Annotated in this window: 54 protein-coding genes and 1 tRNA gene (2 of these 55 only partly in view); 38 read left to right on the forward strand and 17 right to left on the reverse strand. The window is 60.6% G+C overall.

Going from position 1 to position 56,364, the window contains the following annotated elements:
• A protein-coding gene (locus AC07OF_RS03210) for an agmatine deiminase family protein (protein ID WP_157194080.1) crosses the window boundary here: on the forward strand, positions 1-530 show its 3' end. 595 nt of this gene lie to the left of the window's left edge; the window shows 530 of its 1,125 coding nt (coding positions 596-1,125); its start codon lies off the left edge, out of view; its stop codon occupies positions 528-530.
• Between the two features lie 2 nt (positions 531-532).
• Here the strand turns inward: AC07OF_RS03210 and gabP are convergent, their stop codons facing one another.
• Complete coding sequence (gabP, locus tag AC07OF_RS03215) at positions 533-1,942, reverse strand: GABA permease (protein WP_157194078.1); 1,410 nt, start codon at positions 1,940-1,942, stop codon at positions 533-535.
• Positions 1,943-2,304: 362 nt separating this feature from the next.
• Here gabP and AC07OF_RS03220 point away from each other — a divergent pair, with 362 nt between their 5' ends.
• Positions 2,305-2,496 (forward strand): DUF4223 family protein, encoded by a 192-nt coding sequence (locus AC07OF_RS03220; protein ID WP_075226586.1) that lies wholly within the window; start codon positions 2,305-2,307, stop codon positions 2,494-2,496.
• A 286-nt stretch (positions 2,497-2,782) separates the two neighbouring features.
• On the opposite strand, the gene AC07OF_RS03225 is transcribed toward AC07OF_RS03220, so the two are convergent.
• Positions 2,783-2,867, reverse strand: a tRNA-Leu gene (locus AC07OF_RS03225).
• A gap of 108 nt (positions 2,868-2,975) precedes the next feature.
• Between AC07OF_RS03225 and queA the strand changes: the two genes are divergently transcribed.
• From queA to AC07OF_RS03255, 6 genes are all read left to right on the forward strand, one after another.
• Positions 2,976-4,025, forward strand: coding sequence for a tRNA preQ1(34) S-adenosylmethionine ribosyltransferase-isomerase QueA (gene queA, locus AC07OF_RS03230; protein WP_157194075.1), 1,050 nt, complete (start codon positions 2,976-2,978; stop codon positions 4,023-4,025).
• 14 nt (positions 4,026-4,039) lie between these two features.
• A complete protein-coding gene (tgt, locus tag AC07OF_RS03235; RefSeq protein WP_167335154.1) occupies positions 4,040-5,155 on the forward strand; it encodes a tRNA guanosine(34) transglycosylase Tgt in 1,116 nt (371 codons plus the stop codon).
• Positions 5,156-5,201: 46 nt separating this feature from the next.
• The gene (yajC, locus tag AC07OF_RS03240; protein WP_010223473.1) at positions 5,202-5,537 is read left to right on the forward strand and encodes a preprotein translocase subunit YajC; all 336 of its coding nucleotides are present in this window, start codon (positions 5,202-5,204) and stop codon (positions 5,535-5,537) included.
• A 63-nt stretch (positions 5,538-5,600) separates the two neighbouring features.
• Positions 5,601-7,466 carry a protein translocase subunit SecD gene (secD, locus tag AC07OF_RS03245; RefSeq protein WP_157194073.1) on the forward strand — a complete coding sequence of 622 codons (1,866 nt, stop codon included), beginning with the start codon at positions 5,601-5,603 and terminating at the stop codon, positions 7,464-7,466.
• 9 nt (positions 7,467-7,475) lie between these two features.
• Positions 7,476-8,387, forward strand: coding sequence for a protein translocase subunit SecF (gene secF / locus AC07OF_RS03250; RefSeq protein WP_038614525.1), 912 nt, complete (start codon positions 7,476-7,478; stop codon positions 8,385-8,387).
• Positions 8,388-8,508: 121 nt separating this feature from the next.
• Entirely contained in the window at positions 8,509-9,057 is a 549-nt protein-coding gene (locus tag AC07OF_RS03255) for a glycine zipper 2TM domain-containing protein (protein WP_157194071.1), read from the forward strand.
• A gap of 58 nt (positions 9,058-9,115) precedes the next feature.
• Here AC07OF_RS03255 and suhB read toward each other — a convergent pair whose 3' ends face one another.
• On the reverse strand, positions 9,116-9,934 hold the full coding sequence (suhB, locus tag AC07OF_RS03260; protein WP_038614523.1) for a type III secretion system regulator SuhB: 819 nt from the start codon (positions 9,932-9,934) through the stop codon (positions 9,116-9,118).
• Positions 9,935-10,079: 145 nt separating this feature from the next.
• Between suhB and trmJ the strand changes: the two genes are divergently transcribed.
• From trmJ to AC07OF_RS03370, 22 genes are all read left to right on the forward strand, one after another.
• Positions 10,080-10,853, forward strand: a complete 774-nt coding sequence (gene trmJ, locus AC07OF_RS03265) for a tRNA (cytosine(32)/uridine(32)-2'-O)-methyltransferase TrmJ (RefSeq protein WP_157194069.1) — start codon at positions 10,080-10,082, stop codon at positions 10,851-10,853.
• Entirely contained in the window at positions 10,854-11,636 is a 783-nt protein-coding gene (gene cysE, locus AC07OF_RS03270) for a serine O-acetyltransferase (protein WP_038614520.1), read from the forward strand.
• 153 nt (positions 11,637-11,789) lie between these two features.
• Positions 11,790-12,281, forward strand: a complete 492-nt coding sequence (gene iscR, locus AC07OF_RS03275; RefSeq protein WP_038614519.1) for a Fe-S cluster assembly transcriptional regulator IscR — start codon at positions 11,790-11,792, stop codon at positions 12,279-12,281.
• Positions 12,282-12,323: 42 nt separating this feature from the next.
• Complete coding sequence (locus tag AC07OF_RS03280) at positions 12,324-13,538, forward strand: IscS subfamily cysteine desulfurase (protein ID WP_038614518.1); 1,215 nt, start codon at positions 12,324-12,326, stop codon at positions 13,536-13,538.
• Between the two features lie 46 nt (positions 13,539-13,584).
• A complete protein-coding gene (gene iscU, locus AC07OF_RS03285) occupies positions 13,585-13,971 on the forward strand; it encodes a Fe-S cluster assembly scaffold IscU (RefSeq protein ID WP_002552476.1) in 387 nt (128 codons plus the stop codon).
• A 28-nt stretch (positions 13,972-13,999) separates the two neighbouring features.
• Positions 14,000-14,323, forward strand: a complete 324-nt coding sequence (gene iscA / locus AC07OF_RS03290) for an iron-sulfur cluster assembly protein IscA (protein ID WP_038614517.1) — start codon at positions 14,000-14,002, stop codon at positions 14,321-14,323.
• A gap of 8 nt (positions 14,324-14,331) precedes the next feature.
• The gene (gene hscB / locus AC07OF_RS03295) at positions 14,332-14,853 is read left to right on the forward strand and encodes a co-chaperone HscB (RefSeq protein ID WP_157194065.1); all 522 of its coding nucleotides are present in this window, start codon (positions 14,332-14,334) and stop codon (positions 14,851-14,853) included.
• A 42-nt stretch (positions 14,854-14,895) separates the two neighbouring features.
• Entirely contained in the window at positions 14,896-16,758 is a 1,863-nt protein-coding gene (hscA, locus tag AC07OF_RS03300; protein ID WP_157194063.1) for a Fe-S protein assembly chaperone HscA, read from the forward strand.
• 3 nt (positions 16,759-16,761) lie between these two features.
• The gene (gene fdx / locus AC07OF_RS03305) at positions 16,762-17,103 is read left to right on the forward strand and encodes an ISC system 2Fe-2S type ferredoxin (RefSeq protein WP_038614513.1); all 342 of its coding nucleotides are present in this window, start codon (positions 16,762-16,764) and stop codon (positions 17,101-17,103) included.
• A 12-nt stretch (positions 17,104-17,115) separates the two neighbouring features.
• Positions 17,116-17,316, forward strand: coding sequence for a Fe-S cluster assembly protein IscX (gene iscX, locus AC07OF_RS03310; protein WP_010223458.1), 201 nt, complete (start codon positions 17,116-17,118; stop codon positions 17,314-17,316).
• Positions 17,317-17,407: 91 nt separating this feature from the next.
• A complete protein-coding gene (ndk, locus tag AC07OF_RS03315) occupies positions 17,408-17,833 on the forward strand; it encodes a nucleoside-diphosphate kinase (RefSeq protein WP_128322646.1) in 426 nt (141 codons plus the stop codon).
• Between the two features lie 28 nt (positions 17,834-17,861).
• On the forward strand, positions 17,862-19,007 hold the full coding sequence (gene rlmN / locus AC07OF_RS03320; protein ID WP_157194061.1) for a dual-specificity RNA methyltransferase RlmN: 1,146 nt from the start codon (positions 17,862-17,864) through the stop codon (positions 19,005-19,007).
• Between the two features lie 13 nt (positions 19,008-19,020).
• Positions 19,021-19,779, forward strand: a complete 759-nt coding sequence (gene pilW, locus AC07OF_RS03325; RefSeq protein ID WP_157194059.1) for a type IV pilus biogenesis/stability protein PilW — start codon at positions 19,021-19,023, stop codon at positions 19,777-19,779.
• Complete coding sequence (locus tag AC07OF_RS03330; RefSeq protein ID WP_157194057.1) at positions 19,779-20,822, forward strand: RodZ domain-containing protein; 1,044 nt, start codon at positions 19,779-19,781, stop codon at positions 20,820-20,822. The genes pilW and AC07OF_RS03330 overlap by 1 nt, the downstream gene beginning before the upstream one ends.
• A gap of 3 nt (positions 20,823-20,825) precedes the next feature.
• Positions 20,826-21,935, forward strand: a complete 1,110-nt coding sequence (gene ispG, locus AC07OF_RS03335; protein ID WP_038614506.1) for a flavodoxin-dependent (E)-4-hydroxy-3-methylbut-2-enyl-diphosphate synthase — start codon at positions 20,826-20,828, stop codon at positions 21,933-21,935.
• Positions 21,936-21,959: 24 nt separating this feature from the next.
• Positions 21,960-23,249, forward strand: a complete 1,290-nt coding sequence (hisS, locus tag AC07OF_RS03340; protein ID WP_157194055.1) for a histidine--tRNA ligase — start codon at positions 21,960-21,962, stop codon at positions 23,247-23,249.
• 39 nt (positions 23,250-23,288) lie between these two features.
• Positions 23,289-23,930, forward strand: coding sequence for a YfgM family protein (locus AC07OF_RS03345; RefSeq protein WP_157194053.1), 642 nt, complete (start codon positions 23,289-23,291; stop codon positions 23,928-23,930).
• Complete coding sequence (gene bamB, locus AC07OF_RS03350) at positions 23,923-25,074, forward strand: outer membrane protein assembly factor BamB (RefSeq protein WP_191832323.1); 1,152 nt, start codon at positions 23,923-23,925, stop codon at positions 25,072-25,074. Before AC07OF_RS03345 ends, bamB begins: the two co-directional genes overlap by 8 nt.
• Before the next feature lie 116 nt (positions 25,075-25,190).
• Positions 25,191-26,651 carry a ribosome biogenesis GTPase Der gene (gene der / locus AC07OF_RS03355; RefSeq protein WP_038614501.1) on the forward strand — a complete coding sequence of 487 codons (1,461 nt, stop codon included), beginning with the start codon at positions 25,191-25,193 and terminating at the stop codon, positions 26,649-26,651.
• A gap of 161 nt (positions 26,652-26,812) precedes the next feature.
• On the forward strand, positions 26,813-27,961 hold the full coding sequence (locus AC07OF_RS03360) for a pyridoxal phosphate-dependent aminotransferase (RefSeq protein ID WP_038614499.1): 1,149 nt from the start codon (positions 26,813-26,815) through the stop codon (positions 27,959-27,961).
• Entirely contained in the window at positions 27,949-28,740 is a 792-nt protein-coding gene (locus AC07OF_RS03365; RefSeq protein ID WP_476445976.1) for an amidohydrolase, read from the forward strand. The genes AC07OF_RS03360 and AC07OF_RS03365 overlap by 13 nt, the downstream gene beginning before the upstream one ends.
• 280 nt (positions 28,741-29,020) lie before the next feature.
• Positions 29,021-29,674, forward strand: a complete 654-nt coding sequence (locus tag AC07OF_RS03370) for a hypothetical protein (RefSeq protein ID WP_157194046.1) — start codon at positions 29,021-29,023, stop codon at positions 29,672-29,674.
• Positions 29,675-29,768: 94 nt separating this feature from the next.
• Here the strand turns inward: AC07OF_RS03370 and AC07OF_RS03375 are convergent, their stop codons facing one another.
• Both AC07OF_RS03375 and AC07OF_RS03380 read right to left on the reverse strand, forming a co-directional pair.
• Entirely contained in the window at positions 29,769-32,321 is a 2,553-nt protein-coding gene (locus tag AC07OF_RS03375; protein WP_495072574.1) for a PepSY domain-containing protein, read from the reverse strand.
• Positions 32,322-32,425: 104 nt separating this feature from the next.
• A complete protein-coding gene (locus AC07OF_RS03380; protein WP_157194043.1) occupies positions 32,426-34,717 on the reverse strand; it encodes a TonB-dependent receptor in 2,292 nt (763 codons plus the stop codon).
• A 220-nt stretch (positions 34,718-34,937) separates the two neighbouring features.
• Between AC07OF_RS03380 and AC07OF_RS03385 the strand changes: the two genes are divergently transcribed.
• Both AC07OF_RS03385 and AC07OF_RS03390 read left to right on the forward strand, forming a co-directional pair.
• Complete coding sequence (locus tag AC07OF_RS03385; RefSeq protein WP_038614493.1) at positions 34,938-35,618, forward strand: Fe2+-dependent dioxygenase; 681 nt, start codon at positions 34,938-34,940, stop codon at positions 35,616-35,618.
• 3 nt (positions 35,619-35,621) lie between these two features.
• Positions 35,622-36,380 (forward strand): tetratricopeptide repeat protein, encoded by a 759-nt coding sequence (locus AC07OF_RS03390; RefSeq protein WP_157194041.1) that lies wholly within the window; start codon positions 35,622-35,624, stop codon positions 36,378-36,380.
• Positions 36,381-36,452: 72 nt separating this feature from the next.
• On the opposite strand, the gene AC07OF_RS03395 is transcribed toward AC07OF_RS03390, so the two are convergent.
• The gene (locus tag AC07OF_RS03395) at positions 36,453-37,616 is read right to left on the reverse strand and encodes a type III PLP-dependent enzyme (protein WP_036993923.1); all 1,164 of its coding nucleotides are present in this window, start codon (positions 37,614-37,616) and stop codon (positions 36,453-36,455) included.
• A gap of 659 nt (positions 37,617-38,275) precedes the next feature.
• Between AC07OF_RS03395 and AC07OF_RS03400 the strand changes: the two genes are divergently transcribed.
• The 3 genes from AC07OF_RS03400 to AC07OF_RS03410 all read left to right on the forward strand — a co-directional run bounded on the left by AC07OF_RS03400 (position 38,276) and on the right by AC07OF_RS03410 (position 42,319).
• Entirely contained in the window at positions 38,276-38,764 is a 489-nt protein-coding gene (locus AC07OF_RS03400; RefSeq protein ID WP_157194039.1) for an RNA polymerase sigma factor, read from the forward strand.
• A 17-nt stretch (positions 38,765-38,781) separates the two neighbouring features.
• Positions 38,782-39,756, forward strand: coding sequence for a FecR family protein (locus tag AC07OF_RS03405; protein ID WP_157194037.1), 975 nt, complete (start codon positions 38,782-38,784; stop codon positions 39,754-39,756).
• A gap of 109 nt (positions 39,757-39,865) precedes the next feature.
• On the forward strand, positions 39,866-42,319 hold the full coding sequence (locus tag AC07OF_RS03410; RefSeq protein ID WP_232478210.1) for a TonB-dependent siderophore receptor: 2,454 nt from the start codon (positions 39,866-39,868) through the stop codon (positions 42,317-42,319).
• A 104-nt stretch (positions 42,320-42,423) separates the two neighbouring features.
• Here the strand turns inward: AC07OF_RS03410 and AC07OF_RS03415 are convergent, their stop codons facing one another.
• From AC07OF_RS03415 to AC07OF_RS03430, 4 genes are read right to left on the reverse strand one after another with little or no spacing between them, the layout of a single operon-like run.
• Entirely contained in the window at positions 42,424-43,578 is a 1,155-nt protein-coding gene (locus tag AC07OF_RS03415) for an osmoprotectant ABC transporter ATP-binding protein OsmV (protein WP_157194035.1), read from the reverse strand.
• The gene (locus AC07OF_RS03420; protein ID WP_342623200.1) at positions 43,575-44,228 is read right to left on the reverse strand and encodes an ABC transporter permease; all 654 of its coding nucleotides are present in this window, start codon (positions 44,226-44,228) and stop codon (positions 43,575-43,577) included. The genes AC07OF_RS03415 and AC07OF_RS03420 overlap by 4 nt, the downstream gene beginning before the upstream one ends.
• On the reverse strand, positions 44,225-45,133 hold the full coding sequence (locus AC07OF_RS03425; protein ID WP_495072575.1) for a glycine betaine ABC transporter substrate-binding protein: 909 nt from the start codon (positions 45,131-45,133) through the stop codon (positions 44,225-44,227). Before AC07OF_RS03425 ends, AC07OF_RS03420 begins: the two co-directional genes overlap by 4 nt.
• Positions 45,134-45,147: 14 nt before the next feature.
• On the reverse strand, positions 45,148-45,834 hold the full coding sequence (locus AC07OF_RS03430; RefSeq protein ID WP_191832399.1) for an ABC transporter permease: 687 nt from the start codon (positions 45,832-45,834) through the stop codon (positions 45,148-45,150).
• Positions 45,835-46,237: 403 nt separating this feature from the next.
• Between AC07OF_RS03430 and AC07OF_RS03435 the strand changes: the two genes are divergently transcribed.
• The gene (locus AC07OF_RS03435) at positions 46,238-46,810 is read left to right on the forward strand and encodes a hypothetical protein (RefSeq protein WP_157194027.1); all 573 of its coding nucleotides are present in this window, start codon (positions 46,238-46,240) and stop codon (positions 46,808-46,810) included.
• A gap of 117 nt (positions 46,811-46,927) precedes the next feature.
• Positions 46,928-48,511 carry a peptide chain release factor 3 gene (locus AC07OF_RS03440; protein ID WP_038614477.1) on the forward strand — a complete coding sequence of 528 codons (1,584 nt, stop codon included), beginning with the start codon at positions 46,928-46,930 and terminating at the stop codon, positions 48,509-48,511.
• Positions 48,512-48,572: 61 nt separating this feature from the next.
• Here the strand turns inward: AC07OF_RS03440 and AC07OF_RS03445 are convergent, their stop codons facing one another.
• The 4 genes from AC07OF_RS03445 to AC07OF_RS03460 all read right to left on the reverse strand — a co-directional run bounded on the left by AC07OF_RS03445 (position 48,573) and on the right by AC07OF_RS03460 (position 52,358).
• Positions 48,573-49,649, reverse strand: coding sequence for a polyamine ABC transporter substrate-binding protein (locus AC07OF_RS03445; protein ID WP_191832308.1), 1,077 nt, complete (start codon positions 49,647-49,649; stop codon positions 48,573-48,575).
• Between the two features lie 54 nt (positions 49,650-49,703).
• Positions 49,704-50,045 carry a cupin domain-containing protein gene (locus AC07OF_RS03450; RefSeq protein WP_038614473.1) on the reverse strand — a complete coding sequence of 114 codons (342 nt, stop codon included), beginning with the start codon at positions 50,043-50,045 and terminating at the stop codon, positions 49,704-49,706.
• 32 nt (positions 50,046-50,077) lie between these two features.
• A complete protein-coding gene (locus AC07OF_RS03455) occupies positions 50,078-51,484 on the reverse strand; it encodes an NAD(P)/FAD-dependent oxidoreductase (RefSeq protein ID WP_157194023.1) in 1,407 nt (468 codons plus the stop codon).
• A 64-nt stretch (positions 51,485-51,548) separates the two neighbouring features.
• On the reverse strand, positions 51,549-52,358 hold the full coding sequence (locus AC07OF_RS03460; protein ID WP_157194021.1) for a helix-turn-helix domain-containing protein: 810 nt from the start codon (positions 52,356-52,358) through the stop codon (positions 51,549-51,551).
• A gap of 246 nt (positions 52,359-52,604) precedes the next feature.
• Between AC07OF_RS03460 and AC07OF_RS03465 the strand changes: the two genes are divergently transcribed.
• Positions 52,605-53,507 (forward strand): hypothetical protein, encoded by a 903-nt coding sequence (locus AC07OF_RS03465; protein WP_495072576.1) that lies wholly within the window; start codon positions 52,605-52,607, stop codon positions 53,505-53,507.
• Positions 53,508-53,706: 199 nt separating this feature from the next.
• Here AC07OF_RS03465 and AC07OF_RS03470 read toward each other — a convergent pair whose 3' ends face one another.
• The 3 genes in view from AC07OF_RS03470 to AC07OF_RS03480 are tightly spaced (at most 10 nt apart) and all read right to left on the reverse strand, a layout consistent with a single transcriptional unit that may run on beyond the window.
• Positions 53,707-54,675: a peptide ABC transporter ATP-binding protein gene (locus AC07OF_RS03470; protein ID WP_038614467.1), complete on the reverse strand. Its 969-nt coding sequence runs from the start codon at positions 54,673-54,675 to the stop codon at positions 53,707-53,709.
• Complete coding sequence (locus AC07OF_RS03475) at positions 54,675-55,643, reverse strand: ABC transporter ATP-binding protein (protein WP_038614465.1); 969 nt, start codon at positions 55,641-55,643, stop codon at positions 54,675-54,677. The genes AC07OF_RS03470 and AC07OF_RS03475 overlap by 1 nt, the downstream gene beginning before the upstream one ends.
• Positions 55,644-55,653: 10 nt before the next feature.
• Positions 55,654-56,364 carry the 3' portion of an ABC transporter permease subunit gene (locus AC07OF_RS03480; protein WP_038614462.1) on the reverse strand. 219 nt of this gene lie beyond the right edge of the window, so only the last 711 of its 930 coding nucleotides appear in the window; the start codon falls outside the window, past its right edge; its stop codon occupies positions 55,654-55,656.

The following is a 56,364-nucleotide window of genomic DNA, read 5'->3' on the forward strand; positions in this document are numbered from 1 at the left end:
CCAACCGCAACCCCGACTGGAGCAAGGCTGAAGTTGAAGAAGAGCTGAAGGCGCGCCTGGGATTGCGCAAGATCATCTGGCTGCCGGGTATCAAGGGCAAGGACATCACCGATGCGCATGTCGATTTCTATGCGCGCTTTGTTGAACCTGGGGTGATCATCGCCAATCTCGACACCGATCCCGATTCCTACGATCACAAGGTCACCAAGGCGCACCTGAAAATACTCAGCAACGCGACCGACGCCGATGGCCGCAAGCTCAAGGTGCATACCGTGTCGCCACCGCTGAAGCCGCGCAACAGCAAGTTCAGCAAGAACAACCCGGACTTTGCCGCCGGTTACATCAACTACTTCGTTATCAATGGCGCAGTGATTGCCCCGCAGTTTGGCGACAAGGCCGCTGATACCAAAGCCTTCGAGCTGCTGACCGAGCTGTACCCGGACCGTGAGGTGGTACAGCTCAATATCGATGCCATTGCCGCGGGCGGGGGTGGTATTCACTGCGTGACCCACCAGCTGCCGCTGGTCTGAACTCAGGTTTTACCCAGCTGTTGAGCTGACCGCGCCGGTTGCCCGTGCTGGCGCGTCAGCACGATGCCAAGCAAGGAAATCACCAGCGCCAGGCCGATGGTCGAGGTCACCTCGGAGCGGTGCTCCGGCGTCACCAGCATGACCCCGAGCGCTGCGACGATAAAAGCGATGACGGCGTAGGTCAGCCACGGGAACAGCCACATATGGAAGTTGAGCTGGGTCTTTTGCTGTTGCAGCCTGCGGCGCATGCGCAACTGCGAGATGGCGATCACCAGGTACACCAGCAAGGCGATGGCGCCGGAACTGGCCAGCAGGAACTGGAACAGCCCGGCCGGAGCGAAGTAGCTGACCACGGTGATGATCGCTCCCAGTACGGTGCTGGCGATAACCGCCGTCCTCGGTACGCCGACCTTCGAGGTGACCTTCACCTGCCGTGGCGCCTCGCCGCGCTTGCCGAGTGAATAGAGCATGCGCGAAGCAATGTAGATCGACGAATTCATGCAGCTGGCCACAGCCACCAGCACCACCACGTCCATCATGAATTTGGCGTGGGGAATGTTCATCAGCTCCAGCGCCCGCTGGTAGGAGCCCACCGATGCCAGCTGCGGATCGTTCCACGGCACGATGGAAATGATCACCGAAATCGACAGCAGGTAGAACACGCCGATCCGCCAGATCACCGAGCGGGTCGCCTTGGCGATGTTCTTCGCCGGGCTTTGCGATTCGGCGGCGGCGATGGTTACCGCTTCAATGCCGATAAAACTGAACATGACGGTGATGAAGGCGCCCACTACCGCAGACACGCCATTGGGGGCGAAGCCGCCATGCTCATCCAGCAGGCGGCTGAAGCCGCTGACTTCCCGATCCGGCACCCAGCCCATCAGCACCGCGGCGCCGAGGCTTATGAAGGCGATGATCGCCAGCACCTTGAACATCGCGAACCAGAATTCGAACTCGCCGTACTTGGCCACGCTGAACAGGTTGGTCGCCGCCAGGGCAATGATCGACAGCAGGGCAAACAACCAGGCTTCGACCTGGGGGAACCAGCTGTTCAATACATGCCCGGCGGCCAGTGCTTCGATGGGAATGACCAGCACCCAGAACCACCAGTACATCCAGCCGATGGTAAAGCCCGCCCAAGGCCCGATGGCCTGGTCGGCATAGGTGGAAAACGAGCCGGTATCGGGGTTGGCCACGGCCATTTCACCGAGCATGCGCATCACCAGAATGACCAGGATGCCGGAGAGGAAGTAAGCCAGTATCGCTGCCGGCCCGGCGGCGGCAATGGCGTGCCCGGAGCCGACGAACAGCCCGGCACCGATGATGCCGGCAATGGAAAGCATGGTGACATGGCGCGGCTTGAACCCCTGCGCCAACTGACCTTTCGAATCTTCGGAGCCCAAGCTGATCATTATGCTTATTCTCTTTGTGTTTGATCTTGGGACGTACTGACTGACCGTTAGGCGAACATCACTCCTTTCCCTTCGAACACCTTTGAAGTTGCATAGCTGAAACGCACAAGTTGTTCTAGTCGATCAGTCATCACGACGAACGCACGGCTAAAAAAGGCCAGGCCACATTACCCAGGAGTATCGATTGGTGTGTTTGTCGATTGCGCCGTGATCGAGTCCGATTGCGCCATCGGGGCGAAGACTTTTTATCGTTCAAGATGGCCTGCAAGCGAGCGCTGCAGCCGACTGGAGAGTTTTACCTGCTTTCCGTATAATCGCGCTTCCGCCATTAAGGCGGTGCTTCATAATTTAAAGGACTTTGTATGAAAAAGCTGTTGAAAGCATCGGTTGCTGTAGCTGTAGTTTCGGGCGTTGCACTGCTCTCGGGTTGCACTGGTCAAGTCTACAACCAGCCAAAGAACTGCTCGTACGACTACCTGTTCCACCCTTCGGTTTCTGTTTCTAAAATTATTGGCGGTTGCGGCCCAATCGACAAGCTGCCACAACAGCAGTAATTTTAGCGCTGCACTGATTAAACCATTCAAGGTTTAATCCAAAGCCCCCTGTTACGGATGTAGCAGGGGGTTTTTGTTTTCTGTTTTCCAAGTGGGAACAACTGTCTTGTAGGAGCGGATTTATCCGCGATGGGTCGCAACGCGGCCCCAAAAGATGGGACTGCTGCGCAGTCCATCGCGGCGGTCCGGCGTCCCGCTAAATCCGCTCCTACAGGCTGAACTGCCCGCTCTCACCGGAATAGCGCCCACAAAAAAGCCGACTTTTCAGTCGGCTTTTTTATGCGTTTGGTGCCCCGAGGGAGACTCGAACTCCCACTCCTTTCGAAAACGGATTTTGAATCCGCCGCGTCTACCAATTCCGCCATCAGGGCTTGTGGCGGCGAAGTATAGAGAGGTGCCTACCGTTGGTCAATCAGGTTTCATGGTCAATTTTCGTCTTTTCGGCTAAACTTTGCGGCCCTGTCAAACCGAACACCATCATGCGCGTCGCTGATTTTTCCTTTGAGCTCCCTGATTCCCTGATCGCTCGCCATCCGCTGGCGCAGCGCCACAGCAGCCGGCTATTGACCCTGGACGGGCCGAGCGGGGCGCTGGCTCATCGCCAGTTCACCGATCTGCTCGAGCATCTGCGTCCGGGCGATCTGATGGTGTTCAACAATACCCGGGTGATTCCGGCGCGTCTGTTTGGCCAGAAAGCCAGCGGCGGCAAGCTGGAAATCCTCGTTGAGCGCGTGCTCGACAGCCATCGGGTACTGGCGCATGTGCGGTCGAGCAAGTCGCCCAAGCCGGGCACGCAGATTCTCATCGACGGTGGTGGCGAGGCCGAGATGGTTGCCCGTCACGACACGCTGTTCGAGCTGCGCTTTGCCGAAGAGGTACTGCCGCTGCTCGACCGTGTCGGGCACATGCCGCTGCCTCCTTATATCGACCGTCCGGATGAAGGCGCCGACCGCGAGCGCTACCAGACGGTGTACGCCGAGCGCGCCGGTGCGGTTGCTGCACCGACGGCCGGGCTGCACTTTGATGAAGCGCTGATGGCCAGGATTGCCGCCAAGGGTGTGGAAACCGCCTTTGTTACCCTGCACGTCGGCGCTGGCACCTTCCAGCCGGTGCGGGTCGAGCGCATCGAAGACCACCACATGCATAAAGAGTGGCTGGAGGTCGGCCAGGACGTGGTCGACGCCGTGGCTGCCTGCCGTGCGCGTGGCGGGCGAGTTATCGCCGTGGGTACCACCAGCGTGCGTTCGCTGGAAAGTGCTGCCCGTGACGGCGTGCTCAAGGCGTTCAGTGGCGACACCGACATCTTTATCTACCCGGGCCGGCCATTCCATGTGGTCGATGCCCTGGTCACCAACTTCCATTTGCCTGAATCCACGCTGCTGATGCTGGTTTCGGCCTTCGCCGGTTACCCCGAGACCATGGCTGCCTACGCGGCGGCGGTCGAAAACGGATACCGCTTCTTCAGTTACGGTGATGCCATGTTCATCACCCGCAATCCGGCGCCGCGCGGCCCCGAGGATCAAGCATGAGTCGCACCTGTCGTATGTCCTTCGAACTGCTGGCCACCGACGGCAAAGCCCGTCGCGGCCGCCTGACGTTCCCCCGTGGTGTGGTGGAAACCCCGGCGTTCATGCCGGTGGGCACCTATGGCACGGTCAAGGGCATGTTGCCGCGCGACATCGAGGCCATCGGCGCGCAGATGATCCTCGGTAACACCTTCCACCTGTGGCTGCGCCCGGGTACCGAGGTGATCAAGGCCCACGGCGACCTGCACGACTTCATGAAGTGGCAGGGCCCGATCCTCACCGACTCCGGTGGTTTCCAGGTGTTCAGCCTGGGTGCCATGCGCAAGATCAAGGAAGAGGGCGTGACCTTCGCCTCGCCGGTCGATGGCTCCAAGGTGTTCATGGGCCCGGAAGAGTCGATGCAGGTCCAGCGTGACCTGGGCTCCGACGTGGTGATGATCTTCGACGAATGCACCCCGTACCCGGCCGACGAAGACGTCGCGCGCATCTCCATGGAGCTGTCGCTGCGCTGGGCCCAGCGTTCGAAGAACGCCCACGGTGACAACACCGCGGCACTGTTCGGTATCGTCCAGGGCGGCATGCACCAGGACCTGCGCATGCGCTCGCTCGAAGGCCTGGACAAGATCGGCTTCGACGGCCTGGCCATCGGCGGCCTGTCGGTAGGCGAGCCCAAGCATGAAATGATCAAGGTGCTGGATTACCTGCCAGGCCAGATGCCGGCTGACAAACCTCGTTACCTTATGGGGGTAGGCAAGCCGGAAGATCTCGTTGAGGGTGTGCGCCGCGGCGTCGACATGTTCGATTGCGTGATGCCCACGCGCAACGCGCGCAACGGCCACCTGTTTATCGATACCGGCGTGCTGAAAATCCGTAACGCGTTCCATCGCCATGATGATTCGCCACTGGATCCGACCTGTGACTGCTACACCTGCCAGAACTTCTCCCGTGCTTATCTGCACCACCTGGATAAGTGCGGCGAAATGTTGGGCAGTATGTTGAATACGATCCATAACTTGCGCCATTACCAGCGTTTGATGGCTGGTTTACGCGAGGCTATTCAACAAGGTACATTGGCCGCCTTTGTCGATGCCTTTTACGCCAAGCGCGGGCTGCCTGTGCCGCCCTTGGACTGATGTTCTGTCGATCCCTAACAAGTACTGATTGCAACTGGAGTGCTAAATGAGCTTTCTGATCCCCGCCGCTTACGCGGACGCCGCAGCCCCTGCCGCCGGCCCAGCCGGAACCGGTTTTGAGTGGATTTTCCTGGTCGGCTTCCTGGTCATCTTCTACCTGATGATCTGGCGTCCACAGGCCAAACGTGCCAAAGAGCAGAAGAACCTGCTGAGCAACCTGCAAAAAGGTGATGAAGTTGTCACCAACGGCGGTATCGCTGGCAAGATCGTCAAAGTTGCCGACGACTTCGTAGTACTGGAAGTGTCCGACAATGTTGAGCTGAAGTTCCAGAAGGGCGCCGTTGCCGCGACCCTGCCAAAAGGTACGCTCAAAGCGATCTAAGTTTCAGTTTTTTACCAATCGACGGGGCGCGCAAGGCGCCCCGCGTCTTGAACGGGCGGCGTGATGCTGAACAAATACCCTCTGTGGAAATACGCACTGATCCTGGTGGTACTGGCGATCGGTTTTATTTATTCCGCTCCCAACCTCTACCCTGATGATCCGGCCGTCCAGGTCAGTGGTGCCAGTACGGCGCTGCAGGTCACTCAGGCGGATCTGGATCGCGCGAGCAAAGCGCTCGTCGAAGCCGGTATCCAGGTCAAGGCCGCGAGCCTGGGCGAGAAGGGCAAAGGTGCACTGCTGCGCCTGACCAAGCAGGAAGATCAACTTCCAGCCAAGGATGTAGTGCGCAAGGCACTGGGCGACGACTACGTGGTCGCACTGAACCTGGCCCCGACCACTCCACAATGGCTGCGCAATCTGGGCGCAAGCCCGATGAAGCTGGGTCTGGACCTCTCCGGTGGTGTGCACTTCTTGCTTGAAGTAGACATGGACAAGGCCATGGCGGCCCGTCTGAAAGTCTATGAAGGTGAAGTCAAAAGCCTGCTGCGCAAAGAGCGTGTGCGCTATCGCAGCCTGCCGCAACAAGATGGCGGCATTCAGCTGGGCTTCTCCGATGATGAATCCCGCGAACAGGCGCGCAGCCTGATCCGCAAGAATTTCAATGATTTCGAGTTGACCACCACCGAGCGTAACGGCTTGTCGGTGCTGCGTCTGGCGATTACCCCGGCCAAGGTCGCGGAAATCCGTGAATACTCGATCAAGCAGAACCTGACCACGGTGCGTAACCGGGTCAACGAGCTGGGCGTGGCCGAGCCGCTGGTACAGCGTCAGGGTGCCAACCGCATCGTGGTCGAGCTGCCAGGCGTGCAGGACACTGCCGAAGCCAAGCGTATTCTCGGCAAGACCGCCAACCTGGAGTTCCGTCTGGGGGCCGAGCCGGGTGCTTCGAAAGCCACCACCGAAACCTTCGAGTTCCGCGAAGGCGGTCGTTCGGCAGCGGTCGAGCGTGGCCTGATCATCACCGGTGACCAGGTTACCGACGCCCAGGCCAGCTTCGACGAGCAAGGCCGTCCGCAGGTGAACATCCGTCTGGATGGTCACGGTGGCGAACTGATGAGCCGCGCAACCCGCAGCAACGTCGGTCGCAGCATGGCGGTGATCTTCATCGAGCAGCGTCCAACCACGCGCTACGTGAAGCAGATGGTTGATGGCGTGGAAAAAGACGTCGCCGTCCAGACCTTCACCGAAGAGAAGAAAATCATCAGCCTGGCGACCATTCAGTCGCCGCTGGGCAGCCAGTTCCGTATTACCGGCCTCAACGGTCAGGGTGAATCGTCCGAACTGGCCCTGCTGCTGCGTGCTGGTGGCCTGGCCGCACCGATGTACTTCGCTGAAGAGCGCACCATCGGCCCGAGCCTGGGTGCCGACAACATCACCAAGGGTATCGATGCATCGCTGTGGGGCATGCTGTTCGTCTCGCTGTTCATCATGGCTATCTATCGTGCCTTTGGCTTGATCGCTACCATCGCCCTGGCCGGTAACATGGTCATGCTGCTGGCGCTGATGTCGCTGCTGGGGGCAACCCTGACCCTGCCGGGTATCGCCGGTATCGTCCTGACCATGGGTATGGCGGTCGACGCCAACGTGCTGATCTTCTCGCGGATTCGCGAAGAGCTGGCCAATGGCATGTCGATCCAGCGCGCTATCCACGAAGGCTTCAACCGTGCCTATACCGCGATTGTCGACGCCAACCTGACCACCTTGCTGGTCGGCGGCATCCTCTTCGCCATGGGTACCGGTCCGGTCAAGGGCTTCGCGGTTACCATGTCCCTCGGGATTTTCACCTCGATGTTCACGGCCGTCATGGTTACCCGCGCAATGGTCAACCTGACCTGCGGTGGGCGTGATCTCAAGAAGCTGTGGGTTTAAGGGGCTGCCATGTTACGTACCATTAACTTCATGGGTGTGCGCAACGTTGCGTTCGGCGTCACCCTGCTTCTTACCGTACTGGCGCTGTTCAGCTGGTTCTACAAAGGGCTCAACTTCGGCCTGGATTTCACCGGCGGTACGCTCATCGAGCTGACCTACGAGCGTCCGGCCAACCTTGGCCAGGTGCGTGAGGAACTGGTCAAGGCCGGCTTCGAAGACGCAGTTGTACAGAGCTTCGGCGCTACCACCGATTTGCTGGTGCGTATGCCGGGCGATGACCCGATGCTGGGTAACCGCGTTTCCGAGGCGCTGCAGAAAGTCAGCAGCGACAACCCGGCGGTGGTCAAGCGCGTCGAGTTCGTCGGCCCGCAGGTCGGTGAAGAGCTGCGCGACCAGGGTGGCCTGGGCATGTTGCTGGCTTTGGGCGGCATCATGATCTACCTGGCGTTCCGTTTTCAGTGGAAGTTCGCCCTGGGTGCGATCCTTTCGCTGGTGCACGACGTGGTCGTGACCATGGGTATCCTGTCGTTCTTCCAGATCACCTTCGACCTGACGGTGCTGGCGGCGGTACTGGCGATCATCGGTTACTCGCTCAACGACACCATCGTGGTGTTCGACCGGGTGCGTGAGAACTTCCGCGTACTGCGCAAGGCTTCGCTGATCGAGAACATCAACATCTCGACCACCCAGACCCTGCTGCGTACCGTGGCCACTTCGGTGTCGACCCTGCTGGCCATCGCTGCACTGTTGTTCTTCGGTGGTGACAACCTGTGGGGCTTCTCGCTGGCGTTGTTCATCGGCGTCATGGCCGGTACCTACTCGTCGATCTACATCGCCAACGTGGTGCTGATCTGGCTGAACCTGAGCAGTGAAGACCTGATTCCTCCGGCCAAGGCCGAAGGCGTGGACGACCGTCCATAAGGGGTTTTCCCACGCTGTTCGTCGTAGAAGAAGGCGCGAGTATTGAACTCGCGCCTTTTTTTATGCTCCAAGGCAGGGAGAAGGCGGGCAAAGTTCCCGCAGGTACGATCAGGAGGTTCACGTGAACAAGTCAATGCTGGTGGGTGCGGTTCTGGGTGCGGTCGGTGTGACTGCCGGAGGTGCTGTAGCCACCTACAACCTGGTCAAGAGTGGGCCGGAATACGCTGAGGTGCTGGCCGTGCAGCCGGTCAAGCAGACCGTCAAGACGCCGCGCGAAGTGTGCAAGGATGTGACCGTTACACGTCAGGCGCCAGTCAAGGACCAGCATCAGATTGCCGGTACCGTGGTCGGCGCTCTGGCCGGTGGCCTGCTGGGTAACCAGATTGGTGGTGGTACCGGTAAAAAGATTGCCACGGTGGCCGGTGCGGTCGGTGGCGGCTATGCCGGTAACAAAGTGCAGGAAGGTATGCAGGAGCGCGATACCTACACGACCACGCAAACTCGCTGCAACACGGTCAATGACCTGAGCGAGAAAGTGGTTGGCTATGACGTGAAGTATTCGATTGGCGAAAAGGTCGGTCAGGTGCGCATGGATCGTGATCCAGGTGCGCAGATTCCGCTGGATAAAGAGGGCAAGCTGATCCTGAGTGAGGCCCAGCCAGGCCAGTAAGCTTCCGCAGCCATAAAAAAAGCACCCCGAAGGGTGCTTTTTTATGTTCGATCGACGCTTAGCGTTTGATCGAAGCCGGCAGGTGCGGCTGGATAGCGGTCAGCACGGCCTTGAAGCACTTGATGTTGCCAGCGACGATGTGACCCTTTTCAAGGAAGTCGTGGCCGCCGGTGAAATCGCTCACCAGGCCGCCAGCTTCCTGGATCAGCAGGGCGCCTGCAGCCATGTCGTATTCCGACAGGCCCGACTCCCAGAAGGCATCGAAGCGGCCGGCGGCGACGTAGGCCAGGTCCAGGCTGGCAGCGCCAGCACGGCGGATGCCGGCGGTCTGGCCAACCAGGGCGCGGAACATGCCCAGGTAGTTGTCCAGGTCAGCCATCTGGTTGTCGCGGAACGGGAAGCCGGTACCCAGCAGAGCACCTTCCAGGCTGGTGCGGGCGCTGACGCGCAGGCGACGACCGTTCAGTTGGGCGCCACGGCCGCGGCTGGCGGTGAATTCTTCCTGGCGGACAGGGTCCAGAACCACGGCGTGCTCAAGGCGGCCACGGTATTTGCAGGCAATGCTGACAGCAAAGTGCGGAATGCCACGCAGGAAGTTGGTGGTGCCGTCCAGTGGGTCGATGATCCACAGGTAGTCCTTGCCTTCTTCGCCGGTGCCGGCGTGCAGGCCGGTTTCTTCGCCGTAGATGGAGTGGTTCGGATAGGCCTTGCGCAGGGCATCAATGATTTTCTGCTCTGCGGCGCGATCGACTTCCGAGACGTAATCCTTGGCGTCTTTTTCATCAACCTTGATGGTATCCAGGCGCTCGATGGAGCGGAAAATCAATTCACTGGCGCTGCGGGCGGCGCGCAGCGCGATATTCAGCATGGGCTGCATGGACGTTTCACCTGGGTCGTTAAAGAAAGCCGAACATTCTAGCAGAAAACTTTGCGCGAAGAAGGGTGACATTTGCTTTCGTAGCGTAAAGTCGGTGTGTTCTGTAAGATTTGCTGCCTCTTTCCCGTGTCTGTGAGCGCTCGCCTTGCTGCAAAATATTCGTGTTGTTCTGGTCAATACCAGCCATCCCGGCAATATCGGCGGCGCTGCGCGTGCCATGAAAAACATGGGCTTGTCGCGCCTGGTGCTGGTCGATCCGCAGGATTTTCCGTCGCATGAGGCCGATGCCCGTGCGTCGGGTGCCGATGATGTGCTCGGTGGCGCCCAGGTGGTTGCCACCCTCGAAGAGGCGTTGGTCGGTTGCAATCTGGTGTTTGGCACCAGTGCCCGTGAGCGTCGCATCCCCTGGCCGCTGGTCGACCCGCGCGAATGCGGCAGCAAAGTCATCGAGCATGCCGTCCAGGGTGAAGAGATCGCCCTGGTGTTTGGTCGTGAGTACGCAGGCCTGACCAACGAAGAGCTGCAGCGTTGCCATTTTCATGTGCACATCCCCTCCAATCCCGATTTCAGTTCGCTGAATCTGGCGGCGGCGGTGCAGGTGCTGTCCTACGAGGTGCGCATGGCCTGGCTGGCTGCCGAAGGCCAGCCTTCGAAGGTGGAGAAGTTCGAGGTGACGTCGGTGCGCAGCAGCGAGCTGGCGACCATGGATGAAATGGAGCTGTTCTACGAGCACCTGGAAAAGACCCTGGTCGACATCGGCTTCCTCGACCCGGAAAAGCCCAAGCACCTGATGCCGCGTCTGCGCCGGCTGTATGGGCGCAGTTCGGTCAATCGTTCGGAAATGAGTATTTTGCGCGGCATCCTCACGGAAACCCAGAAAGTGGCCCGTGGCGAGCCGCATAAGCGCAAGGATCAATAAATGTTCGAGCGTCTGCGTGAAGATATCCAGAGCGTTTTCCACCGTGACCCGGCGGCGCGCAACGCCTTTGAAGTGCTGACCTGCTATCCGGGCATGCATGCGATCTGGCTGCACCGGGCGGCGCACGCGCTGTGGAAGCGTGACTGGAAGTGGCTGGCCCGGCTGGTATCGAACTTCGGGCGCTGGATGACCGGTATCGAGATTCATCCGGGGGCCAAGGTCGGTCGGCGCTTCTTCATCGACCATGGCATGGGTATCGTGATCGGCGAAACGGCCGAGATCGGCGACGATGTCACTTTGTACCAGGGGGTGACCCTGGGTGGCACCAGCTGGAACAAGGGCAAGCGCCATCCGACCCTGGAGGATGGTGTGGTGGTGGGTGCCGGAGCCAAGGTGCTGGGGCCTTTTACCGTCGGTGCCGGAGCCAAGATCGGCTCCAACGCCGTGGTAACCAAGGCAGTGCCGGCGGGTGCTACTGCCGTGGGGATCCCGGGGCGCATCATCGTCAAGACCGACGCCGAGGTTGAAGCCAAGCGCAAGGCCATGGCCGAGAAGATCGGCTTCGATGCCTATGGCGTCAGTGAGGACATGCCGGACCCGGTGGCCCGTGCCATTGGTCAGTTGCTCGATCACCTGCAGGCAGTCGATGGGCGCCTGGAGGATATGTGCGGTGCGCTGAAGAGCCTGGGCAGCGACTACTGCGCCAAGGAACTGCCGGCGCTGCGCGAAGAAGACTTCGCCGAGATCAAGGACGAAGCGCGTAGCGACGCGTCGACGCATTGACAGAAGGGGCGTGCGCAGGCGCCCCTTAGTTTGCTATCATTCGGCCGCCGTCTTGCGGTAAACCCGACTAAAGCACTAGGTCTTATAGTTGACTTAAATGCTCGGGAATTGCATACTCGCTCCCATCCCGTAACCCCGTGGTACCTACTAGCCATGCGACTGACTACAAAAGGCCGATACGCCGTGACCGCCATGCTCGACCTGGCGTTGCACGCGCAGCATGGGCCGGTGTCTCTGGCCGACATTTCCGAGCGCCAAGGCATCTCCCTATCTTATCTGGAGCAGCTGTTTGCAAAGCTGCGCCGCAGCAGCCTGGTTTCCAGTGTGCGCGGACCTGGCGGCGGCTATCAGCTGTCGCGAAGCATGGAGAGCATTCAGGTAGCCCAGGTTATCGACGCGGTCAATGAATCGGTCGACGCCACGCGCTGCCAGGGCCTGGGTGATTGCCACGCCGGCGACACCTGCCTGACCCACCACTTGTGGTGTGACCTGAGCCAGCAGATTCACGAGTTTCTCAGCGGCATCAGCCTGGCTGACCTTGTTACTCGCCGTGAGGTACAAGAAGTCGCCCAGCGCCAGGACCTGCGTCGTATTGCAGGCCGGGCACCGCAGCTGGACAAGATTGAGACGTCCGCCGTCGAATGACCGTTTCGACGCGCGGCGCGACCGCCTGATAGGAGATATTCAATGAAGTTGCCGATCTACCTCGATTACTCCGCGACCACACCGGTCGACCCACGCGTTGCCCAGAAAATGAGCGACTGCCTGCTGGTCGACGGAAACTTCGGTAACCCGGCGTCGCGCTCCCACGTCTTTGGCTGGAAAGCCGAAGAAGCGGTCGAGAACGCCCGTCGCCAGGTCGCTGACCTGGTCAATGCCGACCCGCGGGAAATTGTCTGGACCAGCGGTGCCACCGAGTCCGACAACCTGGCAATCAAGGGCGTCGCGCACTTCTACAGCACCAAGGGCAAGCACCTGATCACCTCCAAGATCGAGCACAAGGCTGTTCTGGACAGCACTCGTCAGCTGGAGCGTGAAGGCTTCGAAGTCACCTACATCGAGCCAGGCGCCGATGGCCTGATCACCCCGGCCATGGTTGAAGCTGCCCTGCGTGATGACACCATCCTGGTGTCGATCATGCATGTGAACAACGAAATCGGCACCATCAACGACATCGCTGCCATCGGCGAACTGACCCGCGCCCGCGGCGTCATGTTCCACGTTGACGCGGCCCAGTCGACCGGCAAGGTTGAAATCGACCTGCAGAAGCTGAAAGTCGACCTGATGTCGTTCTCTGCACACAAAACCTACGGCCCTAAAGGCATCGGCGCGCTGTACGTCAGCCGCAAGCCTCGTGTGCGCCTGGAAGCCACCATGCACGGCGGCGGTCACGAGCGCGGCATGCGTTCGGGCACCCTGGCGACCCACCAGATCGTCGGCATGGGTGAAGCCTTCGCCATCGCCAAAGAGCTGATGGCCAGCGAGAACGTTCGTATCAAGGCCCTGAGCGACCGCTTCTACAAGCAGGTTGAAGGTCTGGAAGAGCTGTACATCAACGGCTGCATGACCGCGCGCATCCCGCACAACCTGAACCTGAGCTTCAACTACGTCGAAGGCGAGTCGCTGATCATGGCGCTCAAGGACCTGGCCGTTTCGTCCGGCTCGGCCTGTACTTCGGCTTCGCTTGAGCCGTCCTACGTGCTGCGTGCCCTGGGCCGCAACGACGAACTGGCACACAGCTCGATCCGCTTCACCTTCGGTCGTTTCACCACCGAAGAAGAAATCGACTACGCCGCGCAGAAGGTTTGCGAGGCCGTGACCAAGCTGCGCGAACTGTCGCCGCTGTGGGATATGTACAAAGACGGCGTCGACATCTCCAAGATTGAGTGGGCTGCGCACTAAGTAGTCGCCGGCAAGAGCGGCTCTCTGATGAGGAAGGAATTGCACCATGGCATACAGTGAAAAGGTCATCGACCACTACGAAAACCCGCGTAACGTCGGCAAGATGAATGCCGAAGACCCGGATGTCGGCACCGGCATGGTCGGTGCTCCAGCGTGCGGCGACGTAATGCGTCTGCAGATCAAGGTCAACGAGCAGGGCGTCATCGAAGATGCCAAGTTCAAGACCTACGGCTGTGGTTCGGCCATCGCCTCCAGCTCCCTGGCCACCGAGTGGATGAAGGGCAAGACGCTGGACGAAGCCGAAACCATCAAGAACACCCAGCTGGCCGAAGAACTGGCGCTGCCGCCAGTGAAAATCCACTGCTCGGTACTCGCCGAGGACGCCATCAAGGCGGCCGTGCGCGATTACAAGCAGAAGAAAGGTTTGCTCTAAGTTCGCCTGTTGCAGGTAAGGAGTCTCGATGGCTATCAGCATGACAGAAGCCGCCGCCAACCATGTGCGGCGCTCCATTGATGGACGCGGCAAAGGCGTTGGAATCCGCCTTGGCGTGCGCACCACCGGCTGCTCGGGCCTGGCCTATGTGCTGGAGTTCGTCGATGAGCTGGCCGACGAAGACCAGGTCTTCGAAAGTCATGGCCAGAAGGTGATCATCGATCCGAAAAGCCTGACGTACCTCGACGGCACCGAGCTGGATTTCGTCAAGGAAGGGTTGAACGAAGGCTTCAAGTTCAACAACCCCAACGTACGCGGTGAGTGTGGCTGCGGCGAAAGCTTCAACGTCTGAGGCTGCGCGTGGGTACTCCTTGTCATTTCGCCCTGTTTGACCTGCAACCTGGCTTCCGTCTGGACCTCGACAAGTTGGCCGCTCGCTATCGCGAGCTGGCCCGCGAGGTCCATCCGGATCGCTTCGCCGATGCCTCCGAACGTGAACAGCGCATTGCGCTGGAGCGTTCGGCTGCGCTGAACGAGGCCTACCAGACTCTCAAGAGCGCGCCCCGGCGTGCCCGCTACCTGTTGGCGATCGGCGGCCATGAAGTGCCGCAGGAAGTCACCGTCCATGATCCCGAGTTCCTGCTGCAGCAGATGCAATTGCGCGAAGAGCTCGAAGACCTGCAGGACAGTGCCGACCTCGATGGCGTGGCCGTTTTCAAGCGTCGCCTGAAAACTGCCCAGGAAGCACTCAACGAGGACTTCGCCGCCTGCTGGGATGATGCTGCGCAGCGTGAACAGGCCGAGCGCCTGATGCGCCGCATGCAGTTTCTCGACAAGCTCGCCTATGAAGTGCGCCAGCTGGAAGAGCGCCTCGACGATTAACCCGGCGCTGCCTCTGGCGGCGCCCCTGGTATTCAGATAAGCATGGCCCTACTGCAGATTGCCGAACCCGGTCAGAGTCCTCAGCCGCACCAGCGCCGCCTGGCGGTGGGTATTGACCTTGGTACCACCAACTCCCTGGTTGCCGCTCTGCGCAGCGGCCGTAGCGAGCCCCTGCCTGACGCTCAAGGCCGGGTCATCCTGCCTTCGGCGGTGCGTTATCACGCTGATCACATCGATGTCGGTCAGCTCGCGCGCGATGCCGCCTCCAGCGATCCGCTCAATACCGTGCTGTCGGTCAAGCGCCTGATGGGCCGTGGCCTGGCGGACGTCAAACAGCTGGGCGAGCAACTGCCATACCGCTTTGTCGGCGGTGAATCGCACATGCCGTTCATCGACACCATTCAGGGCCCGAAAAGCCCGGTGGAAGTCTCGGCCGATATCCTCAAGGTTCTGCGTCAGCGCGCTGAAGAGACCTTGGGTGGCGAGTTGGTCGGTGCGGTCATCACTGTTCCGGCTTATTTCGACGATGCTCAGCGCCAAGCGACCAAGGACGCCGCGCGCCTGGCCGGTCTGAACGTCTTGCGTCTGCTCAATGAGCCGACTGCAGCGGCCGTGGCCTATGGTCTGGATCAGAACGCCGAAGGCCTGGTAGCCATTTATGACCTGGGCGGCGGGACTTTCGATATCTCGATCCTGCGCCTGACCGGCGGTGTCTTTGAAGTGTTGGCCACCGGTGGCGACAGCGCCTTGGGCGGCGACGACTTCGACCACGCGATCGCCAACTGGATCGTCGAGCAGGCCGGTTTGTCCTCAGACCTTGATCCGGGTGCCCAGCGCCAGCTGTTGCAAACCGCTTGTGCGGCCAAGGAAGCCCTGACCGATGCTGATTCGGTCAGTGTCGCCTATGGCAACTGGCAGGCTGAGCTGACCCGCAGCGCCTTCGATGCGCTGATCGAACCGATGATCGCCCGTAGCCTCAAGGCTTGTCGTCGCGCCGTGCGTGACAGTGGCGTCGAGCTTGAAGAGGTCGGCGCGGTGGTCATGGTCGGTGGTTCGACCCGCGTTCCGCGCGTGCGTGAGGCGGTCGGTGCTCTGTTTGGCCGCACCCCGTTGACCGAAATCGATCCGGATCAGGTGGTCGCCATTGGCGCCGCAATCCAGGCCGATACCCTGGCCGGCAACCGCCGCGATGGTGGCGAACTGCTGCTGCTTGATGTGATCCCGCTGTCCCTGGGGCTTGAAACCATGGGCGGGCTGATGGAGAAGGTGATTCCGCGCAACACCACCATCCCGGTCGCCCGTGCCCAGGAGTTCACCACCTATAAAGACGGCCAGTCGGCGATGATGATTCACGTGCTGCAAGGCGAACGTGAATTGATCAGCGACTGCCGCTCGCTGGCGCGCTTCGAGCTGCGGGGTATTCCGGCGATGGTCGCCGGTGCGGCGAAGATTCGCGTGACCTTCCAGGTCGATGCCGACGGCCTGCTCAGCGTTTCGGCGCGCGAGCTGGGCTCGGGCGTCGAATCAAGCATCCAGGTCAAGCCGTCCTACGGTCTGACCGACGGCGAAATCGCCCGCATGCTCAAGGATTCCTTCGAACATGCCGGTTTTGACAAGGTCGCTCGCCAGTTGCGTGAGCACCAGGTTGACGCCGAGCGTCTGCTTGAAGCGGTGCAGGGCGCCCTGGACGCCGATGGCGAGCGCCTGCTGGACGCCGAAGAGCGTCTGGCCATCGAACAACAAATGCAAGACTTGCGTGATTTGATCAACGGCACCGATGGCGCCGCCATCGAGCAGCAGACCAAGCGTCTGTCGCAGGTGACCGATGCCTTTGCCGCCCGTCGCCTTGATTCGACGGTAAAAGCCGCGTTGGCCGGGCGCAACCTGAATGAGATCGAGGAGTAACTGATGCCGCAGGTGATTTTTCTGCCCCACGAGAAGTTCTGCCCGGATGGCATGGTTGTAGAGGCCGAGACAGGTAAGTCGATCCTCGAAGTGGCGCACGACAACCACATCGAAATCGAAAGCGCCTGCGGCGGCGTCTGCGCCTGCACCACGTGCCACTGCGTCATTCGCGAAGGCTTCGACTCGCTCAACGAGGCTGACGAGCTGGAAGAGGACTATCTTGACCGTGCCTGGGGCCTGGAACCGACGTCGCGCCTGACCTGTCAGGCCAAGGTCGGCACCGAAGACCTGACGGTCGAGATTCCCAAGTACTCCCTCAACCACGCCGCCGAAGCGCCGCATTGATCTGGAGCTGACATGAGCCTGAAATGGGTTGATGTACTTGAAATTGCAATCCAGCTTGCCGAAAGCAAGCCGGAAGTCGATCCTCGTTATGTGAACTTCGTCGATCTGCACCAGTGGGTGCTGGCATTGCCGGATTTCAGTGACGATCCGCAACGTGGCGGCGAGAAGGTTCTCGAAGCCATCCAGGCGGCCTGGATCGAAGAAGCCGACTGAGCGCGCTCGGCAGGTTAGGCAATCCCCCGGAACCCGCGTATAATTCGCGGGTTTAATTTTTCGCTTCACTCAACGTTTCTGGAGTTACACCATGGCTGTTCAACGTACTTTCTCGATCATCAAGCCTGACGCCGTTGCTAAAAACGTGATCGGCAAGATCACCACCCGTTTCGAAGACGCTGGCCTGAAAATCGTTGCTTCGAAAATCAAGCAACTGTCCAAAGCCGAAGCTGAAGGCTTCTACGCTGAGCACAGCGCCCGTGGTTTCTTCGGCGACCTGGTTGCCTTCATGACCTCCGGTCCAGTTGTTGTTCAGGTTCTGGAAGGCGAGAACGCCATCGCTCTGAACCGTGAGCTGATGGGCGCTACCAACCCTAAAGAAGCTGCTCCAGGCACCATCCGCGCCGACTTCGCTGAATCCATCGACGCCAACGCCGTTCACGGTTCGGACTCCGAAGCCGCTGCTGCTCGCGAAATCGCTTACTTCTTCGCAGCTACCGAGGTAACCACTCGCTAAGCGAAAGCTTACGGGTGAGGGTGAATCCATGACGACATCGACTGGCAAAACTAACCTGTTGGGGCTGACCCAGCCGGAAATGGAAAAATTCTTCGACTCTATCGGGGAGAAGCGTTTCCGTGCCGGTCAGGTAATGAAATGGATTCACCACTTTGGCGTCGATGATTTCGACGCCATGACGAATGTCGGCAAGGCCTTGCGCGAAAAGCTCAAGGCTGTTGCCGAGATTCGCGGTCCGGAAGTGGTCAGCGAGGACATCTCCAGCGACGGCACCCGTAAATGGGTGGTGCGCGTGGCGTCCGGCAGCTGCGTCGAGACCGTGTACATCCCTCAGGGCAAGCGTGGCACCTTGTGTGTCTCGTCTCAGGCCGGTTGCGCCCTGGACTGCAGTTTCTGCTCCACCGGCAAGCAAGGATTCAACAGCAACCTCACCGCCGCCGAAGTCATCGGCCAGGTGTGGATTGCCAACAAATCGTTCGGCAGCATTCCCGCCACCATCGACCGCGCCATCACCAACGTGGTGATGATGGGCATGGGTGAGCCGCTGCTGAACTTCGATAACGTGGTCGCCGCCATGCATTTGATGATGGACGACCTCGGCTACGGCATTTCCAAGCGCCGGGTGACCCTGTCCACCTCCGGCGTGGTACCGATGATCGATGAGCTGGCCAAGCACATCGACGTCTCCCTGGCCCTGTCGCTGCATGCGCCGAACGATGCGCTGCGCAACGAACTGGTGCCGATCAACAAGAAATACCCGCTCAAGGTCCTGCTCGAGTCGTGCATGAACTACATGTCGCAACTCGGTGAAAAGCGTGTATTGACCATTGAGTACACCCTGCTCAAGGACGTCAACGACAAGCTCGAACACGCCGTGGAAATGGCCGAGCTGCTCAAGAACGTGCCGTGCAAGATCAACCTGATCCCGTTCAACCCGTTCCCGCATTCCGGTTACGAGCGGCCGAGCAACAACGCCATCCGCCGTTTCCAGGACCACCTGCATCACGCCGGCTACAACGTGACGGTGCGCACCACCCGTGGTGAAGACATCGACGCCGCCTGTGGTCAGCTGGTAGGGCAGGTGATGGACCGGACCCGCCGCAGCGAGCGCTATATCGCCGTACGTCAGTTGAACGCTGAAGGCGAAATGCAAGACAGCGCCGTGCGCAACTGAAGAGAGGAACTCCATGACCTTGCGCGTTGCGCTGTCGATTCTGTCGCTCGCCCTGCTTGCAGGCTGCGTGTCCGGCGGGAGTTCGGACACGCTGGCGACGCGTGAAGGGCGCGCACAGGCCGGGCAGGCCTATGTGCAGTTGGGGCTGGGTTATTTGCAACAAGGTTTGACCGAGCAGGCCAAAGGGCCGCTGAAAAAAGCGCTTGATCTCGATAGCCAGGACGCCGCTGCAAACGGTGCCCTGGCTTTGGTGTATCAGGCCGAAGACGAGCCGGAACTGGCGCAGAAGCACTACCGCAAGGCCCTGGCCAGTCGCCCGGACGACACGAGGACCCGTAACAATTACGGCAGTTTCCTTTATGCTCAGGGGCAATACGTCCAGGCGCAGCAGATGTTTGTCCAAGCTGCGGCCGATACCCTGTATCCTGAGCGTTCACGAGTATTCGAGAGTCTCGGCCTGACCGCGTTGCGGCTGGGCCAGCGCGACCAGGCGCAGGAATACCTGGTAAAAGCTTTACGGCTCAACCAGCAGCAACCACGCGCGTTGCTGGAAATGGCTGAGTTGTCTTACGAAGACAGGCATTATGTGCCGGCCCGTGACTACTACGATCGTTTCAGCCAGCTGAGCGACCACAGTGCCCGCAGCTTGCTGCTGGGCAGTCGCCTGGCCAGCGTCTTCGAAGAACGGAACAAGGCCACCGATCTGGGCCTGCAATTACAACGACTTTATCCCGGTACGCCGGAATATCAGCAATACCTGTCGGAGCAATGATGAAAGCGGCGCATCCCGAAGTAGCAGCAGCGACTCGCGAGAATCCAGGTGAGACTCTGCGTCAGGCCCGTGAGAACAGGGGCTGGTCGCAAGCCGAAGTGGCTCACAAGCTGAACCTGACCGTGAGTTCATTGAACAACCTTGAAGCCGGCGCCTTCGACAAGCTGCCTGGTCACACCTTTGCCCGCGGCTACATACGTGCCTATGCCAAGCTGCTGGACATGGATCAGGCTGCGCTGGTGCAAGCTTTTGACCAATGCACCGGTACCGACGCCCAGGGCAGCGACGTGCATGCGCTGGGTCGCATTGAAGAGCCGGTGCGGCTGTCGCACAACATTCTGCGCGTCGTCAGCTTGTTGCTGTTGGTTGTGGTGATTGGTGGTGGCTTCTTCTGGTGGCAGGAGCAGGGCAGCCAGAGCAGCAAAGACCTGGTCAACATGGCCCTGGAACATGTCGAGGTCGAAAGCGCCGACGGCACCACCCAGATCCATCCGCTGGACGAACCTGAAGACCAGGCGGTCAGCGCCGCTCAGCAACCGCAAAGCACCCCGCTGAGTCTGGAACAGGCCCCGGCGGCCACTGAGCAGACCGAAACCGCGCCAGCGTCACAAACGCCAAGCAGCACTCCGCTCGCGCCGGTAGCTCCGGCCGTCACCACCCCTGTTGCACCCGTTGCTGCACCAGCCGCTCCGGTAGCTGCAGCGCCGGCACCTGCTCCGGTCGCCCCCGTCGCCCCTGTGGTGGTGGCGAGCGCACCGGTCGCTACGCCAGCACCAGCGGCCCCGACCCCGGCGCCTGCCGGCAGCGGCAAGCTGCACCTGCAATTCACCGCCGATTGCTGGACTTCGGTCACCGACGGCAACGGCAAGGTGCTGTTTAGCGCCATCAAGCGCAAGGGCGACAGCCTGGACCTGACCGGCAAGCCGCCGTTTGCGGTACGCCTGGGCTTTGCCCGGGGCGTGCAGGTCAGCTACAACGGCCAGCCTGTTGACGTTGCGCCGTTCACCAGTGGCGAGACTGCTCGCCTGAAGTTGGGACAATAAGTCATGCACGGCGAATCACCGATCAAACGTCGCGAATCGCGAAAAATCTGGGTAGGTAATGTTCCTGTCGGCGGCGATGCCCCCATCGCCGTACAGAGCATGACCAACACCGACACCAACGATGTCGCGGCCACCGTGGCACAGATCAACCGTCTGGTTGATGCCGGTGTCGACATCGTTCGTGTCTCGGTACCGGACATGGACGCGGCCGAAGCCTTTGGCCGGATCAAGCAGCAGGTCAGCGTGCCGCTGGTCGCCGATATCCACTTCGACTACCGCATTGCCTTGCGCGTTGCCGAACTGGGCGTCGACTGCCTGCGGATCAACCCGGGCAACATCGGTCGTGAAGACCGCGTGCGTGCTGTCGTCGACGCTGCCCGTGACCGCGGCATCCCGATCCGCATCGGCGTCAACGCCGGTTCCCTGGAAAAGGACCTGCAGAAAAAGTACGGCGAGCCAACCCCGGCGGCGCTGGTCGAGTCGGCCATGCGTCACGTCGAACACCTCGATCGCCTGGATTTCCAGGACTTCAAGGTCAGCGTCAAGGCCTCCGACGTGTTCATGGCCGTCGAAGCCTATCGGCTGTTGGCCAAACAGATCATCCAGCCACTGCACCTGGGCATCACCGAAGCCGGTGGCCTGCGTTCGGGTACGGTGAAATCCGCAGTCGGCCTCGGTATGCTGCTTGCCGAAGGGATTGGCGATACTATTCGCATCTCCCTGGCGGCAGACCCGGTTGAGGAAGTAAAAGTCGGTTACGACATCCTCAAGTCCCTGCACCTGCGTTCACGTGGTATCAACTTCATCGCCTGCCCGAGCTGCTCGCGGCAGAATTTCGATGTGGTCAAGACCATGAACGAGCTGGAAGGGCGCCTGGAAGACCTGCTGGTGCCGATGGACGTGGCCGTGATCGGCTGCGTGGTCAATGGTCCAGGCGAAGCCAAGGAAGCCCATGTGGGGCTGACCGGTGGTACGCCGAACCTGATCTACATCGATGGCAAGCCTGCGCAGAAACTGACCAATGACAACCTGGTCGATGAGCTGGAACGGCTCATCCGCCAGAAAGCGGCCGAAAAGGCCGAGGCCGACGCGGCGTTGATCGCCCGTGGCTGATACCCAGATTCGTAAGGATTTTCCGTGAGCAAATCGCTGCAAGCCATCCGTGGCATGAACGACATCCTGCCCGAGCAGACCCCGCTGTGGCGCTATTTCGAGAGCACCGTCGCCGGCCTGCTGGACACCTACGGCTATCGCCAGATCCGTACGCCGATCGTCGAGTTCACCGAGCTGTTCAAGCGCTCGATCGGTGAAGTGACCGACATCGTCGAAAAAGAGATGTACACCTTCGCCGACCGCAACGGTGACTCCCTGACCCTGCGTCCGGAAGGTACTGCGGCCTGCGTGCGTGCAGTACTCGAGCACGGCATCAGCGGTGGTGGCCAGGTGCAGAAACTCTGGTACATCGGCCAGATGTTCCGCCACGAGCGCCCACAGAAAGGTCGCTATCGCCAGTTCAACCAGATCGGCGTCGAAGTCTTCAACCTCGACGGTCCGGACATCGACGCCGAGTTGATCGTCCTCACCTGGCGCCTGTGGGGCTTGCTGGGGATCCGTGACGCGGTCAAGCTCGAACTCAACAGCCTGGGCACCAGTGAAGCCCGTGCGCGCTACCGTGATGCGCTGGTCGAGTTCCTCTCGGCGCGTCTGGAGCAGCTGGACGAAGACAGCCAGCGTCGCCTGAAGACCAACCCGCTGCGCATCCTCGACAGCAAGGACGCCAACACCCAGGCGGTGCTGGTTGGCGCGCCGAAGCTCGAAGACTACCTGGACGAAGAGTCGCGGGTACATTTCGATGGCCTCAAGGCACGTCTGGATGCCGCCGGTATTCCGTTCGTGATCAACACCAAACTGGTGCGTGGCCTGGATTACTACAGCAAGACCGTGTTCGAGTGGGTCACCGACAAGCTCGGCTCTCAGGGCACTGTCTGCGCTGGTGGCCGCTATGACGGCCTGGTTGAGCAGATGGGCGGCAAGCCGACCCCGGGCGTTGGTTTCGCCATGGGTATCGAGCGCCTGATCCTGCTGCTGGAAACCCTGGAGCAGGTACCCGAGTCGATCAACCGTCAGGTCGATGTCTACCTGTGCGCCTTCGGTGAGCAGGCAGAGCTGGCGGGCCTGGCCCTGAGCGAGCGTCTGCGCGATCGCCTGCCGAACCTGCGCCTGCAGGTCAATGCCGGTGCTGGCAGTTTCAAGAGTCAGTTCAAGAAGGCTGACAAGAGCAACGCGCTGTTCGCCTTGATCCTGGGGGACGACGAACTGGCGCAACAAGTGGTAGGTTTCAAACCCCTGCGTGGCCAGGGCGAACAACAAAACATTGCCTGGGATGCTCTGGCAGAGCACCTGGAAGCTTCCCTCGCGCAGGCGTGAAGCGGGTCAACAGCCGATTTGGTGAAAAGGAGTATTGGGGTGTCGAGTACCGATGATGAACAGCTGGCGGCCTTCAAGGACTGGTGGCAGCGCAATGGCAAGCCACTGGTAACCGGCGGCCTGCTGGCACTGGTAATAGTGTTCGGCTGGCAAGCCTTCCAGAAATACCAGGGCAACCAGTCGCAAGGCGCCTCGAACCTTTATCAGGCCCTGCTGGAAACCACCCTGACGCCTAGCGGCGAGCCGGATGCGGCCAAGGTCGCGGAACTGTCCGGCAAGCTCAAGAACGAGTTTGGCGGTAGCGCCTACGCCCAGTACGGCAGCCTGTTCGTGGCCAAGGTCGCGGTCGAGGCCGGCAAGCTCGATGACGCTGCTGCCGAGCTCAAGTCGATCGTCGACAAGCCGGCTGATGACACCCTGGGCGAAATCGCCCGTCAGCGCCTGGCCCGTGTCCTGGCTGCCCAGAACAAGGCTGAAGAAGCGCTGAAACTGCTGGAAGGCGACGCCGACAAAGCGTTCCTGGCCAGCCGTGAAGAGCTCAAGGGCGACCTGCTGGTACAGCTGGGTCGTGCTGCTGATGCCCATGCCGCTTACAAAAAGGCCAAGGACGCGCTGTCTGACGACGCCGCGATCGGTGGTTTGCAACTCAAGCTCGACGACCTGGCCAAAGGGGATGCGTGACGTGATCGGTTGGAAACATGCAGCAGTGCTGACCCTGGCCATTCTGGCCGCGGGTTGCAGCAGCAACAGCAAAAAGGAATTGCCGCCGGCCGAGCTGACCAAGTTCACCGAAGAGGTGGTCCTGAAGAAGCAATGGAGTCGTTCGATCGGTGACGGTCAGGGCGAGTCCTTCAACATGCTGGTCCCGGCGATCGAGAACGATCGTATCTACGCCGCCGATGTGACCGGCGTGGTGATGGCCATGGATCGCAATACTGGCGACGTGGCCTGGAAAAAAGACCTTGAACTGCCTGTCTCCGGTGCCGTTGGCGTCGGTTACGGCATGGTCATGCTCGGTACCCTGCGCGGTGAAGTGATCGCCCTGGATGCCAGCACCGGTGAGCAGCGCTGGCGTTCGCGCGTTACCAGTGAAGTGCTGGCGCCGCCTGCCACCAACGGTGACGTGGTGGTCGTGCAAACCCAGGACGACCGTGTGATCGGCCTGGATGCCAGCACCGGTGATCGCCGCTGGATCTACGAAAGCACTCCAGCGGTACTGACCCTGCGTGGTACCGGTGCACCGATCGTGACCAATCACCTGGCTGTTGCTGGTTTGTCGACCGGTAAGGTCATCGCGCTGGATACCCGCAACGGCGTGCCGGTCTGGGAACAGCGTGTGGCCATCCCGCAAGGTCGCTCGGAGCTTGACCGGGTTGTCGATATCGACGGCGGCCTGCTGCTGTCTGGCGGTACCCTGTACGTGAGCAGCTACCAGGGCCGGGTTGCCGGCCTGGATCTGGAAAGCGGCCGGGTGTTGTGGCAGCGTGATGCTTCCAGCTACACCGGTGTGGCCCAAGGCTTCGGTAACGTCTACGTGAGCCTGGCTTCGGGTACCGTGGAAGGTATCGACGAGCGCTCTTCGAGCGCCCTGTGGAGCAACGATTCGCTGGCACGTCGTCAATTGTCGGCGCCGGAAGTGTTCTCCAGCTATGTAGCAGTAGGTGACCTGGAAGGCTACCTGCACCTGCTCAGCCAGGTCGACGGTCGCTTCGTCGGTCGTGAGCGTATCGACAGCGATGGCCTGCGTGCCCGTCCGCTGGTGGTGGGTGACACCATCTATGTGTACGGCAACAGCGGCAAGCTCGAGGCGCTGACCATCCGCTGAGGCTATGCTTGAGGCCGTGCAGGCCTCGGGCTGCGGCACTTCGGGTGCCGCCCGAACTCCGGCCGCTGCAGTGCAGCGGCCTTTGTATTTTCTGAATTTATGAAGTGGAGAGCCGCATGGTTCCCGTAATCGCCCTGGTGGGCCGACCGAACGTCGGTAAATCCACCATGTTCAACCGCCTGACCAGGACCCGTGACGCTATCGTCGGCGACCTGTCCGGGCTGACCCGTGACCGCCAATACGGTGAAGCAAGCTGGCAAGGCCGTTCGTACATTCTGGTCGACACCGGTGGTATTTCCGGTGACGAGCACGGCATGGACGAAAAAATGGCCGAGCAGTCGCTGCTGGCCATCGAAGAAGCCGATGTGGTCCTGTTCCTGGTTGACGCCCGCGCCGGCCTGACCGCTGCCGACCAGATGATTTCCGAGCACCTGCGCAAGCGCAACAAGCGCTCGTTCCTGGTCGCCAACAAGATCGACAACATCGATCCGCAGATTGCCATCGCCGAGTTCTCGCCGTTGGGCATGGGCAACGCCATCGGCGTCGCCGGTGCTCAGGGCCGTGGCGTCAACAACCTGCTGGAGGCCGTGCTCAGCGACTTCCCGCGGGACAATGTAGAAGAGATCGATACCGACGTCGCCGAGGGCGAGGAAGCGGTACGTATTCCTGGTCCGAGCGAGAAAGATGGCATCAAGATCGCCATCATCGGTCGTCCGAACGTCGGCAAATCGACCCTGGTCAACCGCATGCTCGGTGAAGACCGGGTAATCGTTTACGATCAGCCGGGCACCACCCGCGACAGTATCTACATTCCCTTCGAGCGTAATGAAGAGAAGTACACCCTGATCGACACCGCCGGGGTGCGCAAGCGCGGCAAGATCCACGAAGAAGTCGAAAAGTTCTCCGTGGTCAAGACCCTGCAGGCGATCAAGGATGCCAACGTGGTCATCTTCGTCATGGATGCCCGCGAAGGCGTGGTTGACCATGACCTGAACCTGCTGGGCTTTGCCCTGGAAGCCGGCCGCGCCATCGTCATCGCCCTGAACAAGTGGGATGGCATGCAGCCAGGTGAACGCGACTACGTGAAAACCGAGCTGGAACGCCGGCTGTTTTTCGTCGACTTCGCCGACATCCACTTCATTTCGGCGCTGCACGGCACTGGCGTGGGCAATCTGTACCAGTCGGTGCAGAACTCCTTCAAGTCGGCGGTTACCCGCTGGCCGACCAGCCGCCTGACCCAGATCCTCGAAGACGCGATCAGCGATCACCAGCCGCCGATGGTCAACGGTCGCCGTATCAAGCTGCGCTATGCCCACCTGGGGGGCGCCAACCCGCCGATCATCGTGATCCACGGTAACCAGGTCGAGAAAGTACCCAAGTCCTACTCGCGCTACCTGGAAAACACCTATCGCCGCGTGCTCAAGCTGGTCGGTACGCCGATCCGCATCGAGTACAAGGGTGGTGAGAACCCGTACGAAGGCAACAAGAACGCCTTGACCGACCGCCAGGTCAACAAGAAGCGTCGCTTGATGTCGCACCACAAGAAAGCCGAGAAGAAGCGTAAAGACAAACGCTAAATGCATCGCGGGGCAAGCCCGCTCCCACAGCGTTTAAATGAGCCTGTGGGAGCGGGCTTGCCCCGCGATTGCCCTGCGACGGTTGCAACCTTTTTCCTGAACACTCAATCCGCTATGCTCGGTCTCTGACCGCCGGATTGTTCAGCAGGAAAGAGGGCTTCATGATCAGTAGCAAGTTGCCGAACGTCGGCACGACCATCTTTACCACCATGTCCCAGCTCGCCGTGCAAACCGGCGCCTTGAACCTGTCCCAGGGTTTTCCCGATTTCAATGGTCCCCAGGCCCTGCTCGATGCGGTAGGCCGGCATGTGAGTGCCGGACACAACCAGTATTGCCCGATGACCGGTTTACCAGCCTTGCGCCAGCAGGTCGCGACCAAGATCGCCCGTAGCTATGGCGTCAGTGTCGATGCCGAGACGGAGGTCACCATCACCCCGGGTGCCACCGAAGCAATCTTTTGTGCCATCCACGCTGTCATTCGTGCTGGTGATGAAGTGATTGTCTTCGATCCGTGCTACGACAGTTACGAGCCTTCGGTCGAACTGGCCGGCGGACGCTGCGTGCATGTACAGCTCACCGACGGTCAATTTGCCATCGACTGGCAGAAGCTCACTGAGGCCCTGAGCCCGCGTACGCGGATGATCATTCTCAACTCGCCGCATAACCCCACGGGCGCGTTGTTCAGCCGCGATGACCTGGACAAGCTGGCACTGCTGATCGCCGACCGCGATATCTACCTGATCAGCGACGAGGTCTATGAACACCTGGTGTTCGACGGCGTACAGCACGCCAGCGTGCTGGCCGTTGAAGCGCTGTACCAGCGTGCCTTTGTCGTCAGCTCGTTCGGCAAGACCTATCACGTTACTGGCTGGAAGACCGGCTATGTAGTTGCTCCACCGGCACTGAGCGCTGAGCTGCGCAAGGTCCATCAGTACGTCAACTTCTGTGGTGTGACTCCGTTGCAATGGGCGCTGGCCGATTTCATGGCCGAGCATCCGGAGCACGTCGAAGAACTCCCGGCCTTCTACCAGGCCAAGCGCGATCTGTTCTGCGATCTGCTGGCCACATCACGCTTTCAGTTCACCCGCACCGCCGGTACCTACTTCCAGTTGGTCGACTACTCAGCCATCCGCCCGGACCTGAACGACGTCGAGATGTCGCTGTGGCTCACCCGTGAACACGGGGTGGCAACCATCCCGGTATCGGTGTTCTACCAGCAACCCATTCCCGAGCAGCGCTTGGTGCGCCTGTGTTTTGCCAAACGCGAGGAGACGCTGCGTCAGGCAGCGGAGAAGTTATGCGCGATCTGAGTGCTCTGCCTAACCTGAAAGTCGCCCTGGTGCAGACAACCCTGGCCTGGCACGACCGCCTGGCCAACTACGAACATTTCGAGGGCTTGCTGGAGCAGGCCCGTGGCGCCGATCTGATCATCCTCCCGGAAATGTTCACCACCGGTTTTTCCATGGATTCCGAGAGCCTGGCCGAGCCGGAAAACGGCCCGACCTACAAGTGGCTCAAGAGCCAGGCGAAAAAGCTCGATGCGGTGGTTACTGGCAGTGTGATCATCCAGGCCGCCGACGGCAGCCACCGCAACCGCCTGCTCTGGGCACGCCCGGATGGCGAGATCCTGTTCTACGACAAGCGCCATCTGTTCCGCATGGCCGGCGAGCACAAGCACTACACCCCAGGCGAGCGCCAGGTGCAGTTCGAGGTCAAGGGCTGGCGGGTGCGCGCGCTGATCTGCTACGACCTGCGCTTCCCGGTGTGGAGCCGTGATGCGCAAGATACCGACCTGCTGCTGTACACGGCCAACTGGCCGGCGGCGCGGCGTCAGCACTGGAACCGCCTGTTGCCGGCACGGGGCATTGAAAACCTGTGTTACGTGGCGGCGGTGAACCGGGTCGGTACTGACGGCAAGGGCTTTGCCTATTCTGGCGACAGCCAGGTACTGGATTTCCAGGGCGAGAGCCTGCTCAGTGCAGGGGAGGCGGATGGGGTCTTTACCGTGATTCTCAACGCGGCTGATCTGGCAGCCTACCGCACGCGTTTTCCGGCCAATCTGGATGCCGATACCTTCGAACTGCACTGACCACCGTTGTCAGGAAGGTTTTCAAGCGGTTGGTTGAGTGTTGAGTGCCAACTGCGCAACTTCAAGCGTGCTTGATCTCCAGGCACGTTAAGCCATAGCTACCCTGCTGGCGGATAGGCCCGGCAACTATCCGCCGCCCCGGAGGAAACCGTTCAGCATTCATTCAGATACAGCCCCAAGCGCATGCTCGTTGTCGCCCTCGTATGGACTTTGAACCGCCCGACATTCGCTTGCGAGGCGTAAGTACGATTCAGCGAATGGCAGGGTCAGGAGTGAATGTATGTATCCACAAGAGTTGAACAAGGATTTCGTCGCTACTCTGGTGTGCTTGGCCGATCCAGAACATCCGATTCCGGTCAGGGTCTCATGGCATAGATCATCGTCGAAAAAGAAGAAAAGGAAGAAGTCGGGTCATCTTGAAGGCCCACTTGCGGCGAGCATCCTGCAAGACATTGGCGTGGAGGACTCAGAGGACATTGACGTGGAGGAGCTGGGGGCGGCCAAGAATATTTCGCAGGGTGCTAATGCCTTGTTCGCTAATGTCGATTCCGGATGGTTGCAGCTGACCGCCAATGCGAACTCTCGACCTGTGAAACTTACTTTCGCTTTCATCGAGCAGATAGCGGATCGTATTCACTTCAACGTCGGAAGCCTTGCCCAGAGCCTTTACTTCGGCCAGCAAATTGATTCCAGCCGCAATGGATTTCTCGGCTTTTACAGCAGTGTGGAGGACGAAGTGTTCTGGAAAATCGAACCGGCGGGTTTTTACGAAGGCTTTGGCGATCAGCGGCCTGCGTTTTTTCTGCGTGACCGCAAGGGATACACGGTCAAAGCGCAATCAGAGAACGGTGTCACCTACCTCTCCACAGGCGGTAACGGCAGCCCCCTGCTCTTCACCCTGAATGACTATGAAGTTATTGAGCCCCCTGCGTAAAAACGAGTTCACAAGGCGCATGTGCGTTTCCATAAGGGCTTTGGGCACGCACATGCGCCGAGAAAAGACGGAATCCTACGCAATTAACGTCTGATCAATACACGTCACGCCGATACCGCCCATCCTCGATCAGCCGTTGAAGCGCTTCATCGCCAAGGATGCCCTTGAGCGCTGCATCCACCCCCGCAGCCATTCCTTGCAGGCTTCCGCAGACATACACGCAGGCCCCTGCAGCCACCCAGCGGCGCAGTTCTTCTCCTTGCTGCAGCAACACATCCTGGACATACACCTTCTCTGCCTGATCCCGCGAAAACGCCAGGTCCAGCCGTTGCAGGTCACCGCTGTCCAGCCAGGCTTGCATTTCATCGCCGCACAGCAGGTCGTGTGCTCGGTTACGCTCGCCGAACAACAGCCAGTTACGCTGCTCGCCCTCGGCGATACGCGCCTTGAGCAAACTGCGCAGGCCCGCCAGGCCAGTGCCATTACCGATCAGAATGATCGGCACCGATGCTTCTGGCAGCTGGAAGCCGCTATTACGGCGCACGCGCAGGTTGACGCTGCCTTGCACCGGCAGGTACTCGGTCAGCCAGCCTGAGCCGAGCCCCAGGTTGCCGTCGGGATGGCGTTCCTGACGAATGATCAGTTCCAGCACGCCATCGCTGGCAATCGAGGCGATTGAATATTCGCGCGCAGCCAGCGGAATCAGCGCATCGACCAGGGCCTGGGCATGCAGGCCGACCAGGTGCTCGCGGCTGTTGGGCAGTTGCCGACCGGCCAGGGCCTGGAGCAGGCTTTCTTGCAGACCATCGACCTGGACGGCAGATTCGCCATCAAGCCCCAGCCCGTACAGGAACTGTTCAAGGATTTGCGGACTGTTGCGCGGCAGGATCTCCACCAGGTCTCCGGCTTGCCATTGCGCCGGTTGCTGTGGCTTGAGGCCAAGCAGATACACCGCTGAGCCCTGGCTGCCAGGGTTCATCAAGGTGCGCTCAACCAGGGTCCAGTTACTGAACTCAGGCGCCTTCCAGGCGGCCAGTGGTTTGCTGCCGGTCAACTGTGCCAGCTGCTGCTGCCAGTGCTGCAGGGCGGCAGGGTCTGCACTGTCGACTTCCACTGGGGTGAATGCGCTGGTGGCGCCACGCTCGCCAAGCCAGGCCTGCAGGCGTCGGGCAAAGCCACAGAAATGTGGATATTGCCGGTCGCCGAGAGCGAGCAGGGCGTAGTTCAGGTTGTCCAGGGCCCAAGGTTGGCCGAGCACTTTGCGTTCGAAGCCACGGGCACTGTCTGGCGCCTCACCATCACCGAAGGTACTGACCACGAACAGTGCGCGTTCCGCCTGATTGAGGTCGCTTTCGGTCAGTTCGGCCAGTGGCCGCACCTGTACGGGCAAACCGGCAGCTTGCAGTTGTCCGGCGCTCTGCCAGGCCAGCTGTTCGGCGAAACCGCTCTGGCTGGCAAAGCCAATGAGCCAGCCGTGGCCCTGGGCGTTCGATGGTGCCAAGGTGCTGCGTGCGGCCCGCACCTGGCGCTTCTTGCGTCGACGATCAAGGTAGAGCAGCCAGCCGGTGACAAAGAACAATGGCATGGTCAGGCTGGCGATGGTCACCAGAATGCGTCCGGTCAGGCCAAAGTAGCTGCCTACGTGCAGCGCATAAACGCTGGCCAGCAGTTGCGCCTTGAACGACTTGTCGGCGTAGCGATCGTGCTTTTTCACTTGGCCGTTGGCCGGGTCGAGGGTCAGGGTGTTGAGCGCACGTTCGTGCTCGGCGCCTTCAAGCAGGTAGAAGAGGGTCGCCGGTTGTCCGCCAGCAGGTGGCAGTCGCAGGTTGTAGCTGGCCATGGCCGGGCCGGCGGCGGCTTGCAGGTTGCTCCAGATGGCATCGTAGTCGACCACCAGCGGTTTGGCGTCTTTGCCCGGAGCACCACCTGGGCGCCCGCGGCCTTCGCCACGCTTGTGCTGCTCGCCGGCAGCGGGGCCATCGGCCAGCAGCTTGTTCAGGCCTTCGCGGTACCACTCATACGACCAGAACAGGCCAGTGAGGGCGAACAGCAGATAGAACAGCAGGCACCAGGTGCCGAATACCGCATGCAGGTCCCAGTTGAAGGCCCGGCCCTTCTTCGCCCAGTCCAGAGTCAGCCAGACCCGCCAGTTCAGCGCCTTGCGCGGCCAGCGCAGGTACAGGCCGGAGAGACAGAAGAAAATCAGCATGAGCGTGCAGGCGCCGGTGATCTGCCGCCCGGTGTCGCCCATGGCCAGAAAACGGTGCAACTGCAGCATCAGGTCGAAGAAGCCTTGACCGGCAACCTCGCCCTGCAGCTTGCCGGTATAAGGATCGGCATAGCGCATCAAGCCCCGGCGTTCACCGGGAGGCGGGGTGAAGAAGACGCGTGCCGCCTTGTCGCTTTGTGGCTGGACCCAGAGCATGGCGACCTTGTCACCCTGTTCGGCCTCGATCTTTCTGACCAGTTCGGGCATTGGCAAGACACCCTCCTGGCGTACTTCGACTTTGAGCACGTCGGGGTTGAACAGCTGCAGCAGCTCATCCTGGAACGACCAGATCGCCCCGGTAATGCCCATCAACGCCAGCACCAGGCCGGCGGTGATACCGAAGAACCAGTGCAGTTGAAACAACGATTTCTTCACCACATCGATCACCTTGTCTTGCCGCAAATACGAATGCGTCGCGCATTATGCCTTGATACACAAAAGCCCCGTTCACCGAAATGAACGGGGCTTGCCAGTCAGCGCACTCAGAAGTGGAAGTTGGTGCTCAGCAGGGCGGTGCGGCCGGCTGCCTGGTTGGCGTAATGGGCACCGTAGGCTTTGTCGTAGTAGACCTCGTCGGTAAGGTTCTGCACGTTCAACTGCAGGTCGACGTTCTTGGTCAGCTTGTAGCTGGCCATGGCGTCGTAGCGCCAGTACGAGTCGACCATAACGGTGTTGTTGACGTTGCCAAACACGTCGTCGACATAGAAGGCACCGCCACCGATGGTCAGTTTCGGGGTGACGTTGTAGGTGGTCCACAAGGTCAGGCTGTTATTCGGGGTGTTCGGCATCTGGTTGTCGTTGTTCGGGCTGTCGACGAATACCCCCCCCACATTCTGTTTGCCGCCATCGACCAGTTTGGCGTCCATGTAGGTGTAGCCCGCAAAGACTTGCCAGTTATTGGTCAATTTACCGGTGGCTGTCAGTTCCAGACCGTCTACGCGGCTTTTGCCGACGTTCTCGTAAGTGTTGCTGCTGACCAGTACCCGGGCGTTTTCCTTCTCGGTACGGAAAACCGCGGCGGTCAGGGCCAGGCGCTGGTCCAGCAAGTCCCACTTGGTGCCGATTTCGTAGTTGGTGGTTTCTTCCGGTTTCAGTTCGCTGCTGGTCGTGGCCGTCAGCAGCGGGTTGCCGTCGCTGCCTTCACCCAGCGAAGCGCCAGCGGGGGTCGCCGAGGTGGCATAGGAAATGTAGATGCTGCCGTTTTCCGCAGGCTTCCACGTCAGGCCCAGTTGGCCGGTGACGAACTCGCTGGTGTCTTCAGTCTTGAAGCTGGTGGCGCCACTGGCGACTTTGGTCTTGGCCTTGGTGTCGAAATGGTCGTAGCGCAAGCCCATGGTCAGTAACCAGGCAGGATCCAGTTCCAGGGTGTCGGTCAGGTAGATGGCGCGGGTGTTGCTGGTGGTGTCGGCACCCGCGTTGGTGCGGCTGACGCTACCACCCCATGCTTCATTCGGGTCGGGGTTGGGGAACGAGGTGCACACGCCAGGAACAAGGCCTTCGCCCTTGGAACAGTCACCCGACTTGAAGCCGGTAACGTCGTAGCCTTCCTTGGTCGAGGCTTCGCGGCTCAATTCGATACCGGTAGAGAAGGTGTTCTTGAACCCGCCGATGTATACCTCACCGAACAGGTCGGTCTGGTTGGTGGTGGTGCGGGTATTGGCGACACGGTTGTTCGGGCGACGCCAGACTTCACCCTTGAGGATGTTGCCCTTGCTGTCGTCAGGCTGACTGTAGATGTAATCCTGCAGGGTGTTGCCGTGGCGCAGGGTGTTCTTGATGGTCAGCGCATCACTCAGGTCATGTTCCAGAGCGATGGTGGCGATATCTGCGCGGCTCTTGAAGAAGTCGCGGCCAACCAGACCGTAGAAGTTGTCACTGTCGCCGCCATCAGTCGGCTTGTCGGGGTTTGCCGACGTACGATTGGCGGAGCTGCCGGATTTAAGGCTGTAAGGGATGCCTGAATCTGGCAGGTCATCGCTTTCCATGTGGTAGTAATCCAGGCTCAGGCGGGTTTCAGTGCCCAGGCCAAAGACCAGCGACGGCGCTACGCCCCAACGGTCATAGTTGACCTCGTCGCGGCCGGCGACGTTGCTTTCGTGACTCATCAGGTTCAGGCGGAACGCGGCGGTGTCGAGGAACTGATAGTTGCCATCGAAGGTGTAGCGTTGGGTCTGGTCCGAGCCCCAGGTGAAGCCAGCGTCGGTGGAGTTGCCCATGTGGGCGCGTTTGCTCACCAGGTTGATGGTACCGCCCGCCGCACCACGACCGCCGATAGTCGAGTTCGGGCCCTTGGCGACTTCGACCGATTCAATCGCGAAGATTTCGCGGGTCTGCGAGCCAGTGTCACGTACACCGTCCAGGTACATCGAGCTTTGCGAGTCGAAGCCACGAATGAAGGGGCGGTCGCCTGACGGGTTGCCGCCTTCGCCGGCGCCCATGGTGATGCCAGGCACAGTACGCAGGGCGTCCTGCAGGTTAAGGGCGTTGGTGTCCTTGATGACCTGCTGAGGGATCACGGTCACGCTGCGTGGAATGTCTACCAGCGGTGCGGTGTACTTCGGCGAAGAAGCACTCTCCACCTTGTAATCAGTGCTTGCCGCGTCGGCCTGGCCGGTAACGCTGGTCGCGTCCAGGGCAATCGCGTCGTTCTTGGCCGGCTCGGCTTCTGCGGCATAAGCCAGGTGTCCGGCGGAAGTAGCAGTAAGCGCTACACCAATGGCAGAGGCGAGCAAGCGTGGTGAACTGACAGCGGTTGGCACATAGTGACGCGGCATGGTGGTCCCCTTCCCCAGGTTTTCAAGGCCGCGAAATATAATGTAAACAAATATGAGTAACAATTGAGAAAGGTTGCTATTTGTGGGGAATTTACAATCTTTACAATTTGTAACTGCGGGTTTCCATTGCTGAAACGTCGCACCCCTCAGAAAGGGCTTGTGGTAAGCCAATGGGAATCAATACCATTGACATCTTTTTATGCTTTCAGGTGCCTGCGCCATGCTGCTACACATTTCCGGACTGTTCTCCACCGAGGAAGTCACGCGTATCCGTGAGGCGCTGGAGCGGACCGAGTGGGCCGACGGCAAGATCACCGCGGGTTATCAGTCGGCCAAGGCCAAGCACAACCTGCAGCTCCCCGAAGGCCATCCACTGGCCAAGGAAATCGGCACGGCGCTGATCGAGCGTTTGTGGCAGCACCCACAGTTCATGTCGGCGGCGCTGCCGCACAAGGTCTTCCCGCCCTTGATCAACTGCTATCGCGAAGGTGGCAATTTCGGCTTTCATATTGATAACGCCCTGCGCCAGCCCCGCGGCAGCCACGAGCGGGTGCGTACCGACCTGTCCTCGACCCTGTTCCTGAGCAACCCCGAAGACTACGACGGTGGTGAGCTGGTGATCCAGGACACCTACGGTGTGCAACAAGTGAAGCTGGCGGCAGGCGACCTGGTGCTCTATCCGGGCACCAGCCTGCACAAGGTCAATCCGGTCACGCGTGGCGCACGTTATGCCGCGTTCTTCTGGACCCAGAGCCTGGTTCGCGAAGACAGTCAGCGCGCTTTGCTGTTCGAGATGGATAACGCAATCCAGCAGCTGACAGCAGACATGCCCGATCACCCGGCACTGATCCAGCTGACCGGCACCTATCACAATCTGCTGCGCCGCTGGGTCGAGGTCTGAGACATGGCTTTCGCAATGCGTAATCGGCAGGAAGTTGACAGCGAGCAGTTCGCCCAGATGCTTGAGCACAGCCCGGCAAAGGCTGCTCAGGCGATATTGGCGGCAGCGGGACAGGAGGTGGTTGAGGCCCAGTTGCTGCTTGGGCAGATCCTGCTCGACGGGCGTGGCATCGAGCAGGACTCCGGTCTGGCTCGGCGCTGGTTTGCCATAGCGGCCGCGCATGGCAGTGCCATGGCCGACAATATGCTCGGGCGTTGCCTGGAGCATGGTTGGGGCGGGGAGGTGGATCTAGCTCGGGCTGCTCGGCACTATGACCGGGCGGCGCGAGCCGGGCTGGACTGGGGGATGTACAACCGCGCCAATATGCTCGCTACCGGGCGGGGTGTTGCCCAGGACGACGTAGCGGCGCTGGCCTGGTATCGGCAAGCAGCTGAACTCGGTCATGCCAAGTCGATGAACCTGTTGGGGCGTTTTCTGGAGGAAGGTCTGCATTGCCCGCTCGATGTGTCAGGCGCACAGCGTTGGTACCAGCGTTCAGCTGAGGCCGGAGATTTTCGCGGACAGTTCAGTCATGCCGGGGTATTGGCGGCTCAGGGGCAGACACAAGAGGCCCTGGCCTGGTTGCAGCGCGCGTTAGTCGCTGGCAACGAGAATTTCCTGAGGGTAGCCGGCCCGGCCTTGGAGCAGGCCGAACAGCCCGAAATCCGTAGCCTGGCAATTTCCTACCGAGAACGTTTGGCGCAACTCGAAGCCGGGCGCTGAATGTAGCGCGGGGCCGTTGCTGATTTTCAGCAGCGGCCCCGCGATGGTGTACTCAGCAGCCCGATACTGTCATTACAGGTAGTAGGCTTTCAGTGGCGGAAAGCCATTGAACTCCACCGCGCTGTAGCTGGTGGTGTAGGCACCGGTCGACAGCCAGTACAGGCGGTCACCGATGGCCAGGTTCAGTGGCAAGCCGTATTTGTAGTGCTCGTACATGATGTCGGCGCTGTCGCAGGTCGGGCCGGCGATCACTACTTCTTCCATCTCGCCTTTTTTCTCGGTCCAGATCGGGAACTTGATCGACTCGTCCATGGTTTCGATCAGGCCGGAGAACTTGCCGACGTCGGTGTAGACCCAACGCTCGACGGCGGTACGCGACTTGCGCGCCACCAGCACCACTTCACTGACCAGGATGCCGGCGTTGGCGATCAGCGAACGGCCTGGCTCGAGGATGATTTCCGGCAGGTCGTCACCGAAGTCTTCCTTGAGGAAACGGATGATTTCTTCGGCGTAGGTTTCCAGGCTGTTGGTACGGGTGATGTAGTTGGCCGGGAAGCCGCCACCCATGTTGATCAGCTTGAGCTCGATGCCGTCTTCTTCCTTCAGGCGTTCGAAGATCACTTTGACCTTGGCGATCGCCGCGTCCCAGACGCTGATGTCACGCTGCTGGGAACCGACGTGGAAAGACACACCGTAAGGCACCAGGCCCAGGTCGCGGGCGAGGATCAGCAGGTCCATGGCCATGTCGGTCTGGCAGCCGAACTTGCGCGACAGCGGCCAGTCGGCAGTGGTCGAGCCTTCGGTGAGGATACGCACGTAAACCTTCGAACCCGGTGCGGCCTTGGCGATGTTGCGCAGGTCGGCTTCGGAGTCGGTGGCATACAGACGCACGCCCTTCTCGTAGAAGTAGCGGATGTCCTTGGATTTCTTGATGGTGTTGCCATAGCTGATGCGATCGGCGCTGACGCCACGGCCCATCACTTTGTCCAGCTCATAGATCGAGGCGATGTCGAAGCTCGAGCCTTTTTCCTTGAGCAGGTCGATGATTTCCACGGCTGGGTTGGCCTTGACCGCGTAGTAAACCTTGGCGAATTCGAAACCGGCGCGCAGGTCGTCGTAGGCCTGGCTGATCATCTGGGTGTCGATGAGTACGAACGGGGTTTCTTGCTTGTCAGCGAACGCCTTCATTTTCTGAAAGGTATCGCGCGCGAAGTAGTCTTCGACCTGAATCGACATGCTTAGGGACTCCATGGGCAAACTGAATAAAAAAGTGGCTGCAACTGAACGCCCTCCGTATCCCCACTTTGGTTCGCCTACTTCCCAAGGCATGTCGCCGAAAGCAAAAAGGTCACCGTGCGTGATAAAGCGAGCTACGGGTGACCTTGCTGTCTCGTCGTCAGTACTTGAGCCGGATGGATCGTTTCCAGCATGGACGTTCGGCGCGAACTTTAGGACCTGAGGGGCTCAAGATCAACAAAAAATGTCGCGATTTTGCACACGTCTGTCGCCCCATCCCGCACAGCCACTTTTTAACCGACCCAGGTAAACAGTAGATGTTCAATTTGATGACAAAAGCGTTAAAAATACCGAAAAGCCCACAGATCTTTCAGCGATTCGGTAAGTTTGCTTTCACGCTGTGTGATCGGCGAATTTAGCGACGAAAGTGGCAAAAAAGACCTCAGTTGGCCGCCAGAAAACACGCATGCATTTCAGGGGCACAGGGCGCTGGCGTTCAATTTTTTTTTCGTGCTCAGCGGCCATCCTGCGCGTTGCCACCCGCACATTTTTTTATCCCGATCACGCTTCGTCGCCTGCCATCATCTTCGATTGCTGCGCTTAATAAGAAACATTACTATTCGCGTCATTCCTCATCGCTTGGCGAAGACCCCCGCATCGTGTCGCGACACAAAGGCTTTCTCGACCACTACCAAGAGCTGATCGGCACCTGGACGCGCAAATTGCGCAATCGCCAGCAGGCCGAGGATCTGGCACATGATGCGTTTGTCCGGGTGCTGGAAAATGACCAGGCCGGAGTCGAGCAACCCCGCGCTTACCTGCACCAGACCGCGCGCAATATTGCGGTGGATGGTTACCGCCGCGAAGATCGCCGCCAGGCCGTCGAGCAAGACTTATTCGATCCTGCCTGCGATGCCAGTGGCGACCCGGAGGCCTACATGCATGCCATCGAGCTGGCTGACAGCGTCGAGCGCGCCCTGGCGCAATTGCCGCTAAATTGTCGCCGGGTGTTCATCTGGCAGAAGCTCGAAGGACTGACCCAGGCGGAAATCGCCGAGCGCATGGGCTTGACCAAGAACATGGTCGAAAAGTATATGATCCGCACGCTCCGGCATCTGCGTGAGCACCTGGATGTGTCGACGAGATGAGTCAGGCGAATGTTTTCATGAATCATGACGCGTGCCTGTGTGGCACCGAAGCCATGCGCGAGCAGGCAGCCCAGTGGTTTGCCCGGACCCGTGACGGGGCGTTGGGCGCAGACCAACAGGCGCAATTCGACGTCTGGCTGGCGCAGCACCCGCAGCATCAGCATGAGTACGATCTGCTCGGCCAGCTCTGGGGCGCCGCAGATGTTTTGCCGCGTGCGCGTCTTGAGGCGTTGTGCCAGGCCGATCCGGTGCGCCCGTTGCCGCGTCGGCGCTTCGTTCAGCAGGCGCTGGCCGCGGGTGTCGCAGTCGCGGCCGTGGGGCTTGGCTGGTTCGGCTGGCAACAGCACCAGCTCAACTATCAGGACCAGTTGCAGACGGCCCTTGGCGAGCGCCGCCAACTCGAGCTGCCGGACGGCTCACAGCTGGAGCTCAATGGCCGTACGCAACTGAAAGTCGATTTCAGCGCCGGGCAACGGCGAATCGAATTGAGCGCCGGGGAAGTCATGTTCAGTGTCGCCCATGACACGACACGGCCTTTTGTCGTGAGTACCAGCAACGGCACGGTCACGGTCACTGGTACCCGTTTCGACGTACGCCTGGATCCGGCCCGCACCCGGGTAGCCGTAGAGCAAGGCTCGGTCAGGGTCCAGGGCAGTGGCGCCAGCCAGGCGTTACTCACTGCCGGTCTTGGTTCGCAGATCGATGCCCAGGGTCAGGTCGCCACACCTTATGCGGTGGACGCTGCGGCGCTGACCGCCTGGCGCAAGGGCAAGCTGGTGTTCAATGACGCGCCGTTGAGCGAAGTGGTCGAGGAAGTCTCGCGCTACCGTGCCCAACCCTTGCGCGTGGCCGCGGGCGAGGTGGCGGCGTTGCGCCTGAGCAGCACCTTCAGCAGTGACGACACCGACGCCTTGTTGCGGGCTCTGCCGAGCATCCTGCCGGTGGCTATCAAGACCCATGCCGATGGCTCCAGCGAAATAATTTCAAAATAAATTCAGGTTTTTTTTCAGTTGTTCGTCTTCCTGGCCAACTGCAACTGCCAAGCATTTCCATTTGCATGCAGATGGCATTTTATCCGGCCCCTCAGGATTTCTCGAAGACGTGAACAACAACAAGTTTTCCCCGCGTTCTGCCCCACGCCTGCGCACCCGTTTGCTGCCACTGGCGCTGGCCCTGGCGGTCAGTGGCGGTATCGCCAGCAGCTATGCCGACCAGGCGGCGACCAGCATCCAGATCCCGGCCCAGTCGCTGGCTTCGGCCTTGAGCCAACTGGGGCAGCAGACTTCGCTGCAGCTGTTCTTCAGCCCCGAGCTGGTGGCCGGCAAGCAAGCTCCGGCCGTGTCCGGCACCCTGGCGCCGGAGCAGGCTCTGCAGACACTGCTGCAAGGCAGCGGGCTGACTTACGAGATTTCCCAGGGCACCGTGGTGCTCAAGCCTGCGCAGAGTGCGGGTACCCTGACCACCGGTAGCCTCGAACTGGCGCCGACCGACGTCAAGGTCGTCGGTGACTGGCTTGGCAACGCCGAAGAAACCGTGGTCCAGAACCATCCTGGCGCCCGGACTGTGGTGCGCCGCGAGGCGATGGTCGAGCAAGGCGCGATGAACGTGCGCGATGTGCTGCGTGGCATTCCGGGTGTGCAGGTGCAGGATTCAAACGGTACCGGCGGCAGCGATATAGCCCTCAACGTCGGCGTGCGCGGTCTGACCTCGCGCTTGTCGCCGCGCTCCACCGTACTGATCGATGGCATTCCAGCGGCCTTCGCCCCGTATGGTCAGCCGCAGCTGTCGATGGCACCGATCTCCTCTGGCAACCTCGACAGCATCGATGTGGTCCGTGGTGCCGGCTCGGTACGTTATGGTCCGCAGAACGTCGGTGGGGTCATCAACTTCGTGACCCGGGCAATTCCGGAAAAGGCCACTGGCGAGCTGTCCACCACCATGGAAACTTCTCGCCATGGTGGCTGGAAACATATCGAGTCGGCGTTCCTCGGCGGTACCGCTGACAACGGCCTGGGCGCGGCGTTGCTGTATTCCGGGGTCAACGGTAATGGCTATCGCAGCAGCAACAACGGCAACGACATCGACGACGTGCTGTTGAAGACCCATTGGGCGGTGACTGACAGCGACGAGTTGTGGCTTAACTTTCACTATTACGACGCCAAGGCCGATATGCCCGGCGGTCTGACCCAGGCGCAGTTCGACGACGATCCGTACCAGTCCGATCGCGACCACGACAACTTCAGCGGCCGCCGTAAAGACGTCTCGCTCAAGTACCTGCGCCAGATCGACGACCTTACCCAGTTCGAAGTGCAGACCTACTACACCGACAGCTTCCGTGGCAGCAGCATCGCCGCCCGCGACCAGAAGACCCTGTCGTCGTACCCGCGCAGTTACCACACCTTTGCGATCGAACCGCGTGTATCGCGGATCTTCTTTGCCGGCCCGACCACCCAGGAAGTCAGTGTCGGTTATCGCTATCTCAAGGAAGCGATGCACGAACAATCGACGCGTCTGGCCTTGGTCGACAACGTCCCGACCCCGGCACCAGGCTCTGACGGGCATGTGTTCCAGGATCGTACCGGTGGCACCGAAGCCAGCGCCTACTACATTGACGACAAGATCGATGTCGGCAACTGGACCATCACCCCGGGCGTTCGCTTCGAGCACATCAATACGGATTGGCATGAGCGTCCGGTGATCGGTACCGACGGCAAGCCGGTGCAGGAGAAGAACCGCAGTGTGACGAGCAACGAGCCATTGCCAGCGTTGAGTGTGATGTACCACCTGTCCGATGAATGGAAGCTGTTTGCCAACTACGAAACCTCGTTCGGCAGCCTGCAGTACTTCCAGCTCGGGCAGGGTGGTATCGGTGACCAGACCGCCAATGGCCTGGAACCGGAAAAAGCCAAGACCTATGAAGTGGGTACCCGATACAACAATGGTACCTGGGGCGGCGAGCTGACTGCGTTCTACATCGACTTCGATGACGAACTGCAATACATCAGCAACGACATTGGCTGGACCAATCTTGGTGCGACCAAGCACCAGGGTATCGAGGCCTCGATGCACTATGACCTGTCGGGTCTCGACCCACGTCTACAGGGCCTGAGCGCCAATGCCGCATTCACCTACACCCGCGCCACCTATGAAGGGGAAATTCCCGGTTTCAAAGGCCGCGACCTGCCGTTCTACTCGCGGCAAGTGGTTAACGCCGGGCTGCGTTACCAGATCAATCGCTGGACCTGGAACCTGGATGCCTTTGCCCAGTCGAAGCAACGCGCACCGGGCACTGGTATGAATAAAGATGGTAGTTTCAACGGTGACTACATCACCGAGCCGAGTGCCGACGGTCAGTTTGGCGACATTCCTGGCTACGTCACCTGGGCGGCGCGCGGTGGCTACGACTTCGGCCAGGAGCTATCGAACCTGAAGCTGGCGGCAGGGGTGAAGAATATCTTCGACAAGCAGTACTACACCCGTTCCAGCGACAACAACTCGGGGATCTACCTGGGTGAGCCGCGTACCTTCTATGTGCAGGCCAGTGTAGGGTTCTGAATGGGTTGGGGCTGCTGTCGCAGCCCATCGCCGGCAAGGCCGGCTCCCACAGGTATTAAGTTGACCTCTGTGGGAGCCGGCCTTGCCGGCGATTATGTTCAGGGTCAGGCTAGTGCTTCAGCCGGCGATACGATACAGGTCTTGCCCCCACGCGAACGCCCCGAACTCAGGTAAGCGGCAATCGACTCTTGAGTCACTTCCCCCAGAAACACCTGCTCGGCATCCAGCACCGGCAACCACGAACGATTGAACTCGTACATCCGCGACAGCAGGATGCGCAGGTGCTCGTCATGGGACGCGGTGGCATTGAAAGTGCGCAGGAAGTCGGCGCAGCTACCGTGCTGGCGATGCAGGTCGCGCCGACGCACATAGCCCATGGCCTTGTTCTGTGCATCGGTGACCACCACGTAGCGCCGATCATGCTCGTCCATCAGTTCCAGCGCATCGTTGACCGGCGTTTGCGGGCTGACTGACGGTGCGTTGTCGGCGGCGTCTTCGGCGCGTACCAGCAACAGGCGTTTGAGCGTGCTGTCCTGACCGACGAAGTTGCTCACGAAGTCATCGGCCGGGTGCGCCAGCAACGTATCCGGATGGTCGATCTGGATCAGTTTACCGGCGCGGAAAATGGCGATTTTGTCACCCAGTTTGATCGCCTCGTCGATGTCGTGGCTGACCATGATCACGGTCTTGTTCAGCGCCCGCTGCATCTCGAAAAACTCGTTCTGGATCATCTCGCGGTTGATCGGGTCGACCGCGCCGAACGGTTCGTCCATCAACAGCAGCGGTGCCTCGGCGGCCAGGGCGCGGATCACCCCGATGCGCTGTTGCTGGCCACCGGACAATTCGCGCGGGTAGCGCTGCAGGTACTGCTTGGGTTCGAGCTTGATCATGCTCATCAATTCGCGGGCACGCTCATGGCACTTTTGCTTGTCCCAGCCGAGCAGGCGCGGGACCACGGTGATGTTTTCCTCGATGGTCATGTTGGGGAACAGACCGATCTGCTGGATCACATAGCCGATACGCCGGCGCAGGGTGACTTCGTCGAGTCCCGTGGTGTCTTCGCCGTTGATCAGCACCTTGCCGGAGGTTGGCGTGATCAGGCGGTTGATCATTTTCAGCGTGGTGCTTTTGCCGCAACCGGACGGGCCGAGGAACACGCAGATTTCGCCTTCATTGACGGTCAGGCTGACAGCGTCGACGGCTTTGACGTCTTTACCGTTGGCGTGAAAGGTCTTGCTCAGGTTCTGGAGTTCGATCATTTGCGCAGTCCTTCTGGAGTCAGGGCACGTTGCAGGGTTTGCAGCAGCAGGTCAGCGAAGATGGCCAGCAGGCTCACCAGCATTGCACCGACCAGCAGCATCGACATGTCGCTACGGCTGATGGAGGTCAGGATCAGTACGCCCAGGCCACCGGCGCCGATGGTGGCGGCGATGGTCATGACGCCAATATTCATCACCACGGCGGTACGCACGCCGGCGAGGATCACCGGCACGGCGATGGGCAGTTCGACCATGCGCAGGCGCTGGCCGAAGGTCATGCCGATACCGCGCGCGGCTTCACGAATCCCTGGCTCGACATTGGTCAGCGCCAGGTAGGTGTTGCGCAGGATCGGCAGCAATGAATACAGGAACACCGCAGTGATCGCCGGCAGTGGCCCCAGGCCCTGGCCGAACTTGGAGTAGAACGGCAACAGCAGGCCGAACAGGGCAATCGAGGGGATGGTCAGCAGCACCGTGGCGCACGCCTGCAAGGGGCCGGCGAGGGCAGGGAAGCGGGTCATGAGGATGCCCAGCGGTACGCCGAACAGAATCGCCAGGCTGACGGCGATGCCGACCAGGGTGATGTGCTGCCAGGTCAGGTGCAGGACCTGGGCCCAGTCCAGGTGAGCGAAGGTATCGAGCATGGTCATGGCTGCTCCTGTGCAGGTGGATGCTGGCGCAGGTACTCGGCGGCGACCTTGCCCGGGCTCTGGTGCTCGACGTCGACTTTGGCGTTGAGCTCGCGCAGGGTCTGGTCATCCAGTTGCTCGGCCAGCGGCTTGAGCAGGGTGGCCAGTTGCGGGTGGGCGTCGAGGACTTCCTTACGCACCACCGGGGCGGCGGTGTAGTCGGGGAAGTAGTGTTTGTCGTCTTCGAGCAGCTTCAGGTCAAAGGCGCTCAGACGTCCGTCGGTGGTGTAGACCAGGCCACTGAATACCTGGCCGTTGCGCAGCGCGGTGTAGACCAGGCCGGCGTCCATCTGGCGGATGTTACGGCGGGTCAGTTGCAGGTCGTAGGTTTCGGCGAGGCCGACCAGTCCGTCGGGGCGATTGGCGAACTCGGTGTCCAGGGCGATCACATGTGTGCGTTGTTTCTCCTCACGCAATACCTGGTTCAGCTGGCTGATGCTGTTTACCTGCGGATACTGCTCGGCAATCTTGCGCGGCAGGGCCAGGGCGTAGGTGTTGCTGAATTTCGATGGCGCCAGCCAGATCAGACCTTTCCTGGCATCCAGTTCCTTGACCTTGGCATAAGTCGCCGCGGCGCTGGGCATGCGCTCGTCGATGTGGTTATAGGACACCAGCGACACCCCGGTGTATTCCCAGACCATGTCCAGCTGGCCGGTTTCATGGGCGCTGCGGGCCAGATTGCTGCCCAGGCCGCCGGTAATACGCACATCGAAGCCGTTCTGGTTGAGGTAGCGGGCGGTGATTTCCGCCAGCACGGTCTGTTCGGTGAAGACCCGTGCGCCGAGGCGGATCACAGGTTTTGTCGCGGCCTGGGCAAATCCCGAGAACAGCAGGGCCGCGCCCAGTAACAAGGCGATTCTTTTCATTGGAGTTCCTTCGCTTAGTGGGCCAGGCCGCGTTCAAGCCAGCGCCGGCTGCCTTGCGCCACCAGGGCGTCGAGCAAGAGGGCGAGCAAAGCGGTGCAGGCAGCGCCGAGCAGCAGTTGCGGCTGATTGTTCAGGGCGATGCCGGGAAAAATCAGGCTGCCCAGACTGTTGGCGCCGATCAGGAACGACAGCGGTGCGGTGCCGACGTTGATCGCCAGGGCCACCCGTACACCGCCGACGATGATCGGTACCGCATTGGGTAGCTCGACCTGCCACAGCCGTTGACGGGCTGTCATGCCGATGCCGGTGGCGGCTTCCTTGAGCGAGGCGGGAACGTTTTTCAGGCCCTCGTAGGTGTTGCGCACGATGGGCAGGAGGGAGGCGAGGAACAGGGCGAAGATCGCGGGACCGGCGCCAATGCCGAGGAAACTCAGGGCAATGGCCAGAACGGCCAAGGGGGGGATGGTGTTGCCAATATTGAAAAGCTGCATGAAACGTTCGGCGCGGTCGACCCGGTGTGGTCGACTCAAGGCAATCCCAGCGGGTATGCCCACGGCTAACGCCGCCACCATCGACAGCAGCACCAGCATCAGGTGCGCTTGCAGGTAGAACCACAGATCGGCGCGGTAGTGCGCGATCGTATCGATGCCGATCCAGTGGATCAGCAGGGCCAGGATGACGAGCGCGAAGGCACATCCCATCAGCCCCTTGCCATAGCGTATAGCCACAGGCGGACTCCTTTTGTTGTCGGCGAACACACTCCCGTGGCGGCCACCATTCCAGGTGGCAGGCAGTGTGATCGCGATAAGCAGCGTGCTGTCCGGAACGGAGCGAATCACGCCATAAGCGATGCCTCGTCAGGCTCGTAGTGCCGGTGAAACCAACCCTGACGAACGGTCATTACCGATTGCATATCAGGGGAGTGGACGCCTCCACAGCCGTAAAGGTTCCCATCTGAAGCAGCATTTGGCCAGCGCTACTTGCGTGATGGAACCCCGTTTCCCTCTGCGCTTTTCCTCGTCAGTCCCCTTGAATGCTGGGCTGGAGGAGACTCCGACGAGTGGTCTGCGGACCTGGAAAAATCTCAGATAAGGAAAGCCAACGATGCTCAAACATAACTATGATCGTTCGTTCATTGCCCACGTTGCTTGTACGACGCCGGGTTACGAGGGTTATCTTGATTGCGCCAAGCTAGCGATCAAGAACGGCCAGGCCGCACGTGTCGCTGACGACTGGATGATCGTGACGTCAATTCTGGGGCGCAAGCCTCATTACTTCTGGTTTCGTTGCCTGTTTGACGAATCCATCGGCCGTCCCTACTACGACATCCAGTCCTGGAGCCGTCGTACCGGTCGAGACTTCAACTCCAAGAATCGTCACTTGGACTGCAGCTATAACGGATTCCCTGGGCTGTACGCTGAGTCTCCCGAAGATCAGCGCCTCTGGAAGGTGATGACCCTTCAGGATGGTAGTTTCGCCAGCATGACCTCGATAGTGGAAGTCGGGCAAAAGATCGAGGCGCGAATTCGGACACGCTCGAATTGTGAACTTCAGGCGGTCGACCGCCAGCGAGTGGGTGATCACTGGTTCGCCAGCGCGGCGACCAGCGGCGGGCAGGTGCTGGACTTGTGTCTGGAAATTACCCACATCGGCGAAGAGCTGCTCGACGATCATTGACCGAGGTAGCCGCATTCCGGCCATTTCGGCTGGGATGCAGGCGCCGCTGGTTGGGTCCGCTGCGGGTTTCGGGTATAATCTGCGCCCTTTTTTGAATCCCTTGCCAGGCGATTTCCCATGACCAACCAGGCCGCCGAAGTCGCGAAACGCCGCACCTTCGCTATTATTTCCCACCCCGATGCGGGTAAAACCACCATCACCGAGAAGCTGTTGCTGATGGGCAAGGCGATTGCCGTTGCCGGTACGGTGAAATCGCGAAAGTCCGACCGCCATGCCACCTCCGACTGGATGGAAATGGAGAAACAACGTGGTATCTCCATCACCACCTCGGTGATGCAGTTCCCGTACCGCGAGCACATGATCAACCTGCTCGACACCCCGGGTCACGAAGACTTCTCCGAAGATACCTACCGCACCCTGACCGCGGTCGACTCGGCGCTGATGGTGCTCGACGGCGGTAAAGGCGTCGAGCCACGGACCATCGCCCTGATGGACGTCTGCCGTCTGCGTGATACGCCGATCGTCAGCTTCATCAACAAACTCGACCGCGATATCCGCGACCCGATCGAGCTGCTCGACGAAATCGAGGCGGTACTGAAGATCAAGGCCGCGCCGATCACCTGGCCGATCGGTTGCTACCGCGACTTCAAAGGCGTGTACCACCTGGCTGGCGACTACATCATCGTTTACACCCCGGGCCATGGCCACGAGCGTACCGAGGTGAAGATCATCGAGAAACTCGACTCCGACGAAGCCCGGGCGCACCTGGGTGACGAGTACGAGCGTTTCCTCGAGCAGCTGGAACTGGTGCAGGGCGCCTGCCACGAATTCGACCAGGACGAGTTCATGCGCGGCGAATTGACCCCGGTGTTCTTCGGTACTGCACTGGGCAACTTCGGGGTTGACCACGTGCTCGATGCCGTCGTCGACTGGGCGCCACGTCCATTGCCGCGCGTCGCCAACGAGCGCAGCGTCGAGCCGGTGGAAGAGAAGTTCAGCGGTTTCGTGTTCAAGATCCAGGCGAACATGGACCCCAAACACCGCGACCGTATTGCCTTCATGCGGATCTGCTCGGGCAAGTACGAAAAGGGCATGAAAATGCGTCACGTGCGTACCGGCAAGGACTTGCGGATCGGCGACGCGCTAACCTTCTTCTCCTCCGAGCGTGAACAGCTGGAAGAGGCCTGGGCCGGTGACATCATCGGTCTGCACAACCATGGCACCATCCAGATCGGTGATACCTTTACCGAAGGCGAGGCGCTGGGCTTCACCGGTATTCCGCACTTCGCCCCGGAACTGTTCCGCCGCGTACGCCTGAAAGACCCGCTCAAGTCCAAGCAATTGCGTCAGGGCTTGCAGCAGCTGGCCGAAGAGGGCGCGACCCAGGTGTTCTTCCCCGAGCGCAGCAACGACATCATCCTCGGCGCCGTCGGTGTGCTGCAGTTCGATGTGGTCGCCAGCCGCCTGAAGGAAGAATACAAGGTCGAATGCGCCTACGAGCCGATCACCGTCTGGTCCGCGCGCTGGATCAGCTGTGACGACAAGAAGAAGCTTGAGGAATTCAAGAACAAGGCTGTGGAAAACCTGGCCATCGACGGCGGTGGTCACCTGACCTACCTGGCCCCGACCCGGGTCAACCTGGCGCTGATGGAAGAGCGCTGGCCGGATGTGAAATTCCGCGCTACTCGCGAGCACCACTAAAAACATCGCGGGGCAAGCCCGCTCCCACCGTCTGTGGGAGCGGGCTTGCCCCGCGATTGTCTCAATTCCCCGCTTTAATGCTGGTCCAGATCCGCGTACGAATGCGGTCGATCTTGGCCGGCATCGCTTCCAGTGCATACAGCTTGCCGAGCATCTCGTCGCTAGGGTAGATCATGGTGTTGGCCTTCAGCGCCGGGTCCACCAGGGTGTCAGCCTTGAGGTTGCCGTTGGCGTACTGCACATGGTCGCTGATGTTGGCCATCACGTCTGGTTGCAGCAGGTAGTTCATGTAGGCGTAACCGGCTTTCTCGTCCGGTGCATCGGCCGGCATGGCAACCATGTCGAACCACATCGGCGCGCCTTCTTTAGGAATCGAATAGCCGACTTTGACGTTGTTGTTCGCTTCTTCTGCACGGTTCTTGGCCTGCAGTACGTCACCCGAGAAACCCACCACCACGCAGATATCGCCGTTGGCCAGGTCACCGGTGTATTTCGACGAGTGGAAGTAGCTGATATACGGGCGCACCTTCATCAGCAGTTCTTTGGCTTTGTCGTAGTCCTTGGGGTCCTGGCTGTGGTGCGGCAGGCCCAGGTAGTTGAGGGCGATTGGCAGCAGTTCCGGGCCGTTGTCCAGCACTGCCACGCCGCAACTCTTGAGCTTGCTGATGTACTCGGGCTTGAAGATCAGGTCCCAGGAATCCACCGGGGCATCGTCGCCCAGCACCGCCTTGACCTTGTCGATGTTGTAGCCGATCCCGGTGCTGCCCCACAGATACGGGAAGCCGTACTGGTTGCCCGGGTCGTTGACCTCCAGCGCCTTCAGCAGCACCGGATTGAGGTTCTGCCAGTTCGGCAGCTGGCTCTTGTCGAGTTTTTTCAGCGCCTTGCCCTGGATCTGCCGGGCCATGAAGTGGTTGGACGGGAATACCACGTCATAGCCGGAGTTACCGGTCATCAGCTTGCCGTCGAGGGTTTCGTTGCTGTCGAACACGTCGTAGGTCGGCACAATACCGCTGGCTTGCTGGAAGTTCTTCAGCGTATCGGGAGCGATGTAGCTGGACCAGTTGTAGATTTTCACCGAGTCGGCCTGGGCCACAGCGGTAGCCAGCAACAGGGGGGCGATGAGCAATGCGCGCATGTCTGGATTCCTTGCTTTGTCTGTTTTTATCGAAGGAGGCAGGCGATCAAACGATCAGAAAATCAGTACATAGGTTTTGCGCACGGTCTCCTGGATATCCCAGATACCGGTGCTGTTGGCGGGCAGCATGATGGCGTCGCCCGCTTCGATGGTCAGCGGCTCGCCGCCGTCGGGGGTGAAGGTGCAGCGGCCCTTGATGAAGTGGCAGAACTCCTGCTGGACAATCTGCCGCCGCCAACGCCCCGGGGTGCACTCCCAGATGCCGGTTTCGACGCCGTCGCTGCGCTCGACAGCGGTCACCGAGGCAATCGCCACCGGCTCGCCCAGAGGCACGGCGACCGGATTGGATTCTTGCAACGCGACAGTGTCGGTGTTCTTGAACTGGGTAATGCTCATACCGGTGGATCCTGTGCAGAGGGAACGAAAAGTCAGCGCATGAAACCTTCCATGAAGTCCGCCACGCCACTGGCCAGGCGTCGGCGCCAAGGGGCGCTGGCCGGGTCGGCGAGGGTCTGGTCCTCATGGACGAAACTCTTGATGATGGCGTTGTAGCCCAGCCAGCGGCACGGCTCCGGCTCCCAGCCTTTGAGGCTGGACAGCGTACTGCCGGGGTGAACCCAGGGTTGCTCGGTCAGCTCGCTGCGCCGTTCAAGGATCAGGTCGGCCAGGGTGCGTCCGCCCAGGTTGCTGGCACCGACCCCTTCGCCACCGTAGCCACCGGCCAGGGCGATGCCTTGCTTGCGGTCGCAGAGCATGTGCGGCTGGAAACGCCGGGCCATGCCCAGGTTACCGCCCCAGGCATGGGTGATGGCGACGTCCTTGAGCTGCGGAAACAGCTCGCCGAACAGGTAGCGGCGCAGCTCGATCTCGCTGCTGGTGAGGTCGAAGTTCTCCCGCAGGCGCCCGGCAAAGCGGTAGCCGCCACGGGCGCCGAACACCAGGCGATTGTCGGCGCTACGCTGGCCATAGGTGACCTGGCGGCTGTTTTCGCTGAAAGCCTGGCCGCGGTTCAGACCAATCTTCTCCCAGACCTGCTCCGGCAGCGGTTCGGTGGCCACAATCAGGCTCTGTACCGGCATCTGGTAATGGCCCAGCGGCGGCAGGCTGACCGAGTAGCCTTCAACGGCCGGCACCAGCCACTGACACTTGACCCGTGCCTGCGCGGTGCGCACTTCACCTGCACGCCAGTCGAGCACCGGGCTGTTCTCGTACAGCCGCACGCCCATGCGCTCCACTGTACGGGCCAGGCTGCGCACCAGTTTGGCCGGCTGAATGGTTGCCACATTGGGATTGAAGATCGCCCCATAGGCTTTGCTTACGCGCAGCTGGCTGGACAGTTGCTCAGGGCTCAGCCAGCGGTAGTCGTCTTCGTTCAGGCCTTGCTTGTACAGCTTGTCCAGGTAGGCGCGAAGGGTCGCTTTCTGCTCTGGATAACGTGCCGCGCAATACAGCACGCCGCCTTTGCGGTAGTCGCAGTCGATGTCCTCACGTTCGAGAACGCGCTGCACTTCATCGGGAATGCCATGCAGCAGGTCGTAGGAGGCGCGGCGTTGCTCTGGCGAGCTGGCTGCGAGCAGGCGGTCCTCGCCCAGCAGGTTGCCCATCAGCCAGCCACCGTTGCGGCCCGAGGCGCCGAAGCCGGCGATGTTGGCCTCAATGATGGCGATGTTCAACTGCGGTGCGTGAAGTTTGAGGTAGTAGGCGGTCCACAGCCCGGTATAACCGGCGCCGATGATGCAGACGTCCACGTCCAGGTCCTGCTGCAGGGCCGCACGCGCGCTCAGCGTCTCATCCAGCTGGTCCATCCAAAGGCTGATCTTGCGCCATGCCTGCATTGTCTTGGGCTCCACTTCCGTTACGGTCTGTGGACGATCCTAGAAGCTGGCGGGGGGCGTTGTCTTAGCTGCGTGCACGCAGAGAATTCTGCTTGACCCAGGCCTTGGGCGAGAGCCCGGTGTGCTGGCGGAAACACTTGTAGAAAGCTGACAGCGAATTGAAACCGGCGGCGAACGCCAGGTCGTCGATCTTGACGCTGCCCGGTGCGTGTTCCAGGCCATTGAGCAGGTGCTGCAGGCGGGCCTGATTGACGTAGCGGTAGAAGCTCTGGCCGAGTACCTGGTTGAGCAGGTAAGAGATTTGATTGCGGCTGTAGCCACTGGCCTCGGCGACCTGCTGCAGATCGAGCTCCGGGTCGAGGTAAGGGCGTTGGAGCTGGAAGTAGTGCTCCAGGTCCTGGGCCATGGTCGACAGCTGGCGTGGCGACAGCCCCAGGCGGCTGGTGGCCGGGCGTGGGCCGGAACGGGCGCTGCCGTTGCTGTCTCTGCGAATCAGGGTGGCGTATTCATTGACCCGCCAGATCAGCCCGTCCTTCACGGTAATGGCTTCGCTGGACTGGAACGCCACCAGGCCTTCGCCGCCCTGGACCGTGACCTGGTACTGGATGAACGCGGTGCAGCCGTCAACGCGGATCCGGTCGCTGTGAACGATGTCTTCGCCCGTTTCATGGGGCAGGCAGGCGCGCACGTAATCGCGCAGTTCGCGGTAGCCGAGCACACGGTTCTGGAAGAAGTCGTGGTACTGAACGTCCGGGTGATAGAGCGCAATCACCCCGTCGAGGTCGCGGTGCTTCCAGCACAGGTGGTAGCGCAGGACGGTTTCAGCGGTGATCGCGGTTTGTTCGGGGCCGTCTGGGAGCATGGTCAGGGTCATTCAGAAATAGTGCCGGGGGCTTGGGATTGAAACAAGTCCAACTGATCCTAGGTAGAAATATCGGCATTCATTGCATAAACCCTGAGCCAACAACGGCCATCCGGGTGTTTTGCACGAGCTGCGCAATGCGCCGAAAGCTAACCCTTTGATTCTTCTTCAAGATATTTTTTGCCACATTTGGCACAGCGCCTGCACTGCTATTAGAGCAAGCCAACTGGACCTGTTCACGACTAAAGGCGCTATCTCATGATTACCTCTGCCGAACTGTCATCCGTTGCCAATGACGCTCCCAATCGCTCGGGGGTATCGTGGGCAGCGATTTTCGCCGGCGCTGCGGCTGCAGCTGCCCTGTCGTTGATCCTGGTGATCCTTGGCGCGGGGCTGGGCTTGGCGGCCACTTCGCCTTGGGCTGACGAAGGCGCCAGCGCCGAAGCCATGGGCATCTCGACGATCATCTGGCTGCTGCTAACGCAGATTATTGCCTCAGGGCTTGGTGGTTATATCGCCGGCCGACTACGGGTGAAATGGGCCAACCTGCATGGCGATGAAGTGTATTTCCGCGACACGGCTCATGGCTTCCTCGCCTGGGCGGTGGCCACGCTGGTGGCAGCGATGCTGATTGTCGGCAGTGCTGGCGGCCTGGTCAGCAAAGGGGCGCAAGCGGGAATGGGGGCAATGGCCGCGGCTTCCACTGTTGTGGCCAAGGCTGACCCCATGGGTTACTTCGTCGACAGCCTGTTCCGTAGTGAAAGCCCGGTGGCGGTCAATGAAGACGCAGCCAATGGCGTGGCGGGTCGCATTCTGGCCAAGACAATTGCTCAAGGTGGCGCGCTGGGTGAAGCAGACCGTACTTATCTGGCCCAACTGGTAGCCCAGCGTATTGGCGTGAGTCAGGTCGAGGCCGAGGCACGGGTGGATCAAGTGTTCGCTCAAATCCAGCAAGCCAAGGTTCAAGCGCAGCAGACGGCTGACACCGCCGCCAAAGTGGCTGCATGGACTGCTCTATGGACGTTTGTTGCTCTGCTATGCGGCGCGTTCTTCGCCAGCTGCGCGGCACTGTTCGGTGGCCGTCAACGCGACCGGGTGCAGTGGCTGGAGGGCAGTGCGGCTGACGCTACCGTTCGGCACACCAGCGCAACGATTCGATAACGCTTCAACCAACCAGGAGAAATACCATGCGCTCTCTATTGCTATGGATGCTCGGCGTTCCTATCCCGGTGATTATTCTGATCGCGATTTTTATGCATTGAAGGGTAATGGTGAATGCCCCAGTGGGAGCGGGCTTGCCCCGCGATTACGGTATGACTGATAGACCGCAATCGCGGGGCAAGCCCGCTCCTACCTGGAGTTAGAGGAACTGCTCGGCGTAATGACACGCCACCTGCCGCGTCCCCACCTGCCGGAACGCCGGCTCCTCCGAAGCGCAGCGCTCGGTGGCATACGGGCAGCGCTTGTGGAATGCGCACCCCGGTGGCGGGTTCAACGGGTTGGGCAGCTCGCCGGCGATCTTGATCTTCGGCTTGAGCGGGTCCGGGTGAATGGTCGGGGTGGCCGACAGCAGCGCCTGGGTATAGGGGTGCAGCGGCTTGTTGTAGATATCTTCCTTGGGCCCCATTTCCGCCGGGCGACCCAGGTACATCACCAGCACCTGATCGGCGACATGACGCACCACTGCCAGGTTGTGCGAGATAAACACGTAAGCGGTGTTGAACTCTTTTTGCAGGTCCATGAACAGGTTCAGCACCTGGGCCTGGATCGACACGTCGAGGGCCGAGGTCGGCTCATCCGCCACCAGCACTTTCGGTTGCAGCATCATCGCCCGGGCCAGGGCAATACGCTGGCGCTGACCACCGGAAAACATGTGTGGATAACGCTGGTAATGCTCCGGACGCAGGCCGACCTGTTGCATCATGGCCTGAACCTTTTCCCGCCGTTCGCTCTTCGACAGGTTGGTGTTGATCAGCAGCGGCTCGGCCAACTGGTCACCGATCTTCTGTCGTGGGTTGAGCGAGGCGTAGGGGCTCTGGAACACCATCTGCACGTCTTTGCGCAGTTGCTTGCGCTCGGCTTTGTTGGCCCCGGCGACTTCCTGGCCAGCAATTTTCAGCGAGCCGGAAGAGGGCTCTTCGATCAGGGTCAGGGCCCGCGCCAGGGTCGATTTGCCACAACCCGATTCGCCGACCACGGCCAGGGTTTTACCGGCTTCAAGTTCAAAGGACACGCCGTTGAGTGCTCGGACCAGGGCATGGCCCTTGAACAGGCCACGGGAAACTTCGTAGTGACGGGTCAGTTCACGGGCGGTAAGGACGACGGTCATTACGCCACCTCCTGGTTCAACGGGTAGAAACAACGGACCTGGCTGTGGGCCTGGGGATCGAGGGTTGGCCGCTGGCGGCGGCAGTTTTCCTGAACATACGGGCAACGCGGCGACAGCAGGCAGCCTTCAGGACGGTCGTAGCGACCGGGCACGATCCCGGGCAGGGTCGCCAGGCGCTCGGCGCCTTCGCTGTGTTCGGGAATCGCCGCCAGCAGCGCTTCGCTGTACGGATGCGCCGGTACATCGAACAGCTCCGGTACCTGACCGACCTCCACGGCTTGCCCGGCATACATCACACAGACCCGTTTGGCGGTCTCGGCGACCACGGCCAGGTCGTGGGTAATCAGGATCAGCGCCATGTTCTGCTCTTTCTGCAGATTGAGCAGCAGCTCCATGATCTGCGCCTGAATGGTCACGTCCAGGGCGGTGGTCGGTTCATCGGCGATCAGCAGTTTGGGTTCGCCGGCGATGGCCATGGCGATGGCCACGCGCTGGCTCATGCCGCCGGAGAGTTGATGAGGGTAAGCGTCCAGGCGGCTTTCGGCCGCTGGAATCTCGACTTTCTTGAGCAGCTCCAGGGCGCGCTGGCGGGCAGCTTTACCACGCAGGCCAAGGTGTTGGCGCAGGACTTCCTCGATCTGGAAGCCCACGGTGTAGCTAGGGTTGAGGGCGGTCATCGGGTCCTGGAAGACCATCGCCATATCCTTGCCGACCACCTTGCGCCGTTGCCGGCCGCTGAGCTTGAGCATGTTGGTGCCGTCGAAGGTGAGGGCATCGGCGGTGATCCGCCCGGGAGCGTCGATCAGGCCCATCAGCGCCATCATGGTCACCGACTTGCCCGAACCGGACTCGCCGACAATCGCCAGGACTTCACCTTCGTTCACCGTCAGGTCGAGACCGTCGACCACCGGTACCGCGCTGGCATCGCCGAAGCGCACATTCAGATTCTTGATTTCTAGAAGTGACATGGCGATCTCCTCAGGCGGCATTCTTGAGTTTCGGGTCCAGCGCATCGCGCAGTCCGTCACCCATCAGGTTGATTGCCAGCACGCTGAGCAAAATGGTCAGACCCGGCAGGCTCACTACCCACCAGGCGCGTTCGATGTAGTCGCGGGCCGAGGCCAGCATGGTGCCCCACTCCGGGGTCGGCGGCTGCACACCCAGGCCAAGGAAGCCCAGGGCCGCGGCATCGAGAATCGCCGAGGAGAAACTCAAGGTCGCCTGGACGATCAGCGGCGCCATGCAGTTGGGCAGCACGGTGACGAACATCAGCCGCGGCAGGCTGGCACCGGCCAGACGTGCGGCAGTGACGTAGTCACGGTTCAGTTCACCCATCACCGCAGCGCGGGTCAGACGCACATAGGACGGCAGCGACACGATGGCAATGGCGATTACCGTGTTGATCAGGCCTGGGCCGAGGATGGCGACGATGGCCACCGCCAGCAGCAGCGATGGCAGCGCCAGCATCACGTCCATCAGGCGCATGATCGATGGGCCGAGGATGCGCGGGAAGAACCCGGCCAACAGGCCGAGGAAGATCCCCGGAATCAGCGAGATCACCACCGACGACAGGCCGATCAGCAACGACAGGCGCGAACCCTGGATCAGGCGCGAGAGCAGGTCGCGGCCCAGTTCGTCGGTGCCGAGAATGAACTGCCAGTTACCGCCTTCGAGCCACACCGGTGGGGT

It is taken from the genome of Pseudomonas sp. GW821-FHT10B02 (assembly GCF_059415665.1).

Coding starts and splice junctions, on each gene's coding strand:
- gabP (WP_157194078.1), bottom strand. CDS start 1,942: ATGATCAGCTTGGGCTCCGAAGATTCGAAAGGTCAGTTGGCGCAGGGG.
- AC07OF_RS03220 (WP_075226586.1), top strand. CDS start 2,305: ATGAAAAAGCTGTTGAAAGCATCGGTTGCTGTAGCTGTAGTTTCGGGC.
- queA (WP_157194075.1), top strand. CDS start 2,976: ATGCGCGTCGCTGATTTTTCCTTTGAGCTCCCTGATTCCCTGATCGCT.
- tgt (WP_167335154.1), top strand. CDS start 4,040: ATGTCCTTCGAACTGCTGGCCACCGACGGCAAAGCCCGTCGCGGCCGC.
- yajC (WP_010223473.1), top strand. CDS start 5,202: ATGAGCTTTCTGATCCCCGCCGCTTACGCGGACGCCGCAGCCCCTGCC.
- secD (WP_157194073.1), top strand. CDS start 5,601: ATGCTGAACAAATACCCTCTGTGGAAATACGCACTGATCCTGGTGGTA.
- secF (WP_038614525.1), top strand. CDS start 7,476: ATGTTACGTACCATTAACTTCATGGGTGTGCGCAACGTTGCGTTCGGC.
- suhB (WP_038614523.1), bottom strand. CDS start 9,934: ATGCAGCCCATGCTGAATATCGCGCTGCGCGCCGCCCGCAGCGCCAGT.
- cysE (WP_038614520.1), top strand. CDS start 10,854: ATGTTCGAGCGTCTGCGTGAAGATATCCAGAGCGTTTTCCACCGTGAC.
- iscR (WP_038614519.1), top strand. CDS start 11,790: ATGCGACTGACTACAAAAGGCCGATACGCCGTGACCGCCATGCTCGAC.
- AC07OF_RS03280 (WP_038614518.1), top strand. CDS start 12,324: ATGAAGTTGCCGATCTACCTCGATTACTCCGCGACCACACCGGTCGAC.
- iscU (WP_002552476.1), top strand. CDS start 13,585: ATGGCATACAGTGAAAAGGTCATCGACCACTACGAAAACCCGCGTAAC.
- iscA (WP_038614517.1), top strand. CDS start 14,000: ATGGCTATCAGCATGACAGAAGCCGCCGCCAACCATGTGCGGCGCTCC.
- hscA (WP_157194063.1), top strand. CDS start 14,896: ATGGCCCTACTGCAGATTGCCGAACCCGGTCAGAGTCCTCAGCCGCAC.
- fdx (WP_038614513.1), top strand. CDS start 16,762: ATGCCGCAGGTGATTTTTCTGCCCCACGAGAAGTTCTGCCCGGATGGC.
- iscX (WP_010223458.1), top strand. CDS start 17,116: ATGAGCCTGAAATGGGTTGATGTACTTGAAATTGCAATCCAGCTTGCC.
- ndk (WP_128322646.1), top strand. CDS start 17,408: ATGGCTGTTCAACGTACTTTCTCGATCATCAAGCCTGACGCCGTTGCT.
- rlmN (WP_157194061.1), top strand. CDS start 17,862: ATGACGACATCGACTGGCAAAACTAACCTGTTGGGGCTGACCCAGCCG.
- pilW (WP_157194059.1), top strand. CDS start 19,021: ATGACCTTGCGCGTTGCGCTGTCGATTCTGTCGCTCGCCCTGCTTGCA.
- AC07OF_RS03330 (WP_157194057.1), top strand. CDS start 19,779: ATGAAAGCGGCGCATCCCGAAGTAGCAGCAGCGACTCGCGAGAATCCA.
- ispG (WP_038614506.1), top strand. CDS start 20,826: ATGCACGGCGAATCACCGATCAAACGTCGCGAATCGCGAAAAATCTGG.
- bamB (WP_191832323.1), top strand. CDS start 23,923: ATGCGTGACGTGATCGGTTGGAAACATGCAGCAGTGCTGACCCTGGCC.
- der (WP_038614501.1), top strand. CDS start 25,191: ATGGTTCCCGTAATCGCCCTGGTGGGCCGACCGAACGTCGGTAAATCC.
- AC07OF_RS03360 (WP_038614499.1), top strand. CDS start 26,813: ATGATCAGTAGCAAGTTGCCGAACGTCGGCACGACCATCTTTACCACC.
- AC07OF_RS03365 (WP_476445976.1), top strand. CDS start 27,949: ATGCGCGATCTGAGTGCTCTGCCTAACCTGAAAGTCGCCCTGGTGCAG.
- AC07OF_RS03370 (WP_157194046.1), top strand. CDS start 29,021: ATGTATCCACAAGAGTTGAACAAGGATTTCGTCGCTACTCTGGTGTGC.
- AC07OF_RS03380 (WP_157194043.1), bottom strand. CDS start 34,717: ATGCCGCGTCACTATGTGCCAACCGCTGTCAGTTCACCACGCTTGCTC.
- AC07OF_RS03385 (WP_038614493.1), top strand. CDS start 34,938: ATGCTGCTACACATTTCCGGACTGTTCTCCACCGAGGAAGTCACGCGT.
- AC07OF_RS03390 (WP_157194041.1), top strand. CDS start 35,622: ATGGCTTTCGCAATGCGTAATCGGCAGGAAGTTGACAGCGAGCAGTTC.
- AC07OF_RS03395 (WP_036993923.1), bottom strand. CDS start 37,616: ATGTCGATTCAGGTCGAAGACTACTTCGCGCGCGATACCTTTCAGAAA.
- AC07OF_RS03405 (WP_157194037.1), top strand. CDS start 38,782: ATGAATCATGACGCGTGCCTGTGTGGCACCGAAGCCATGCGCGAGCAG.
- AC07OF_RS03415 (WP_157194035.1), bottom strand. CDS start 43,578: ATGATCGAACTCCAGAACCTGAGCAAGACCTTTCACGCCAACGGTAAA.
- AC07OF_RS03420 (WP_342623200.1), bottom strand. CDS start 44,228: ATGACCATGCTCGATACCTTCGCTCACCTGGACTGGGCCCAGGTCCTG.
- AC07OF_RS03425 (WP_495072575.1), bottom strand. CDS start 45,133: ATGAAAAGAATCGCCTTGTTACTGGGCGCGGCCCTGCTGTTCTCGGGA.
- AC07OF_RS03430 (WP_191832399.1), bottom strand. CDS start 45,834: ATGGGATGTGCCTTCGCGCTCGTCATCCTGGCCCTGCTGATCCACTGG.
- AC07OF_RS03435 (WP_157194027.1), top strand. CDS start 46,238: ATGCTCAAACATAACTATGATCGTTCGTTCATTGCCCACGTTGCTTGT.
- AC07OF_RS03440 (WP_038614477.1), top strand. CDS start 46,928: ATGACCAACCAGGCCGCCGAAGTCGCGAAACGCCGCACCTTCGCTATT.
- AC07OF_RS03445 (WP_191832308.1), bottom strand. CDS start 49,649: ATGCGCGCATTGCTCATCGCCCCCCTGTTGCTGGCTACCGCTGTGGCC.
- AC07OF_RS03450 (WP_038614473.1), bottom strand. CDS start 50,045: ATGAGCATTACCCAGTTCAAGAACACCGACACTGTCGCGTTGCAAGAA.
- AC07OF_RS03455 (WP_157194023.1), bottom strand. CDS start 51,484: ATGCAGGCATGGCGCAAGATCAGCCTTTGGATGGACCAGCTGGATGAG.
- AC07OF_RS03460 (WP_157194021.1), bottom strand. CDS start 52,358: ATGACCCTGACCATGCTCCCAGACGGCCCCGAACAAACCGCGATCACC.
- AC07OF_RS03465 (WP_495072576.1), top strand. CDS start 52,605: ATGATTACCTCTGCCGAACTGTCATCCGTTGCCAATGACGCTCCCAAT.
- AC07OF_RS03470 (WP_038614467.1), bottom strand. CDS start 54,675: ATGACCGTCGTCCTTACCGCCCGTGAACTGACCCGTCACTACGAAGTT.
- AC07OF_RS03475 (WP_038614465.1), bottom strand. CDS start 55,643: ATGTCACTTCTAGAAATCAAGAATCTGAATGTGCGCTTCGGCGATGCC.